Source organism: Streptomyces sp. NPDC001617, from assembly GCF_053596855.1.
In genome coordinates, this window is the sequence record NZ_JBSFHA010000015.1 from 1 (window position 1) to 55,047 (window position 55,047).

The 55,047-nt window shown below is 68.9% G+C and carries 59 protein-coding genes, 2 tRNA genes and 2 pseudogenes (1 of these 63 only partly in view); 21 read left to right on the plus strand and 42 right to left on the minus strand.

Translation table 11 applies throughout. The features are described from left to right. Positions 1-239: 239 nt before the first annotated feature. The gene (locus tag ACWC09_RS14060) at positions 240-1,556 is read right to left on the minus strand and encodes a DUF445 domain-containing protein (protein ID WP_450850781.1); all 1,317 of its coding nucleotides are present in this window, start codon (positions 1,554-1,556) and stop codon (positions 240-242) included. Positions 1,557-1,767: 211 nt separating this feature from the next. Here ACWC09_RS14060 and ACWC09_RS14065 point away from each other — a divergent pair, with 211 nt between their 5' ends. Continuing rightward, the gene (locus tag ACWC09_RS14065) at positions 1,768-3,102 is read left to right on the plus strand and encodes an SGNH/GDSL hydrolase family protein (RefSeq protein ID WP_450850782.1); all 1,335 of its coding nucleotides are present in this window, start codon (positions 1,768-1,770) and stop codon (positions 3,100-3,102) included. Between the two features lie 31 nt (positions 3,103-3,133). Here the strand turns inward: ACWC09_RS14065 and ACWC09_RS14070 are convergent, their stop codons facing one another. From ACWC09_RS14070 to ACWC09_RS14085, 4 genes are read right to left on the minus strand one after another with little or no spacing between them, the layout of a single operon-like run. Continuing rightward, on the minus strand, positions 3,134-3,973 hold the full coding sequence (locus ACWC09_RS14070; RefSeq protein WP_450850783.1) for a DUF1707 SHOCT-like domain-containing protein: 840 nt from the start codon (positions 3,971-3,973) through the stop codon (positions 3,134-3,136). Positions 3,974-4,006: 33 nt separating this feature from the next. Continuing rightward, on the minus strand, positions 4,007-5,083 hold the full coding sequence (locus ACWC09_RS14075) for an ABC transporter ATP-binding protein (protein ID WP_450850784.1): 1,077 nt from the start codon (positions 5,081-5,083) through the stop codon (positions 4,007-4,009). A gap of 8 nt (positions 5,084-5,091) precedes the next feature. Continuing rightward, positions 5,092-5,949 (minus strand): ABC transporter permease, encoded by an 858-nt coding sequence (locus ACWC09_RS14080; RefSeq protein ID WP_450850785.1) that lies wholly within the window; start codon positions 5,947-5,949, stop codon positions 5,092-5,094. Continuing rightward, a complete protein-coding gene (locus ACWC09_RS14085; RefSeq protein WP_450850786.1) occupies positions 5,942-6,742 on the minus strand; it encodes an ABC transporter permease in 801 nt (266 codons plus the stop codon). Before ACWC09_RS14085 ends, ACWC09_RS14080 begins: the two co-directional genes overlap by 8 nt. Positions 6,743-6,944: 202 nt before the next feature. Here ACWC09_RS14085 and ACWC09_RS14090 point away from each other — a divergent pair, with 202 nt between their 5' ends. After that, positions 6,945-9,362 carry a transglycosylase domain-containing protein gene (locus tag ACWC09_RS14090; RefSeq protein ID WP_450850787.1) on the plus strand — a complete coding sequence of 806 codons (2,418 nt, stop codon included), beginning with the start codon at positions 6,945-6,947 and terminating at the stop codon, positions 9,360-9,362. 75 nt (positions 9,363-9,437) lie between these two features. Here ACWC09_RS14090 and ACWC09_RS14095 read toward each other — a convergent pair whose 3' ends face one another. Together ACWC09_RS14095 and ACWC09_RS14100 are read right to left on the minus strand one after the other, a co-directional pair. Then, on the minus strand, positions 9,438-9,797 hold the full coding sequence (locus ACWC09_RS14095; protein ID WP_450850788.1) for a GroES family chaperonin: 360 nt from the start codon (positions 9,795-9,797) through the stop codon (positions 9,438-9,440). Between the two features lie 55 nt (positions 9,798-9,852). Further along, positions 9,853-10,182: a DUF3618 domain-containing protein gene (locus tag ACWC09_RS14100; RefSeq protein ID WP_450850789.1), complete on the minus strand. Its 330-nt coding sequence runs from the start codon at positions 10,180-10,182 to the stop codon at positions 9,853-9,855. Positions 10,183-10,277: 95 nt separating this feature from the next. On the opposite strand from ACWC09_RS14100, the gene bcp reads away from it, so the two are divergent. Together bcp and ACWC09_RS14110 are read left to right on the plus strand one after the other, a co-directional pair. Continuing rightward, the gene (gene bcp, locus ACWC09_RS14105; protein ID WP_450850790.1) at positions 10,278-10,745 is read left to right on the plus strand and encodes a thioredoxin-dependent thiol peroxidase; all 468 of its coding nucleotides are present in this window, start codon (positions 10,278-10,280) and stop codon (positions 10,743-10,745) included. A 153-nt stretch (positions 10,746-10,898) separates the two neighbouring features. After that, positions 10,899-10,982, plus strand: a tRNA-Leu gene (locus ACWC09_RS14110). Positions 10,983-11,034: 52 nt separating this feature from the next. Here the strand turns inward: ACWC09_RS14110 and rdgB are convergent. The 4 genes from rdgB to ACWC09_RS14130 form a co-directional block, all read right to left on the minus strand. After that, complete coding sequence (gene rdgB, locus ACWC09_RS14115) at positions 11,035-11,655, minus strand: RdgB/HAM1 family non-canonical purine NTP pyrophosphatase (RefSeq protein WP_450850791.1); 621 nt, start codon at positions 11,653-11,655, stop codon at positions 11,035-11,037. A 35-nt stretch (positions 11,656-11,690) separates the two neighbouring features. Beyond that, positions 11,691-12,098 carry a hypothetical protein gene (locus tag ACWC09_RS14120; protein ID WP_450850792.1) on the minus strand — a complete coding sequence of 136 codons (408 nt, stop codon included), beginning with the start codon at positions 12,096-12,098 and terminating at the stop codon, positions 11,691-11,693. A 143-nt stretch (positions 12,099-12,241) separates the two neighbouring features. Then, on the minus strand, positions 12,242-12,979 hold the full coding sequence (gene rph, locus ACWC09_RS14125; protein WP_450850793.1) for a ribonuclease PH: 738 nt from the start codon (positions 12,977-12,979) through the stop codon (positions 12,242-12,244). A 78-nt stretch (positions 12,980-13,057) separates the two neighbouring features. Beyond that, complete coding sequence (locus ACWC09_RS14130; protein WP_067026087.1) at positions 13,058-13,291, minus strand: glucose PTS transporter subunit EIIB; 234 nt, start codon at positions 13,289-13,291, stop codon at positions 13,058-13,060. 290 nt (positions 13,292-13,581) lie between these two features. Here ACWC09_RS14130 and ACWC09_RS14135 point away from each other — a divergent pair, with 290 nt between their 5' ends. Continuing rightward, complete coding sequence (locus ACWC09_RS14135) at positions 13,582-14,835, plus strand: PTS transporter subunit EIIC (RefSeq protein ID WP_450850794.1); 1,254 nt, start codon at positions 13,582-13,584, stop codon at positions 14,833-14,835. Positions 14,836-14,901: 66 nt separating this feature from the next. On the opposite strand, the gene ACWC09_RS14140 is transcribed toward ACWC09_RS14135, so the two are convergent. Beyond that, positions 14,902-15,654 (minus strand): MBL fold metallo-hydrolase, encoded by a 753-nt coding sequence (locus ACWC09_RS14140; RefSeq protein WP_450850795.1) that lies wholly within the window; start codon positions 15,652-15,654, stop codon positions 14,902-14,904. A gap of 214 nt (positions 15,655-15,868) precedes the next feature. Between ACWC09_RS14140 and ACWC09_RS14145 the strand changes: the two genes are divergently transcribed. Beyond that, entirely contained in the window at positions 15,869-16,321 is a 453-nt protein-coding gene (locus tag ACWC09_RS14145) for a type II toxin-antitoxin system PemK/MazF family toxin (protein WP_450850796.1), read from the plus strand. A gap of 101 nt (positions 16,322-16,422) precedes the next feature. Here ACWC09_RS14145 and ACWC09_RS14150 read toward each other — a convergent pair whose 3' ends face one another. From ACWC09_RS14150 to clpS, 9 genes are all read right to left on the minus strand, one after another. Continuing rightward, entirely contained in the window at positions 16,423-17,373 is a 951-nt protein-coding gene (locus ACWC09_RS14150; RefSeq protein ID WP_450850797.1) for a PLP-dependent cysteine synthase family protein, read from the minus strand. A gap of 5 nt (positions 17,374-17,378) precedes the next feature. Next, positions 17,379-17,657 carry a MoaD/ThiS family protein gene (locus tag ACWC09_RS14155; protein WP_450850798.1) on the minus strand — a complete coding sequence of 93 codons (279 nt, stop codon included), beginning with the start codon at positions 17,655-17,657 and terminating at the stop codon, positions 17,379-17,381. A gap of 109 nt (positions 17,658-17,766) precedes the next feature. Continuing rightward, positions 17,767-17,862: a putative leader peptide gene (locus ACWC09_RS14160; protein ID WP_311737150.1), complete on the minus strand. Its 96-nt coding sequence runs from the start codon at positions 17,860-17,862 to the stop codon at positions 17,767-17,769. Between the two features lie 102 nt (positions 17,863-17,964). Further along, complete coding sequence (locus ACWC09_RS14165; RefSeq protein ID WP_450850799.1) at positions 17,965-18,201, minus strand: substrate-binding domain-containing protein; 237 nt, start codon at positions 18,199-18,201, stop codon at positions 17,965-17,967. A 13-nt stretch (positions 18,202-18,214) separates the two neighbouring features. Continuing rightward, entirely contained in the window at positions 18,215-18,556 is a 342-nt protein-coding gene (locus tag ACWC09_RS14170; RefSeq protein ID WP_450850800.1) for a hypothetical protein, read from the minus strand. Between the two features lie 158 nt (positions 18,557-18,714). After that, the gene (locus ACWC09_RS14175; protein WP_450850801.1) at positions 18,715-19,137 is read right to left on the minus strand and encodes a Mov34/MPN/PAD-1 family protein; all 423 of its coding nucleotides are present in this window, start codon (positions 19,135-19,137) and stop codon (positions 18,715-18,717) included. 76 nt (positions 19,138-19,213) lie between these two features. Next, entirely contained in the window at positions 19,214-20,641 is a 1,428-nt protein-coding gene (locus ACWC09_RS14180; protein ID WP_450850802.1) for an amino acid permease, read from the minus strand. A gap of 354 nt (positions 20,642-20,995) precedes the next feature. Then, positions 20,996-21,601 carry a DUF2017 domain-containing protein gene (locus tag ACWC09_RS14185; protein ID WP_450850803.1) on the minus strand — a complete coding sequence of 202 codons (606 nt, stop codon included), beginning with the start codon at positions 21,599-21,601 and terminating at the stop codon, positions 20,996-20,998. 12 nt (positions 21,602-21,613) lie between these two features. After that, positions 21,614-21,931, minus strand: coding sequence for an ATP-dependent Clp protease adapter ClpS (gene clpS / locus ACWC09_RS14190; protein ID WP_356356986.1), 318 nt, complete (start codon positions 21,929-21,931; stop codon positions 21,614-21,616). A gap of 58 nt (positions 21,932-21,989) precedes the next feature. Here clpS and ACWC09_RS14195 point away from each other — a divergent pair, with 58 nt between their 5' ends. Further along, positions 21,990-23,336, plus strand: coding sequence for a nicotinate phosphoribosyltransferase (locus ACWC09_RS14195; RefSeq protein WP_450850804.1), 1,347 nt, complete (start codon positions 21,990-21,992; stop codon positions 23,334-23,336). Positions 23,337-23,416: 80 nt separating this feature from the next. Next, entirely contained in the window at positions 23,417-24,007 is a 591-nt protein-coding gene (locus ACWC09_RS14200) for an isochorismatase family protein (protein WP_450850805.1), read from the plus strand. Positions 24,008-24,028: 21 nt separating this feature from the next. Here the strand turns inward: ACWC09_RS14200 and ACWC09_RS14205 are convergent, their stop codons facing one another. Both ACWC09_RS14205 and ACWC09_RS14210 read right to left on the minus strand, forming a co-directional pair. Beyond that, on the minus strand, positions 24,029-24,361 hold the full coding sequence (locus ACWC09_RS14205; protein WP_450850806.1) for a hypothetical protein: 333 nt from the start codon (positions 24,359-24,361) through the stop codon (positions 24,029-24,031). A 134-nt stretch (positions 24,362-24,495) separates the two neighbouring features. Further along, positions 24,496-26,850, minus strand: a complete 2,355-nt coding sequence (locus tag ACWC09_RS14210) for an immune inhibitor A domain-containing protein (protein WP_450850807.1) — start codon at positions 26,848-26,850, stop codon at positions 24,496-24,498. 298 nt (positions 26,851-27,148) lie between these two features. Between ACWC09_RS14210 and ACWC09_RS14215 the strand changes: the two genes are divergently transcribed. Further along, the gene (locus ACWC09_RS14215) at positions 27,149-27,424 is read left to right on the plus strand and encodes a hypothetical protein (protein ID WP_450850808.1); all 276 of its coding nucleotides are present in this window, start codon (positions 27,149-27,151) and stop codon (positions 27,422-27,424) included. Between the two features lie 18 nt (positions 27,425-27,442). On the opposite strand, the gene ACWC09_RS14220 is transcribed toward ACWC09_RS14215, so the two are convergent. Both ACWC09_RS14220 and ACWC09_RS14225 read right to left on the minus strand, forming a co-directional pair. Continuing rightward, complete coding sequence (locus ACWC09_RS14220; protein WP_450850809.1) at positions 27,443-28,075, minus strand: RDD family protein; 633 nt, start codon at positions 28,073-28,075, stop codon at positions 27,443-27,445. A 107-nt stretch (positions 28,076-28,182) separates the two neighbouring features. Continuing rightward, a complete protein-coding gene (locus tag ACWC09_RS14225; protein WP_450850810.1) occupies positions 28,183-29,757 on the minus strand; it encodes an RDD family protein in 1,575 nt (524 codons plus the stop codon). Positions 29,758-30,000: 243 nt separating this feature from the next. On the opposite strand from ACWC09_RS14225, the gene ACWC09_RS14230 reads away from it, so the two are divergent. Next, the gene (locus ACWC09_RS14230; RefSeq protein ID WP_450850811.1) at positions 30,001-30,414 is read left to right on the plus strand and encodes an SsgA family sporulation/cell division regulator; all 414 of its coding nucleotides are present in this window, start codon (positions 30,001-30,003) and stop codon (positions 30,412-30,414) included. Positions 30,415-30,431: 17 nt separating this feature from the next. Here ACWC09_RS14230 and ACWC09_RS14235 read toward each other — a convergent pair whose 3' ends face one another. After that, positions 30,432-31,838 carry an FAD-binding oxidoreductase gene (locus tag ACWC09_RS14235; RefSeq protein ID WP_450850812.1) on the minus strand — a complete coding sequence of 469 codons (1,407 nt, stop codon included), beginning with the start codon at positions 31,836-31,838 and terminating at the stop codon, positions 30,432-30,434. Between the two features lie 91 nt (positions 31,839-31,929). On the opposite strand from ACWC09_RS14235, the gene ACWC09_RS14240 reads away from it, so the two are divergent. Further along, positions 31,930-33,483, plus strand: coding sequence for a tetratricopeptide repeat protein (locus ACWC09_RS14240; RefSeq protein WP_450850813.1), 1,554 nt, complete (start codon positions 31,930-31,932; stop codon positions 33,481-33,483). Here the strand turns inward: ACWC09_RS14240 and nthA are convergent. From nthA to hppD, 5 genes are all read right to left on the minus strand, one after another. Continuing rightward, positions 33,446-34,027: a nitrile hydratase subunit alpha gene (nthA, locus tag ACWC09_RS14245; protein WP_450850814.1), complete on the minus strand. Its 582-nt coding sequence runs from the start codon at positions 34,025-34,027 to the stop codon at positions 33,446-33,448. The two genes, ACWC09_RS14240 and nthA, sit on opposite strands and share 38 nt — an antisense overlap. Next, on the minus strand, positions 34,017-34,307 hold the full coding sequence (locus tag ACWC09_RS14250; RefSeq protein ID WP_450850815.1) for an SH3-like domain-containing protein: 291 nt from the start codon (positions 34,305-34,307) through the stop codon (positions 34,017-34,019). Before ACWC09_RS14250 ends, nthA begins: the two co-directional genes overlap by 11 nt. Beyond that, positions 34,300-34,590, minus strand: a complete 291-nt coding sequence (locus ACWC09_RS14255) for a hypothetical protein (protein ID WP_450850816.1) — start codon at positions 34,588-34,590, stop codon at positions 34,300-34,302. The genes ACWC09_RS14250 and ACWC09_RS14255 overlap by 8 nt, the downstream gene beginning before the upstream one ends. Before the next feature lie 9 nt (positions 34,591-34,599). Beyond that, on the minus strand, positions 34,600-35,469 hold the full coding sequence (locus ACWC09_RS14260; RefSeq protein WP_450850817.1) for a phage baseplate protein: 870 nt from the start codon (positions 35,467-35,469) through the stop codon (positions 34,600-34,602). An 87-nt stretch (positions 35,470-35,556) separates the two neighbouring features. Further along, positions 35,557-36,702 carry a 4-hydroxyphenylpyruvate dioxygenase gene (gene hppD / locus ACWC09_RS14265; RefSeq protein WP_450850818.1) on the minus strand — a complete coding sequence of 382 codons (1,146 nt, stop codon included), beginning with the start codon at positions 36,700-36,702 and terminating at the stop codon, positions 35,557-35,559. Between the two features lie 136 nt (positions 36,703-36,838). Between hppD and ACWC09_RS14270 the strand changes: the two genes are divergently transcribed. The 7 genes from ACWC09_RS14270 (at position 36,839) to ACWC09_RS14300 (ending at position 41,908) form a co-directional block, all read left to right on the plus strand. Continuing rightward, positions 36,839-37,318 carry an Lrp/AsnC family transcriptional regulator gene (locus tag ACWC09_RS14270; protein WP_450850819.1) on the plus strand — a complete coding sequence of 160 codons (480 nt, stop codon included), beginning with the start codon at positions 36,839-36,841 and terminating at the stop codon, positions 37,316-37,318. 21 nt (positions 37,319-37,339) lie between these two features. Continuing rightward, positions 37,340-37,987, plus strand: coding sequence for an ABC transporter permease (locus ACWC09_RS14275; RefSeq protein WP_450850820.1), 648 nt, complete (start codon positions 37,340-37,342; stop codon positions 37,985-37,987). Further along, positions 37,980-39,233, plus strand: coding sequence for an ABC transporter ATP-binding protein (locus ACWC09_RS14280; RefSeq protein ID WP_450850821.1), 1,254 nt, complete (start codon positions 37,980-37,982; stop codon positions 39,231-39,233). Before ACWC09_RS14275 ends, ACWC09_RS14280 begins: the two co-directional genes overlap by 8 nt. Beyond that, positions 39,230-40,063: an ABC transporter permease gene (locus ACWC09_RS14285; RefSeq protein WP_450850822.1), complete on the plus strand. Its 834-nt coding sequence runs from the start codon at positions 39,230-39,232 to the stop codon at positions 40,061-40,063. Before ACWC09_RS14280 ends, ACWC09_RS14285 begins: the two co-directional genes overlap by 4 nt. Further along, complete coding sequence (locus tag ACWC09_RS14290; RefSeq protein ID WP_450850823.1) at positions 40,060-41,019, plus strand: glycine betaine ABC transporter substrate-binding protein; 960 nt, start codon at positions 40,060-40,062, stop codon at positions 41,017-41,019. Before ACWC09_RS14285 ends, ACWC09_RS14290 begins: the two co-directional genes overlap by 4 nt. A gap of 110 nt (positions 41,020-41,129) precedes the next feature. Next, positions 41,130-41,705 (plus strand): ArsR/SmtB family transcription factor, encoded by a 576-nt coding sequence (locus ACWC09_RS14295; protein ID WP_450850824.1) that lies wholly within the window; start codon positions 41,130-41,132, stop codon positions 41,703-41,705. Positions 41,706-41,719: 14 nt separating this feature from the next. Further along, on the plus strand, positions 41,720-41,908 hold the full coding sequence (locus ACWC09_RS14300; RefSeq protein ID WP_450850825.1) for a hypothetical protein: 189 nt from the start codon (positions 41,720-41,722) through the stop codon (positions 41,906-41,908). A gap of 20 nt (positions 41,909-41,928) precedes the next feature. On the opposite strand, the gene ACWC09_RS14305 is transcribed toward ACWC09_RS14300, so the two are convergent. The 6 genes from ACWC09_RS14305 to ACWC09_RS14330 all read right to left on the minus strand — a co-directional run bounded on the left by ACWC09_RS14305 (position 41,929) and on the right by ACWC09_RS14330 (position 47,925). Further along, positions 41,929-42,720 (minus strand): S16 family serine protease, encoded by a 792-nt coding sequence (locus ACWC09_RS14305; protein ID WP_450850826.1) that lies wholly within the window; start codon positions 42,718-42,720, stop codon positions 41,929-41,931. A gap of 58 nt (positions 42,721-42,778) precedes the next feature. After that, a complete protein-coding gene (locus ACWC09_RS14310; protein WP_450850827.1) occupies positions 42,779-43,420 on the minus strand; it encodes an IclR family transcriptional regulator in 642 nt (213 codons plus the stop codon). 319 nt (positions 43,421-43,739) lie between these two features. Beyond that, positions 43,740-45,542 carry a DEAD/DEAH box helicase gene (locus ACWC09_RS14315; RefSeq protein ID WP_450850828.1) on the minus strand — a complete coding sequence of 601 codons (1,803 nt, stop codon included), beginning with the start codon at positions 45,540-45,542 and terminating at the stop codon, positions 43,740-43,742. Positions 45,543-45,683: 141 nt separating this feature from the next. Further along, positions 45,684-46,067 (minus strand): type II toxin-antitoxin system death-on-curing family toxin, encoded by a 384-nt coding sequence (locus ACWC09_RS14320; protein WP_450850829.1) that lies wholly within the window; start codon positions 46,065-46,067, stop codon positions 45,684-45,686. After that, positions 46,064-46,282, minus strand: coding sequence for a hypothetical protein (locus tag ACWC09_RS14325; RefSeq protein WP_450850830.1), 219 nt, complete (start codon positions 46,280-46,282; stop codon positions 46,064-46,066). The genes ACWC09_RS14320 and ACWC09_RS14325 overlap by 4 nt, the downstream gene beginning before the upstream one ends. 200 nt (positions 46,283-46,482) lie before the next feature. Further along, positions 46,483-47,925 carry an MFS transporter gene (locus ACWC09_RS14330; protein WP_450850831.1) on the minus strand — a complete coding sequence of 481 codons (1,443 nt, stop codon included), beginning with the start codon at positions 47,923-47,925 and terminating at the stop codon, positions 46,483-46,485. Between the two features lie 284 nt (positions 47,926-48,209). Here ACWC09_RS14330 and ACWC09_RS14335 point away from each other — a divergent pair. Beyond that, positions 48,210-48,281: transfer RNA gene (locus tag ACWC09_RS14335), tRNA-Cys, on the plus strand. Between the two features lie 581 nt (positions 48,282-48,862). Further along, positions 48,863-49,462 (plus strand): DUF6082 family protein, encoded by a 600-nt coding sequence (locus tag ACWC09_RS14340; protein WP_450850832.1) that lies wholly within the window; start codon positions 48,863-48,865, stop codon positions 49,460-49,462. A 443-nt stretch (positions 49,463-49,905) separates the two neighbouring features. Here the strand turns inward: ACWC09_RS14340 and ACWC09_RS14345 are convergent. Further along, positions 49,906-50,217: pseudogene (locus ACWC09_RS14345) on the minus strand (tyrosine-type recombinase/integrase); the annotation flags it as partial. On the opposite strand from ACWC09_RS14345, the pseudogene ACWC09_RS14350 reads away from it, so the two are divergent. Continuing rightward, a pseudogene (locus ACWC09_RS14350) lies at positions 50,218-50,610 on the plus strand (YdcF family protein); the annotation flags it as partial. Here the strand turns inward: ACWC09_RS14350 and ACWC09_RS14355 are convergent. From ACWC09_RS14355 to ACWC09_RS14370, 4 genes are all read right to left on the minus strand, one after another. Beyond that, a complete protein-coding gene (locus ACWC09_RS14355; protein ID WP_450850833.1) occupies positions 50,508-51,167 on the minus strand; it encodes a DUF6415 family natural product biosynthesis protein in 660 nt (219 codons plus the stop codon). The pseudogene ACWC09_RS14350 and the gene ACWC09_RS14355 sit on opposite strands and share 103 nt — an antisense overlap. Further along, a complete protein-coding gene (locus ACWC09_RS14360; protein WP_450850834.1) occupies positions 51,160-51,378 on the minus strand; it encodes a hypothetical protein in 219 nt (72 codons plus the stop codon). Before ACWC09_RS14360 ends, ACWC09_RS14355 begins: the two co-directional genes overlap by 8 nt. A gap of 2,276 nt (positions 51,379-53,654) precedes the next feature. Further along, positions 53,655-54,815 carry an SUKH-4 family immunity protein gene (locus tag ACWC09_RS14365; protein ID WP_450850835.1) on the minus strand — a complete coding sequence of 387 codons (1,161 nt, stop codon included), beginning with the start codon at positions 54,813-54,815 and terminating at the stop codon, positions 53,655-53,657. A gap of 144 nt (positions 54,816-54,959) precedes the next feature. Continuing rightward, positions 54,960-55,047 carry the 3' end of an AAA family ATPase gene (locus ACWC09_RS14370; protein WP_450850836.1) on the minus strand. The gene runs 443 nt beyond the window's last position, so the window shows 88 of its 531 coding nt (coding positions 444-531); its start codon lies beyond the right edge, outside the window; it ends in the stop codon at positions 54,960-54,962.

Here is a 55,047-nt window from a genome sequence, read left to right on the forward strand (position 1 = left end):
GCTGTGCCTGCGCGTCGGCGCCGAGCGGCTTGAGCCAGCCCTTGTCCGCGAACTGGTGGAGCACGCCGACCTGCGGGAGGAACGTGTCCGCCCGCAGCGGCGGGCGTCTGTCACCGGGTGCCCTCTTGAGCCACAGCACCGCCCGACCGAGGACGGACACCCCCCGCCCCGGCCCCGACCCACCCACCATCCGCAGGCGCTACGCACACCCCCACCCAACCCGCAGCTGCGCCGCAGGCCTACGCCCCCAGCACCCGCGACACCGTATAGATCAACAACCCGGCCAACGACCCCACCACCGTGCCGTTGATCCGAATGAACTGCAGGTCGCGACCGATATGAGCCTCGATCTTCCGAGTCGTGTGCTCGGCGTCCCACCCGGCCACCGTGTCCGTGATCAGGGAGGTGATCTCCTTCCGGTACGTGGTGACCACATACACGGCGGCCCCCTCGACCCACCCGTCCACCTTCTCCTGCACCTTCGCGTCCACGGCCATCCGCGCCCCCAGCGACAGCAGCGACGCCCGCACCCGCAGCCGTAGCTCACTGCGCTCGTCCTCGGCGGCGGAAACGATCATCGAACGTACGGCGGTCCAGGCCGAGGCGATCAGGTCCTGCACCTCCCCCCGCCCCAGTACCTCGCCCTTCAGCCGCTCCACCCGAGCCCGCGTATCCGTGTCCGACTGCAGATCGGCCGCGAAGTCCGTCAGAAACCGGTCCAGCGCCCCCCGCGCCGGATGCGACGGCATGTCCCGCATCTCCGTCACGAACCGCAGCAGTTCCTTGTAGACCCGCTCCCCGACCTTCTTGTCGACGAACCGGGGCGTCCACCCGGGCGCCCCGCCCTGGACGGCGTCCATGATCTCGGCGTCGTGCCAGACCAGCCAGTCGTGCGCCCGTCTGACGACCAGATCGACCGCCCGCCGATGCCCCCCGTCGGCGACGATCTTCTCCAGCATCTTCCCGATGCCCGGCCCGATCTCCTGCGCGTCGGCCCGCCGGGTGATCGCCTCCCCCACCACGGCCTGCACATCCGAGTCCCGCAACACGGTCAGCGCACCCCGCAAGGCCGCGGACAGCTCCGCCGTCACCCGGTCCGCATGCTCGGGCTCCGCCAGCCAGGCCCCCAGCCGGCTGCCTATACCCACCGCCCGCAACCGCTGCCGCACCACGTCCTCGGACAGGAAGTTCTCCCCGACGAACTCCCCCAGCGACACCCCCAGCTGGTCCTTCTTCGTCGGAATGATCGCCGTGTGCGGGATGGGCAGCCCCAGCGGCCGCCGGAACAGCGCCGTCACCGCGAACCAGTCGGCCAGCGCACCGACCATCCCCGCCTCGGCGGCGGCCGCCACATACCCCGCCCACGCACCCGCGCCCGCGTTCGAGGCCCACTTGGCCAGCACATACACCACCGCCACGAACAGCAGCATCCCGGTGGCGGTGAGCTTCATCCGCCGCACCCCGCGCTGCTTCTCCAGATCCGCGGCACTGAAGGTGGTCATCGCCCGGGCAGCCCCGGCAGGAATATCTGTTTTATCCTGATCAGTGCGTTGCATCCGCTCCACCCGTTCGTGATCCCCTGCACACATTGTCCCTTCCTGACCGACTACTGGAACGGATCAGGAGTTCCCGGCGTCTGTCCGATCGGGGAAGACCGGGAAGGACCGGGGAGGACCCCTCATCCCACGCCGCATCTCCCATGCCGCATCATGGAGATGATCACTACGGAGCCTCGGGGCTCCCACTGCCCGAGGAGACCTGCACCGCATGACCAAGCGTCACGGTTATGCCCTGCTTTCCGCGATCATCGCCCTGATCGTGGGCCTTTCCACCGCCCTATACATAGGCGTCGCCGCCGACGACGGCCACACCGCCACCAACGCCCTCGCCGAGGGCAACGCCCCGCACAACTCGGCCGCCCCCGCCTCCACCGGCATCTGGGTCGGCGCCTGGTCCGCCTCCCCGGCGGGCGCCGAGCCAGGCACCGAGACCGAGGGCATGGCGGGCCGCTCGGTCCGCAACGTGGTGCACGCGGGCGTCGGCGGTACGAGTGCCCGCATCACGCTCTCCAACCTCTACGGCCAGTCGGCGCTCACGATCACCCACGCGTCCATCGCCGTGGCCGTCACCTCCGACACCGCGGCGGCGAACGCGGGGACCATGCGGCGCCTGACCTTCGCCGGCAACACCACGGTCGTCATACCTGCCGGCCGCCAGGTCCTCAGCGACGCGGTCCGCGTCCTCATCCCGCAGGGCAGCGACGTCCTGGTCACCACGTACTCCCCCACCGCGTCCGGCCCGGTCACCTACCACCAGCACGCGCGCCAGATCTCCTACGTCGCCCAGGGCGACCTCACCGAGGACACGACCGGCACCGGGTACACCGAGCAGACGCCGTACTGGCGCTACCTCACCGCCCTGGACGTGCTGAGCAACGAGTCCGTCGGCACGGTGGTCGCCTTCGGCGACTCGATCACCGACGGCATAACCTCCACTCAGGGCGCCAACCACCGCTGGACCGACATCCTCTCCGACCGCCTCCGCTCGGCCGTCGAGTCCGGCCGGAACGTCCCGCGCTACAGCATCGTCAACGAGGGCATCAGCGGCAACCAGATCCTCGCCAACGGCCTCGGCCGCCCCGCCGACAACCAGGCCGGCCTCCTCCGCTTCTCCCGCGACGCGCTCTCCCGCACCAACGTCAAGGTCATCGTCATCGACCTCGGCGTCAACGACATCCTCCGCAACCCCAGGCTCGCCGACCCGGACCGGATCCTCACCGGCCTGCGCACGATGGTCGGCCAGGCCCACGCCCGCGGTATCAAGGTCATCGGCGCGACCCTGATGCCCTTCCAGGGCCACCGCGGCTACACGGCGGCCCGCGAGGCGGTACGGCAGCAGGTGAACGCCGAGATCCGCTCGGGCCGGGTCTACGACGCCGTCGTCGACTTCGACAGGGCGCTGAGGGACCCGTACAACCCGAGGCGCCTGCGCGCGGACTACGACTCGGGGGACCATCTGCACCCCAGCGACCAGGGGTACGCGCGGATGGGCGAGACCTTCGACCTGAAGCTGCTGAGGGGCTCGGCACCGGCGGAGCTGTGATCACAGGACGGGGTTTCCCGGCCGGAAGCGCTCAGTACTCGTCGTAACGGCGCCGGTTCCGCCGTTCCCGATGCCGTTCCCGCCGCTCCTCGTGCCGGTCCCGCCGGTCCCGCATCAGGTCCCGGTGCCCCTCGATCATCCTGCGGTGGGCGTCCATCACGTCCTCCCGGAAGTCTTCCTGGACCTCCCGCGGGGAGGCCCTGCGGTCCAGCCTCCCCTGGCGGCGCTCCTCCTTCAGGCGGCGCCGCTCCTCCTTGGTCAGCTTCCGCTCGACGCCGACGCCGCCCCAGAAGGCGAACCCGTTCACGATCACCCGGGGCGCGCCCGGCTCCCCCGGGACGCCCTCCTCGCTGTGGTCGAACCCGCCCATGATCCCGATCCCCCGCACGACCACCTCGACCCCAGGCGGCACGATGATGTTCATCCCGCCCATGATCGCGATGCAGTTGATCTCGACCTCACCGGCCGCGAAGTTCGCCTCGCGCAGGTCGATCTCCCCGCCGCCCATGAAGGCGAAGCAGTTGAACTGCCGGGGTACGGTCCAGCGCCCCTTGCGCTCGAACCCGGACATCACGGCGACCGCCCACGAGGACGACCCCTCGCCGCCGACGATGCGGGACGTCCAGCTCCCGTCCGGCTCAGGATGCTTGACCATGTCGACCTTGGGCACGGCCACCTGCCCCACCGGCAGATCACGGGTGATCGGCGCGAGTTCGCCGTACGTCCGCGCCTTGTAGGTGGCCTCCAGCCGCTCCTCGAACTCCTCCATGTCGAGACGCCCTTCCGCGAGGGCGTCCCGCAGGACCTCGGCGACTCGTTCACGGTCGGCGTCGGATGCGCGAAGTTCCGGGACAGCGGCGTCGTCGGTCATGCACAGCAGCGTACGAGTTCCCCCGTCCGGAGGCTACGAGACCGCTCTCTCGGCCTGTTCCGAGGCCTGCTCCGAAGCCTGCTTCGAGGCCTGTTCCGAAGCCTGCTCCGAGGCCTGCTCCGAGGCCTGCTCCGAGGCCTTCCCACCAGCCGCACCGGCGTACATCTTCGCGATCACCGCCTCGATGTCCGGCTCCCGCACCGACAGGTCCACCAGCGGATATTCCGCCGCGACCCGCGCCACCAGCGCCGCCGCCGACTCGGCCGCCGGGAACGCGAGCCACTGCCGAGGTCCCTCCACCTTCACCACCCGCGCGGGCGCCGCGTCGATCGGGGGCAGCTCCCGCTCCAGGTCCACCACCAGGGTCCGCTCGCTCTCCCCGATCTCGTGCAGCCCGGCGAGCGCACCGTCGTACATGAGCCGCCCGTGGTCGATGACCATCACCCGCGAGCACAACTGCTCGATGTCCTGGAGGTCGTGGGTGGTCAGGAGCACCGTGGTGCCGCGCTCCTCGTTCAACTCCCGCAGGAAATCCCGCACCTTGGCCTTCGAGATGACGTCCAGCCCGATCGTCGGCTCGTCCAGGTACAGCACCTCGGGGTCGTGCAGCAGCGCCGCCGCGATGTCGCCGCGCATCCGCTGGCCGAGCGAGAGCTGGCGTACCGGGACCTCCAACAGCTCGGCCAGTTCCAGGAGTTCGACGCAGCGGTCCAGGTTCGCCCGGTAACGGGCGTCCGGGATGCGGTACATGCGGTGCATCAGCTTGTACGAGTCGATCAGCGGGAGGTCCCACCACAGCGTCGTACGCTGCCCGAACACCACCCCGATGCGGTGCGCGAGCCGGGTGCGCTCGCGGGACGGGTCGATGCCGGCGACGCGCAGCCGGCCCCCGCTCGGCGTCAGGATTCCCGTCAGCATCTTGATGGTGGTCGACTTCCCGGCGCCGTTCGGCCCGATGTACCCGACCATCTCGCCGCTCGCCACGGTGAAGGAGATCGAGTCGACGGCCCGGACCTCGCGCCGCTCGCGCCGCAGGAACCCGGTCTTCCTGCGCACGTCGAAGACCTTCTCCAGCCGGTCCACCTCGATGAAGGGGTCAGCGTCCGCCATGTCCGTCCTCAACTCCCCGTACTCCGATACGACCTGAGACCCGCACGCCAGGCCAGGCCCGCCAGTGCCAGACACGCGGCGGCCACCAGCGGCGGCGCGAACGCCACCCATTCCGGCAGCCCCAGCGGGTACGGCAGCCCCAACACATAGGTCGCCGGTACCCAGTTGACGAAGGCGAGGGGCAGCACGAAGGTCACCCCGCGCAGCAGCTCCGTCGCGAACACCGTCGGCGGGTACTGGAGCAGTGTCGTACCGCCGTAGGTGAACGCGTTCTGCACCTCGGCCGCGTCCTGCGCCGCGAACTGGAAGGCGGCGCCCGCGATGAACACCGCGCAGAAGATCGCGCAGCCGCTGACCAGCATCACCGGCATCAGCAGCACCTTCAGCGGCGTCCAGTCGATGTCGAGGTGCAGCACCGCGTAGGTGAGCACCAGCGCGCCCTGTGTGGTGCGGCCGAGCCGCCGCAGCGCGAACTGGTCGGCCGCCATCTGCGCCAGCACCGGCACCGGGCGCACCAGCAGCGTGTCCAGGGTGCCGTCGCGCACCCGCCGGCCCAGCCGCTCCATCGAGCCGATCACCATGTCGGCGAGCCCGAAGGTGGTGCTGGAGACGCCGTAGAGGAAGGCGACCTGCTGCAACGACCAGCCGCCGAGCGCGTGGACGCGGGAGAACATCAGCAGGATCGCGACGAAGTCGAGCGCGGTCGCCGCGAAGTTGGTGAAGGTCATCAGCGCGAAGGAGGCGCGGTAGGCCATCGTGGAGCGGATCCACATGCCGGCGATCAGGAAGTACGCCCGCACCCCGTCCCGGGCCTTCGGGACCCGGATCGCCCGGACCTCCTGGATCGGCTGAACCGTCTCAGCCACCCTGCACCACCACCCGCCGTGTCGCCGCCGCCTGCACCATCCGTCCGGCCGCCAGCAGCACCACCGCCCACATGGCCTGGAAGGCGTACGTGGACAGCACATCGGCCTGCCCGAGGAACACGTCCGCCGGTGCCTGCAGCAGCGACGACCACGGCAGGGCTCGTACGACCTCGCCGGCTGTGCCCGGGAAGACGTTCAGCGGCAGCACCATCCCCGAGCAGAACCAGCCCGTCAGCCACGCGATCTGGATCATGCCCGTGCCGTCCATCAGCCAGAACGCGGTCAGCGCGACCAGGTAGCGCAGCCCGAAGCTGACCAGCGCCGCCAGGAACACCGAGACCAGGAAGGCCAGCCAGGTCGTCGCGTCGGTGGGCAGCGCCATGTCGAAGAGCAGCGCGCCGAGCACGAAGGGCGGCACCCCGCGCCCCAGCAGCTCGAAGGCGGAGCGCCCCAAGTCCGTGGCCAGCCACCACAGTTGGAGGTCGGCCGGGCGGTACAGGTCGACCGCGACATCGCCGGTGCGGATGCGCTCCATCAGCTCGGTCTCCACGCCCCCGCCACCGTTGGCGAGCGTCTTGAACAGCGACTGGCCGATCCACACATAGGTGATGGCCTGGGGGAGGTCGTAACCACCCAGGTGGGGCCGTTCGTTCCAGAGGGCGGTGTAGGTGTAGACAAGGATCAACCCGAAGGCCGTATTGGTGAACACCCCTGCCACCGTGGCCGCACGATACGTCGCGTACCGTCTGAAACCGCCCGCCGCGACGGCGACGTACAACCGTCCAGCGCCCACACCACAGCCCTCCTCGGCCCGCCGACACCGAAGCGCAGGAGCCTACTGCCCACGCAGTGACGCACGCCACGCATTTTTCGAGACCGAAGCGTGCCGTGATCCGGGAACGGAACGCTTGGTGCGAGAGTCTTCAACTGGGGGCGCAGAACGCGTACGAGGGCGTACGGGAACGTACACCGCGAAACAGGAGTCCGTGCACGACATGAGCGACGAGCCGCAGCCGCAGCAGGCCGCCCAGCCTCCGGGCCGGGCGCCGAGGGAACCGCAAGGGCCCCCCGAGCCGGGCGGCGAGAAGCCGAAGCGGCCGAAGCGCACGGGCTGGCGTCGGCTGGTCCCGACCTGGCGCTGGGTGCTCGGCACCTTCGTGATCGGGATACTGCTGCTGATCGGCCTGTTCTTCCTCGGCTACTCGCTGGTGCAGATCCCGTCGGCCAACGCCCTCGCCATGAAGCAGGCCAACGTCTACCTCTACGCGGACGGCTCCCAGATCGCCCGCGACGGCGAGATCAACCGCGAGAACGTCACCCTCGCCCAGGTCTCCAAGAACGCCCAGCACGCCGTCCTCGCCGCCGAGGACCGCGACTTCTACACCGAGTCCGCGATCGACCCCAAGGCGATGCTGCGCGCCGGCTGGAACACCGCGACCGGCAAGGGCAAGCAGTCCGGCTCGACGATCACCCAGCAGTACGTGAAGAACTATTACCTGGCGCAGGAGCAGACCGTCACCCGCAAGGTGAAGGAGTTCTTCATCTCGATCAAGCTGGACCGCGAGAAGTCCAAGGACGAGATCCTCGAGGGCTACCTCAACACCAGCTACTTCGGCCGCAACGCCTACGGCATCCAGGCCGCCGCCCAGGCCTACTACGGCGTGGACGCCACCGACCTCGACCCGGCCCGCGCCGCCTACCTCGCCGCGCTCGTCAACGCGCCGAGCGAGTACGACGTGGTGGCGCATCCGGAGAACAAGTCGGCGGCCGTGGCCCGCTGGAACTACGTCCTGGACGGCATGGTCAAGAAGGGCTGGCTGAGCGAGAGCAAGCGGGCCGGCCTCAAGTTCCCGAGGCCGAAGGAGCAGACCGTCTCCACCGGCATGTCCGGGCAGCGCGGCTACCTCGTCGACGCGGTGAAGACGTATCTCAACCAGAACAAGATCGTCACCACGGACGAGCTCGCGGCCGGCGGCTACCGCATCACGACGACCCTGCAGAAGAGCAAGCAGGACGCCTTCGTGAAGGCCGTCGACGACCAGGTGATGAAGAAGCTCGACAAGAAGAACAACAAGGTCGACAACTACGTCCGCGCGGGCGGCGCCTCCGTCGACCCCAAGACCGGCCAGGTCGTCGCCATGTACGGCGGCATCGACTTCGTCAAGCAGTACACGAACGGCGCGACCCGCGGCGACTTCCAGGTCGGCTCCACCTTCAAGCCCTTCGTGTTCACCTCCGCCGTCCAGAACAACTCCGAGACGCAGGACGGCCAGGTCATCACGCCCAACACCTACTACGACGGCACCAACAAGCGCCCCGTACAGGGCTGGAGCGGCGGGGCGTACGCCCCCTCGAACGAGGACGACGTCTCCTACGGCGACATCACCGTCCGTACCGCCACCGACAAGTCCGTCAACGCGGTGTACGCGCAGATGGCCGTGGACGTGGGCCCGCAGAAGGTCCTGGACACCGCGACCGCCCTCGGCATCCCGAAGGACACCCCCGACCTGAACGCCAACCCGTCGATCGCGCTCGGCGTGAACACCGCCAGCGTCCTCGACATGGCGGAAGCCTACGCGACCCTCGCCAACCACGGCGAGCACGACGCGTTCACGATGGTCAAGTCGATCACCAAGGACGGACAGGACGTCGTCGACCTGCCCAAGGACACCACCACGCGGGCCGTCAGCCGGCAGGCCGCCGACACCACCACGTCCATCCTGCAGAGCGTCGTCGAGAACGGCACCGCCACCGCCGCCCTGGGCGCCGGCCGACCCGCCGCCGGCAAGACCGGTACGGCGGAGGACGACAAGGCCGCCTGGTTCGCCGGCTACACCCCCGACCTCGCGACGGTCGTCTCGGTGATGGGCCAGGACCCGGTCACCGCCCAGCACAAGCCGCTGTACGGCGCGATGGGCCTGCAGCGCGTCAACGGCGGCGGCCCGCCCGCGCAGATCTGGGCGCAGTACACGAAGGCGGCCCTGAAGGGGAAGCCGGCCACCGACTTCGACCTCGAACTCATGCCGGGCGCGGACCAGACCCAGACCCCGCCGAACAGCCTGCCCTCGGCCCCGGCCACCGCCGGCCAGGACAACGGCGGCACCCCCGGCACCGGCGGCCAGGACAACCAGGGCCAGACCCAGGGCCAGGACAACGGCGGTACGACCACCACGGGCGGGGCGACCACGACCGACGGCGGCACCACCACGGACGGCGGCACCACGACCGGCGCCACGACCGGCAGCACCACAGGCGGCGGGACCACGGGGACCACGACCGACGGCACCACGACGGGCGGCACCACCGCGGGCACGGACACCGGGGGAACCACCGACGGCACCACGGGCGGCACGGACACCGGCACCACGACCGGCACCACGGCGGGCCCACAGTCGACCGGCCGAAGAAACTAGGGATCAGTGCACTGAGGTCGCCTTGCTTCCACAAAGGGCCGGTGACGATGGTCACCGGCCCTTCTCACCGTCGTTCTACAGGTACAGGCCGGTCGTGTCCTCGGACCCCTCGAACCGGTCGGCGGCCACGGCGTGCAGATCACGCTCGCGCATGAGCACATAGGCGACACCGCGCACCTCGACCTCGGCCCGGTCCTCCGGGTCGTACAGCACCCGGTCCCCCGGCTCCACGGTCCGCACGTTCTGCCCCACCGCGACGACCTCGGCCCACGCCAGCCGGCGCCCCACGGCCGCCGTGGCGGGAATCAGGATGCCGCCGCCCGACCGCCGCTCGCCCTCACCGGTCTCCTGCTTGACGAGAACCCGGTCGTGCAGCATCCGGATGGGCAGCTTGTCGTGCTGCGCGTTGCTGTGGTCGTTTCTGTTGGCGCTCACGCCCTGAACCTACCTGCCTTTGCGGAGTCCGTACGCTGCCGGGTCCGGGGTTGCTTCAGCGTTTGCGGCGCCGGGACCCGAAGACGACGAGCCCGACGATTCCGACGGCGACGAGGGCGACGGGCACGACCCGCTCCACCCGCACCCCGCCCTCCTCGTCCACGAACTGGGCCTTCACATCGGTGACAGCCTTGTTGACCCCGACGTAGGCCCGCCCCAGCGTGTGGTCGATGTTCGAGACGACCTTGGCCTTGGCATCACCGACGATCGTCCTCGGATGTACCCGCACCCCGATCTCGTCGAGCGTCTCGGCCAGCACTTCGCGGCGGGCTTTGATGTCCGCCTCGATCTGCGCCGGGGTTCTGGTGTCCGACGTGTCCGCCACCGTGGGGCCTCCGAAGTCCGGTGAAGGTGTGTTCTGGACAGTCTGTCAGTTCCGCCGTCCGTCGCACTGTCAGGACCCCCGGTTAGGCTGGTCCGATGAGCGAGCGACTCCAGCCCGGCGACGTGGCCCCCGACTTCACCCTGCCGGACGCCGACGGCAACGACGTGTCCCTGTCGTCCCACAAGGGCCGCAAGGTCATCGTCTACTTCTACCCGGCGGCCCTCACGCCCGGCTGCACCAAGCAGGCCTGCGACTTCACGGACAACCTCGACCTCCTGGCCGGCGCCGGCTACGACGTCATCGGCATCTCCCCCGACACCCCGGAGAAGCTGGCGAAGTTCCGCGAGAAGGAGTCCCTGAAGGTCAAGCTGGCCGCCGACCCGGAGAAGACGGTCACCGAGGCCTACGGCGCGTACGGCGAGAAGAAGAACTACGGCAAGACCTACATGGGCGTCATCCGCTCCACGATCATCGTGGACGAGGCGGGCAAGGTCGAACGGGCCCTGTACAACGTCCGAGCGACGGGCCACGTGGCGAAGATCATCAAGGATCTGGGGATCTGAGAACCCGCCTTCACCGACCGAGCGCCTCGTACCGGGGTGCCCCGGGGCGGGCCGCTTTGTGTTTCGGGCCCCGACTGCCACGCGATCACCAGCACCTGGTGCGGGGGAGGCAACAGACGCCGGGCAGCGCCCGGTACGATGGCAGCCGGTTAAGCGGCGGTGGTGCAATGGCGACACAGCAGGTTTAGGTCCTGTGGCCCCTGACCGGGCTTGAGGGTTCGAATCCCTTCCGCCGCACATGAACGGCCTGTGAATCCAAGGAACGGTTCACAGGCCGTTTCCGTGTGGGTCAGCCCAACAGCTCCCGCACCACCGGCACCAACGCCCGAAACGCCTTCCCTCGATGGCTGATCGCGTTCTTCTCCTCCGGGGACAGTTCCGCGCACGTTCGTGAGTCGCCCTCCGGTTGCAGGATCGGGTCGTACCCGAAGCCGTTCGAGCCGGTCGGGGCGTGCCGCAGAACTCCCCGCAACTGCCCCTCCACCACCCGCTCCGTGCCGTCCGGCAGGGCGAGTGCCGCCGCGCAGGCGAAGTGGGCGCCCCGTTGGTCGTCCGCGATGTCCGACAGCTGGGCCAACAACAGCTCCAGGTTGGCCTTGTCGTCGCCGTGCTTGCCCGCCCAGCGGGCGGAGAAGATGCCGGGGGCGCCGTTCAGCACGTCCACGCACAGGCCCGAGTCGTCGGCCACCGCCGGGAGGCCCGTCGCCCGGGCGAGGGCGTGGGCCTTGAGCAGGGCGTTCTCTGCGAAGGTCACGCCTGTTTCCTTGACGTCCGGCACGTCGGGGTAGGCCTCCGCGCCGACCAGTTCGTGCGGGAGGCCCGCTTCGGCGAGGATCGACCTCAGCTCGGTGATCTTTCCGACGTTACGGGTGGCGAGGATCAGGCGCGTCGTCCTGGGCGTGGGCGTCATGGGGGCCAGTATTCCGGGTGCCGTTCGCCGGTCCGTTATGAGGTGCAGACCTTCGTCAGTTCGCCCGCCGCGTCCGTCACCGGGCTCACGTCCGGGGTGTTGTCGCCGTTCTTGATGGCCGTGCGGACGTTGGAGACGGCCTTGTCGAGGTCGTCGACCGCCTTGTTGACGTCGGCGTTGTCGGTCTTGTCGCCGATCTTGTCGAGGTTCTTGTCGATGGCGGCGAGGGAGTCGTCGAGCTGGGTGGGGTCGTTCGACGCGTTCTCCACGGCCTGTTGGAGGTTGGTGACGCTGTCGGCGATGGCGTCGGCGGTCTGGACGCAGTCCAGGGCCTTGTCGACGGCGTCGCAGCCGGTGGCGAGTCCGGCCGTCAGTGCGACGGCTGCCACCGCTGCGAGGGTGACGGTGGTACGGCGCCTCGGGCGGCCTCGGCTCGCGGCCATGACTGTGGTCCCTCCTCTGCACGGGCCCCACGGCCCCCGTAATGGTCGGGCGCACGGTGGTGTGCCGTGCGCCCACACCCTTGGGGACGCCGGGGCGGGGGCCGGAGGTTGCCCCCGTCGGCCACCTCTTCTTGGCCTGTCCTTTACCTTTCGAGGACCGTATCAAGTGCCTTGTGCTGGAGGACAGCGAGTTCCGTGCAGCCGGTGACGGCCAGGTCGAGGAGGGCGTTCAGCTCCTCACGGGCGAAGGGCTCTGCCTCGGCCGTGCCCTGGACCTCGACGAAGCGGCCGTCGCCGGTGCAGACGACGTTCATGTCGGTGTCGGCCTTGACGTCCTCCTCGTAGCAGAGGTCGAGGAGCGGGACTCCGCCGACGATGCCGACCGAGACCGCGGAGACCGTGCCGGTGAGCGGCTGGCGGCCGGCCTTGATCAGCTTCTTGCCCTGGGCCCAGGCGACGGCGTCGGCGAGGGCGACGTACGCGCCGGTGATGGCGGCGGTGCGGGTGCCGCCGTCGGCCTGGAGGACGTCGCAGTCGAGGACGATCGTGTTCTCGCCGAGCGCCTTGTAGTCGATGACCGCGCGCAGGGAGCGGCCGATGAGGCGGCTGATCTCGTGGGTGCGGCCGCCGATCCTGCCGCGGACGGACTCGCGGTCGCCGCGGGTGTTGGTGGCGCGGGGAAGCATGGAGTACTCGGCGGTGACCCAGCCCTCGCCGCTGCCCTTGCGCCAGCGGGGGACGCCTTCGGTGACGGAGGCGGTGCAGAAGACCTTGGTGTCGCCGAAGGAGACGAGGACGGAGCCCTCGGCGTGCTTGCTCCAGCCGCGTTCGATGGTGACGGGGCGGAGCTGTTCGGGGGTGCGGCCGTCGATTCGTGACATGGCGATGAGCCTAGCCCCACGAACGGAGAGGGCCCCTTCCGCGTCGGAAAGGGGCCCTCAAGGGTGAACCGGAGCGGTTCACATCATGTCTTCGATCTCCGCGGCGATCGGGTCGGCGTCGGTGCCGATGACGACCTGGATGGCGGTGCCCATCTTGACGACACCGTGTGCGCCGGCGGCCTTCAGCGCGGCCTCGTCGACCTTGGCGGCGTCGACGACCTCGGTGCGCAGGCGGGTGATGCAGCCCTCGACCTCTTCGATGTTGTCGATGCCGCCGAGCCCGGCGACGATCTTCTCAGCCTTGCTGGCCATTTCGGTCTCCTCATGCACAGTTGGCCCAAGTTTGCGAGCGATGGCGCCGTGCGTACCGAAAGATGACGGCACAGCAATCCAATCGTCGTCCATGACTGGTCTACACCACATGAGGGGCGGTCGCCAACCGGTGTATTGGGCCTTCGGACCGCCGGTCCGGGGGCCTTTCGCCATGTACGGCGCGTAGCGCTCCGGTTGCGGAATTCATGGGTTCCTTTATGCGGACTTCATCTGCTACAACAGGTCTACACCACTGAGTGGTGTAGACCACCACCCGATGGAGGAAGTCTATGAGCACCGCCACCGCGCCCACGGCGGCTCCCACGAAGAAGTGGGGATCAGGCCTGTTCCAGGGCCTGCAGAAGGTAGGACGCAGCCTGCAGCTCCCGATCGCCGTGCTGCCGGCGGCGGGCATTCTGCTGCGGCTCGGACAGAACGACGTCTTCGGCAAGGACGGCCTCGGCTGGAACAAGGTCGCGTCCGTGTTCGCCACGGCCGGGGACGCGGTCTTCAGCAATCTGCCGCTGCTGTTCTGCGTCGGCATCGCCATCGGCTTCGCCAAGAAGTCCGACGGCTCGACCGCGCTGGCGGCGCTGGTCGGCTTCCTGGTGTACAAGAACGTCCTGACCGCGTTCCCGATCACCGAGGCGAAGATAACCAAGGGCGCGGACGTCGCCGCGACCTACAACGACCCCAAGGTGCTCGGCGGCATCATCATGGGTCTGATCGCCGCGGTCACCTGGCAGCGCTTCCACCGCACCAGGCTCCCCGACTGGCTGGGCTTCTTCAACGGCCGCCGTCTGGTCCCGATCCTGATGGCCTTCATCGGCACCGCGGTCGGCGTCTTCTTCGGTCTGGTCTGGGAGCCGATCGGCAGCGTCATCACCGACTTCGGCCAGTGGATGACCGGTCTCGGCGCCTTCGGTGCGGCCATCTTCGGCGCGATCAACCGCGCGCTGCTCCCGGTCGGCATGCACCAGTTCGTCAACACGGTGGCCTGGCAGGAGATCGGCTCCTTCAAGGACGCGTCCGGCGCCGTCTGGCACGGTGACCTGCCGCGCTTCTTCCACGGCGACCCGACCGCCGGCCAGTTCATGACGGGCTTCTTCCCGATCATGATGTTCGCCCTGCCGGCCGCCGCCCTCGCGATCACGCACACCGCCCGCCCCGAGCGCCGCAAGGCCGTCGGCGGCATGATGGTGTCGCTCGCGCTGACGTCCTTCGTCACCGGCATCACCGAGCCGATCGAGTTCGCGTTCATGTTCATCGCGCCGGTGCTCTACGTCATCCACGCGCTGCTGACCGCCGTCTCGATGTACGTCACCTGGGCCCTGGGCGTCCACCACGGCTTCAGCTTCTCGGCCGGCGCGATCGACTACTTCCTCAACTGGGGCCTGGCCACCAAGCCCTGGATGATCATCCCGATCGGCCTGGTCTTCGCGGCGATCTACTACTCGGTCTTCCGCTTCGCCATCATCAAGTGGAACCTCCCCACCCCGGGCCGCGAGCCCGAGGAGGAGGTCGAGGACCTCACGAAGGCGTGAGATCCCGTTCGGCATGACGAAGGCCCCGGCACCGAGGAGGTGCCGGGGCCTTCGCGCACGTATCTGTCAGATCTCGTACGACTGCCTCGGCACCGCCAGTTCCACCGGGCCGGCGTACACCGCACGCGCGTCGACCAGGTTGACCCGCGGGTCGGTCCACGGGGGGATGTGGGTGAGGACCAGGCGGCGGGCGCCTGCCCGGGTCGCCGTCTCGCCCGCCTCGCGGCCGTTGAGGTGCAGGTCGGGGATGTTCTCCTTGCCGTGCGTGAAGGCGGCCTCGCACAGGAACAGGTCGGTGTCGCGGGCGAGTTCGTCGAGGGCGGGGCTGATGCCGCTGTCGCCGGAGTACGTCAGCGACTTGCCGCCGTGCTCGACCCGGATGCCGTACGCCTCCACCGGGTGCGCCACGCGCTCCGTGTGCACCGTGAACGGGCCGATCTCGAACGTGGACGGCTTGACCGTGTGGAAGTCGAAGACCTCGCTCATGGAGGAGGCGGTGGGGGTGTCGGCGTAGGCCGTGGTGAGGCGGTGCTCGGTGCCCTCGGGGCCGTAGACCGGGATGGGGTCGCAGCGGCCGCCGTCGTGGCGGTAGTAGCGCGCGACGAAGTACGCGCACATGTCGATGCAGTGGTCGGCGTGCAGATGGCTGAGGAAGATCGCGTCGAGGTCGTAGAGACCGCAGTGGCGCTGCAACTCGCCCAGGGCGCCGTTGCCCATGTCGAGGAGCAGCCGGAAGCCGTCGGCCTCTACGAGGTAGCTCGAGCAGGCCGATTCCGCGGACGGGAACGACCCCGAGCAGCCGACGACGGTGAGCTTCATGAAACAGAAACCTCCGCTGGCGGGAACTTTTCTGGGACGGAGACGGGGGTCGTGCGGTCCGTCGAGCGTAAGGCGCAAAACCCCCCGTCGCTCCTCCACCAAGGGCTGTTGTGGGCGAACTCACCTGTGGTGTCACCGGTTCGGCTGGAAGCGGGGCGGGTGAGGCGCGCGAGAGGGCGCGCGTCTGTGGGCACGCGCCGGTACCGTCGTCGCTATGGACACGTCCTGGTGGCTGGCGCTCGCGGCGGTGGTACTGCTCGCGCTGGTCGCCACGCTCGTCGACGGATGGGGGCGGGGGCGACGACCCGGGGGGCGACGGTCACGTCCGCCGGGCCGGGCGGGCGAGCGGGCTCGGACGCGGCCGCGGCCCGCGGAGATCTGGTGGGCGAACGTCCCGTTCGAGGACGGGCCCGGCGGGAAGGACCGGCCCTGTCTGGTGCTGGTGGTGCACGGGGAGCGGGCGACGGTCGCGAAGATCACCAGCAAGTACCACGACGAGCGGACCGGGGTGATCCCGTTGCCGCCGGGGGCGGTGGGGGACGCCCGGGGACGAGCCAGCTTCCTGGAGACCGACGAGTTGCGGGAAGTGCCGGTGTGGGAGTTCCGGCGGAGGGTGGGGGTGGTGGACCCGGTCCTGTGGGATCAGGTCCGTCACCTGTCCGCCTAGTTTCTAGAGGTGGTGCGTCGAGTGCGGGCCGGTGGGGGCCGGTCGCGCCCACGCGGCGGTGGCCGCACAGTCAACACAGCCCCGCGCCCCTGGGTTGGCCGTCATGCCCAGAGTTGGCCCTGCAAGGTCTCGATGGCCTCTTCCGTCGTCGCCGCCGTGTACACGCCCGTCGACAGGTACTTCCAGCCTCCGTCCGCCACGATGAACACGATGTCGGCCGACTCGCCCGCCTTCAGCGCCTTGTTGCCGACGCCGATCGCCGCGTGCAGGGCCGCGCCCGTGGAGACGCCCGCGAAGATGCCCTCCTGCTGGAGGAGTTCGCGGGTGCGGGTGACGGCGTCGGCCGAGCCGACCGAGAAGCGGGTGGTGAGGACGGAGGCGTCGTAGAGCTCGGGGACGAAGCCCTCGTCGAGGTTGCGGAGACCGTAGACCAGGTCGTCGTAGCGCGGTTCGGCGGCGACGATCTTGACGTCCGGCTTGTTCTCGCGGAGGTAGCGGCCGACGCCCATCAGGGTGCCGGTGGTGCCGAGGCCGGCGACGAAGTGGGTGATCGAGGGGAGGTCGGCGAGGATCTCCGGGCCGGTGGTGGCGTAGTGGGCGCCCGCGTTGTCGGGGTTGCCGTACTGGTAGAGCATCACCCAGTCGGGGTGCTCGACGGAGAGCTCCTTGGCGACCCGTACGGCGGTGTTGGAGCCGCCCGCGGCCGGGGACGGGATGATCTCGGCGCCCCACATGCCGAGCAGCGCCCGGCGCTCCTGGGAGGTGTTCTCGGGCATCACGCAGACCATGCGGTAGCCCTTGAGCTTGGCCGCCATGGCCAGGGAGATGCCGGTGTTGCCGGAGGTGGGCTCCAGGATCGTGCAGCCCGGCGTGAGGCGGCCGTCCTTCTCCGCCTGCTCGATCATGTACAGGGCCGGGCGGTCCTTGACCGAGCCGGTGGGGTTGCGGTCCTCCAGCTTGGCCCAGATACGGACGTCCTCGGACGGCGAGAGCCGCGGCAGGCACACCAGGGGGGTGTTGCCAACCGCGGCGATCGGGGAGTCGTAGCGCATCCGGATCAGGCCATACCGCCGGCCACGGCCGGCAGGATCGTGACGTTGTCGCCGTCGGCGACCTTGGTGTTGATGCCTTCGAGGAAGCGGACGTCCTCGTCGTTCAGGTAGACGTTGACGAAGCGGCGCAGCTCGCCGTTGTCCACGATACGGGCCTGGATGCCCGCATGCCGGGTCTCGAGGTCGGAGAAGAGCGCGGCGAGGGTGTCCCCGTTGCCCTCCACCGCCTTCTGCCCGTCGGTGTAGGTGCGGAGGATGGTGGGGATGCGGACCTCGATGGCCATGGTTGCGGGCTCCTGTCGGAAGGTGTCTGGTCTGTGGGCGCGCGGCGGCGCGGAGTGCGGATGGTGCTCGGGGTGCCGCGGCTCACGGCCGTACGGCGGCAGGGCAGCGTCAACAGATGGCGCTGTTCAGCCTGCACAGGTCGACGTGCAGCCGCGCCACGAGCAGCACGCTCGGCGCCTTGTCGCTCACGTCGTTCAGAACCATGGGCTCATCGTATCGATTCCCTGTTGCCCTTCCGGAGTGTGATCTCACATTTCGGACCGATTTCAGCCGGGTAGTGAGACCGCACAGCTCGGAGCGCCCGGCTCAGGCCGACTCGCGCACCGTGAGCCGGGTCGGCACGACGACCGACGGCGGCTCGGACGTCCGCTCGAACTGGAGCCCCGCCATCAGCCGGCCCATCCCCTCCACGTCCTGGTGGACCGTGGTCAGCGGCGGGTCGGCCGACTCCACGAGGTCGGCCACGTCCTCGGACACCCGGCGCCCGCGGGCGCGCGGTGCCTCCAGTGCGCCGGAGGCCATGAGGTCCGAAGCCGGGTGCATTCGGAGCGTTCGGTCAGCTCGGGCGGGGCGTCCTGGAGGACGTCCAGGTAGCCGGCCGTTCGGCGGCGGACTGTTCCTGGTCGTAGGGGCCGGTGACGGTCGCGCTGTGCCGGCGGCCGAGCTGGACGAGGTGCTGGACGGCCTGCCGGGCTCCGCCCCGGTTGTCGCCGTCGACATAGGCGTACGCGCGCACGGTGTCGCCCTCGCGCAGCAGCCGGCGGCCGCCGAAGCCGTCGGCCATGCGCGCGTGGTCGTCGGGTCCGTCCAGGAAGACACGGTTGTCGGGCTGGTCGGCGACGGCCGCGGCGGCGCTCGTGCGGTGGGTCACCAGCCGGCGGGCGGCCCGGTGGGGCATGTGAGCGCTCCGCTGGAAGTGCCGGGTCACGTCGTCGGTCCGCTGCGGCGCCGTCGTGGCTGGTCGCGCCCGCGCGGCGGAGCCGCATATCGCCACAGCCCCGCGCCCCTTGCTTCAACACCCTCTCCAACCGGGCGAGTTGGTCGGGCGTACGGTGATCAGTACGCCTCGACGACGGTGACCTCCTCCTCCGTCACCTCGCCCTCCACGATGCGGAACGAGCGGAACTGGAAGTCGCCGAGGCCGTCGGTGTCCGCCGTGGAGACCAGGACGTAGTGGGCACCGGGCTCGTTGGCGTAGGAGATGTCGGTGCGGGACGGGTAGGCCTCGGTGGCCGTGTGGGAGTGGTAGATGACCACCGGCTCCTCGTCGCGGTCGTCCATCTCGCGGTAGAGCTTGAGCAGATCGCCGGAGTCGAACTCGTAGAACGTGGGCGACATGGCCGCGTTCAGCATCGGGATGAACCGCTCGGGCCGGTCCGCCCCGGCCGCCCCCGCGACGACGCCGCACGCCTCGTCGGGGTGGTCCTTGCGCGCGTGGGCGACGATCTGGTCGACGAGGGCCTGGGTGATGGTCAGCATGCTGGCCAGGATAAGCAAGAGGGCCGTCCCGTACCGAGGGGTGGTACGGGACGGCCCACATGGTGAGCTCCGGGCGTCAGCCGACCTTCTCCAGGACCGGGTCCCGGCGCTCGGCGACCTCCGGGTTACGGGACGTGAGGACGGCCCAGCCGATCCCCAGCGCCGCCGCCCAGCCCGCCATCACATACAGGCAGACCCGCGAGTCGGCGTCGTACGCGATGAGGCCCGTGACGAAGAGCAGGAACACTATGGCGATCCAGCTGCACACCGCGCCGCCCGGCGCCGGGAAGGCGGACGCCGGCAGCCGGCCCGCCTCCACCGCGCGGCGGTACCGGACGTGGCTGACCAGGATCATCAGCCAGGTCCAGATGCCGGCCGCGGTGGCCACCGAGGTGACGTAGCCGAAGGCCTTCTCCGGGACGACGTAGTTGAGGACGACGCCGATGCCCATGAAGAGGACCGAGACGGTGATGCCGAAGGCGGGGGCCTTGGTGGCGGACAGCTTCTCGAAGCGCCGCGGGGCCTCGCCGTTGGCGGCCAGGTTGCGCAGCATCCGGCCGGTCGAGTACATGCCGGAGTTGCAGGAGGACAGGGCCGCGGTGAGGACGACGAAGTTGACGATGCCGGCGCCGGCCGGGATGCCGATCTTCGCGAAGGCCTCGACGAAGGGCGAGACGCCCGGCGCGAACTCGGTCCACTTCACCACGCACAGGATGACGGTGAGCGCACCGACGTAGAAGAGCGCGATGCGCCAGGGCAGCGTGTTGATCGCCTTGGGGAGGGTCTTCTCCGGGTTCTCCGACTCGCCCGCCGTGACGCCGACCAGCTCGACCGCGAGGTAGGCGAACATGACGCCCTGCAGGGTCATCAGGGAGGAGCCGATGCCCTTCGGGAAGAAGCCGTCGAACTGGTAGAGGTTCGAGACCGAAGCCGTGTCACCGGCGGAGCTGAAGCCGAAGGTCAGCACGCCGAGGCCGATGACGATCATGCCGATCAGGGCGGTGACCTTGACCATCGAGAACCAGAACTCGAGCTCTCCGAAGACCTTCACCGAGATCAGGTTGACCGCGAAGAGGACCACCAGGAAGACCAGGGCGGTCACCCACTGGGGGATGTCCGGGAACCAGTAGTGGACGTAGATCGCGGCGGCCGTGAGCTCGGCCATACCGGTGACGACCCACATCAGCCAGTACGTCCAGCCGGTGAAGTAGCCGAAGAACGGGCCGAGGAACTCTCGGGAGTACTCCGCGAAGGAGCCCGAGACCGGGCGGTACAGGAGCAGTTCGCCGAGCGCCCGCATGATGAAGAAGACGATGGCGCCCGCGAGGGCGTACATCAGGATGAGGCTGGGGCCGGCCTTGGCGATGTTCGCCCCGGCGCCCAGGAAGAGGCCGACGCCGATGGCGCCGCCGATCGCGATCATCTGGACCTGGCGGCTGCCGAGCCCGCGCTCGTACCCCTCTTCCGGAGTCTGTTCCGTCGTGTCGACCTGAGCGGAGGTCATGTGTCGATGTGCCTTTCTCCACGTGCCGGCCCGGGCCCTCGTAGGCGCCGGACCGGGTGTCAATCCCCCCGGATTGATGGAGCTGAGCGGTTCGCTCGTGCCTGGCCGGCGGTGACCGGCTCGGTGGCACACCCGGAAGAACAGGGGTGGTGTTCGCCGGGCGGTCGTGAAGATTTATCACGGCGGCAACTTTGATCACCCGGGCAGAATGTGACACACCGCACGAGAAGAAGGGGACATACGCCGTAGAAAACGGACACACTCGGCCGGATCGGTGACGTGATCGTTATCCGGATTTGAGCGTCCTCTGAGCGAACACAAAAAGGTCACATACGGGCGGGAAACGGCCACATGTCAGGGGATGAGGGTGGTCACGAGCGTCTCCTGGAGCCCGCCCAGCCACAGATACGCCATCACCATCGGCTTACGCGGGTCCTCGTCCGGGAGCCGGTAGAGGAGGTCGGTGTCGTCCTCGTCGGTGATCTCCAGACGGGAGCCGATCGCCAGGCGCAGGTCATTGAGGGAACCCAGCCACTGGCGGGACTCCTCGACGGTCAGCTTGAGGACCGCCCCGCCGTCGAGCGCGGGGGTCAGCGCGTCCAGGGTGCGGACCACCGCGAGGGCGTTCTCCCGCTTGCCGGCCCGCAGGTCGTTCTCGGTGTAGCGGCGGAACTCGCTGGAGTACGCGCGCTGTTCCTCGGCCGCGCCCGGGGAGTCGGGGGCCTTCCCGGGGTCGCTGTAGGCGTCCGGGAACAGGCGCCGCAGCACCGGGTCCTTGGGCGGCTCGCTGGGCCCCTCCGCGAACAGTTCGGCGAGCGGGTCGTCGGAGGCGTCCTCACCCGGACCCGGTCCGATGAGCTCCAGGAGCTGGACGGCCAGCGACCGGATGATGGAGATCTCGACGTCGTCGAGCGCGACGGCCGCGCCGCCGCCGGGGAGCGGTTCGAAGTGTCCTGGCATCGGGTTGAGTCGCTACTTCCGGTCCTGCTGGAGGGTGGCCCACAAGCCGTAGCCGTGCATCGCCTGCACGTCGCGCTCCATCTCCTCGCGGGTTCCGCTGGAGACGACCGCACGGCCCTTGTGGTGGACGTCGAGCATCAGTTTGGTGGCCTTGTCCTTCGTGTACCCGAAGTACGACTGGAACACGTAGGTCACGTAGCTCATCAGGTTGACCGGGTCGTTGTGGACGATCGTGACCCAGGGGACGTCGGGCTCGGGTACGGCGAAGACCTCCTCCGCCGACTCGGTGCGTTCGATCTCCAGGGGTGCGGGTGACGTCACAGGCCCCATGCTGCCACGGTCTCCATAAATCGTCACACTGACGCGAAGGGGTGTAGCATTCATTGCCATGAACACAGCGGACCTTGGGCTGCCGGTGGACGTTCCCTCGACGGCGCTCTTCACGGATCAGTACGAGCTCACGATGCTGCAGGCCGCGCTGAAGGCGGGCACCGCCGAGCGGCGGTCGGTCTTCGAGGTCTTCACCCGGCGGCTGCCGGAGGGGCGGCGCTACGGCGTCGTCGCGGGCACCGGGCGTGTCCTGGACGCCGTGGAGAACTTCCGCTTCGACGCGGGCGTCCTGGGCTTTCTGCGCGAGCGGAACATCGTCGACGAGGCGACGCTGGAGTGGCTCGCCGACTACCGGTTCTCCGGTGACATCTGGGGCTATCCCGAGGGCGAGATGTACTTCCCGGGCTCGCCGATCATGCGGGTGGAGGGCTCCTTCGCCGAGTGCGTGCTGCTGGAGACGGTGATCCTCTCGATCCTCAACCACGACTCCGCGATCGCCGCGGCCGCCTCCCGGATGTCCTCGGCCGCCGGACATCGCCCGCTGATCGAGATGGGCGCCCGGCGCACCCACGAGCTCGCGGCCGTCGCCGCCTCCCGGGCCGCGTATGTCGGCGGCTTCGCCTCCACCTCGGACCTCGCGGCCGGCTTCCGCTACAACATCCCGACCGTCGGCACCTCCGCCCACGCCTTCACCCTCCTGCACGACCGCGAGAGGGACGCCTTCCAGGCCCAGGTGAACTCGCTGGGCCGGAACACCACCCTGCTCGTGGACACGTACGACGTCGCCGAGGCCGTCCGGACGGCCGTGGAGGTCGCGGGGCCCGAGCTGGGCGCGGTGCGCATCGACTCCGGCGACCTGCTGCTCGTGGCCCACCGGGTACGGCAGCAGCTGGACGAACTCGGCGCCACCAAGACGAAGATCATCGTGACCTCGGACCTCGACGAGTACGCCATCGCCTCACTGGCGGCGGCGCCGGTGGACGCGTACGGCGTCGGTACACAGCTGGTGACGGGTTCCGGGCATCCGACCTGTTCGATGGTCTACAAACTGGTCGCCCGCGCCGAGTCCGCCGATCCGAAGGCGCCGCTGGTGCCGGTGGCGAAGAAGTCCAGCAGCGGGAAGTCGTCCGTCGGCGGGCGCAAGTGGGCCGCGCGGCGGCTGGACGCGGACGGGGTCGCGGAGGCCGAGGTCGTCGGGCTGGGCACCGTACCGGTCGAGCTCGCCGACCGGCAGCTGCTGGTGGAGCTGGTCAAGGGCGGCGACGTCGTGGCCCGCGAGCCACTGGACGTCGTACGCGACCGGCACACGGCCGCACGGGCCAACCTCCCGCTGTCGGCGACCCAGCTGTCACGCGGGGAACCGGTGCTTCCGACGGAGTACGTGACCGGGCGGTCGGGTAGCTAAAGCGGGTGGGGTACGCCCTCCCGCACGGTCGTCGAAGTCTCTAGGCTCTTCAGTTCACTCACAGTCGAAGGACACCCACCATGCGCCGCGCCTTGATCGTCGTAGACGTGCAGAACGACTTCTGCGAGGGGGGCAGCCTCGCCGTGGCCGGGGGTGCCGATGTGGCCGCCGCCGTCACCGAGCTGATCGGCCAGGCGGCGGGCTCCGGCTACCAGCATGTGGTGGCCACCCGCGACCACCACATCGCACCCGGCGGCCACTTCGCCGACAACCCCGACTTCCGGCACTCCTGGCCCGCGCACTGCGTCGCCGGCACGGAGGGCGTCGGCTTCCACCCGAACTTCGCCCCGGCCGTCGCCTCCGGCGCGATCGACGCCGTCTTCGACAAGGGGGCGTACGCGGCGGCCTACAGCGGCTTCGAGGGCGCCGACGAGAACGGCGTGAAGCTGGCCGACTGGCTGCGCGCCCGGGAGGTCGTCGAGGTGGACGTGGTCGGCATCGCCACGGACCACTGTGTCCGCGCCACCGCCCTGGACGCGGCCCGCGAGGGCTTCCGCACCCACGTGCTCCTGGACCTGACGGCGGGGGTGGCCGGGGAGACGACGGAACGGGCGCTGGAGGAGATGCGGGAGGCGGGCGTGGAGCTGACGGGGAAGCCGGTGGTGGCCTGAGGCAGCGCTACGGCCGCCCGGTCAGCCCTGCGGTACCGCCGGTGGCGGGCGCAGCAAGGCCCTGATCGGGTGCCAGAGTTCGGTCACGATGACACCGTTGTCGGGGGCCGTCCGCCATATCAGGCCGTCGGGGTGGTGCAGGACCGCGGTGATCTCGTCCGGGGTCGGCGGAGCGCCGTTGCCCCGCAGGTAGATCGCGCGCATGCCCAGGTTGCGCAGCCTGGTCAGGGCCCGCGCCCGGTTCCGGGCGTGCACGAGCACCCGTACGCCCGTGCCGTCGGCGGTGGGGCTGGGCAGGTTCAGCGCCACCACCACGCTGCCGGTCGGCAGCTTGCAGAAACCTCCTGCGGCCATGCAGGTCACACCCCCGTGCGTGTCGGTGTCGATGGGACTGTCAATAAGAACAGCACAGGACGCACCTAAACACGATCGGCGGCGACCCGCCAGGGGGTCACCGCCGATACGTCTCTGACCTGCGGAAATACCGACTACTTCGCCGCAGGGCCCACTTCGACCTTGATCGTCGAGCCGTCGAGGGCCTCCTGGACGATCCTGATCTTGGTGTTGGTGTCAGTGACCTTGACGCCGGCCGCCGGGTTCGACTCGTCGTAGTAGGTGCTGGTGTGGTCGTTGAAGACCGGCACCCCGGGCGCCCACTTGATCTTCGTCGCGACGTCCGCCTTGTGCAGCGTGATGCCGTCCGTCGGGAAGAGGCCGAACGGCGAGTCGTAGGCCTGGATGCGGTTGCGCATCAGCGTGCCGTCGGACCACTTCAGCGGCGTCGGGTGCGAGTCGATCGGGAGGATCAGACCGGTGCCCTCGTGGTCGCCGGTGTTGTCGTCCGGCTGCGAGGTGTCCCACTTCCAGATCAACAGGCCGTTCTGGTACGGGTAGTGTTCCACCCAGTCCGGACGGGTCGTCGAGAAGCCGAAGTTGTACGGGCCGACCTTCAGGGTCTTGTCGTACGACACGTACTGGCGGTTCTCGGCGATGTAGTACTGCTTGTAGTCCTTGGTGAAGGACGCGCCGATGCGGGAGAAGCCGCTCGCGGTCCAACTCGCGTCCGCGGACTCGGCGTTGTCGGAGAAGAGCGCGGTGCCGTCCGCCGTCACCGTGATCTCGTCGGCCGCGAAGCCCTTGAGCGCGACACCGCCGTCGGTCTGGTAGCGGAAGCGGAGCTGGATCTTCTGGCCGGCGTAGGCGGCCAGCGGGTACGACAGCTTCTTGTACGCGTCCAGCGTGCCGGTGAGCGCCGGCTTGTCGCTGCCGTCGCGCGGGATCGCCTGGCCGTCCACCGTGCCGTCGAGAGCGGTCCAGTTGGCGCCGCCGTCGGTCGACACCTCGGCGTAGAGGTAGTCGTAGCCCGCCTCGATGTCGTACCAGCCGTCCAGCGTGAGCGCGGCCGACGTCCTGCCGGTCAGGTCGACCTCACGCGTGAGCGTGTTCTTGAGGTCGTTGCCGCTGCCGCTCCACCACTGGGTCGAGCCCTGGGCCGGGGTGACCACCTCGGTGGTGACCGCCTTGTCGGGCAGGGTGACCACCAGGGCCTGCTTGTCCTTGGTGTTGTACTCGGCGACGCCCAGCTTGTGCTTCGACTTCGTCGCGGCCTGCGCCGTGTCGTAGTTGAGCCAGCCCAGCTGGAGCTTGTCCCAGGCGTTCAGGTCGCCCGGCAGGTCGCCGATGGCCTGCTTGCCGGTGCCGAGCCAGGAGCCGGAGGACATCAGGGTCCAGAAACCGGTGGAGTTCTCGCCGCCGTTGGTGTCGTACTCGTCCGGCAGGCCCAGGTCGTGGCCGTACTCGTGGGCGTAGACCCCGAGTCCGCCGTTCTCCGGCTGCATGGTGTAGTCGCCGACCCAGATGCCGGTGTCGCCCACCTGGGTGCCGCCGAGCTTGTTGTTCTCGGGGCCGGTCGCGCCGGCGTCGGTGCCGAAGGCGTACCAGCGGTGCGCCCAGATCGCGTCGGTGCCCTGCGCGCCGCCGCCCGCGGACTCGTCCTCGCCGGCGTGCACGATCTGGAAGTGGTCGACGTAGCCGTCGGGCTCGTTGAAGTCGCCGTCGCCGTCGTAGTCGTAGCGGTCCCACTGGTCGTACTGGGCGAGGTCGGCCTTGATGTCGGCGTCGGACTCGCCGGCCGCCTTCTGCCCGGCGACCCAGGCGGTCAGGCCGTCGCGCACCAGGTTCCAGACGCTGGAGCAGGTGGTGGCGCCGCAGGCGTTGTTGCCGTAACGGGCCTCGTTGTAGGGGACCTTGACCCAGTCGGTGACCTCGCCGTCGACCGAGTAGCGGCCCGAGGACTGCTTCTCGTAGTACTTCTTCAGCGACTCGGTGTTCTTGCCGGTGCCGAAGTAGAGGTCCTGGAAGTGCGCCTGGTTGTAATCCGCCTGCCAGGCCGTGGAGTTGTCCTTGGTGCGGTCGGGCTCGGCTATCTGGTTGTGCAGCGGGCCGACGGTGCCGCCGTACCTCGGGTCCGTCTGGTCGCCGAACTCGACCAGGATCGTGAAGATCCTGTCGGTCTTCTCCCGGCCCAGCTCCACGTACTTGCTGTCGCCCTTCTTGCTCTTCAGCTGGACGACCTGCGATCCGTCACGGTCCTTCACCTCGGACGTGCCGGATATGACCTGGCTCAACGCCTCCTGGCGCTGGGCCTCCCGGGTCTTGGAGAGCGGACCGTCGAGGTCGTGCTCCTGCTTGCTCGAGACCGCCGCCGGGTCATGGCGGTCCACGGTGGCGGACTGGGCGCTGTCGGCGGCCTGCGCCACGGCGAACGTCGAGAACGTGGCGGTCGCCGCCGCGAGTGCGACACCGACCGCGCCGGCTCTGAACGTCCAATGTCTAAAGGTCACTTGAGTTCCTCGTGGTCACGGTGGTAAGTCAAGTGACGCAATTTGACTAGAGGTTGGTAAGAAAAAACAGACCTTGACTTGTACATAACAGGTGGGCTAGGGCGCGTTCCTCCGTCCACGTGCTGGACGCCATGACTCCGTGCGCCCCCCGTGCACCGGCCGTGTTGGTTAGGTCACGCTTACTGTTCGTTCCACTCGGGCATGCACGCGATTAGAGTCGATTGGCGGAACGCCCGAATTCGGGCGGAAAACCAGGCCGACACCCCCGTGGACCCCCACTTCCGAGGACACGATTGCCATGCCTCGTCCGACTGCCGCACAGCTGACCTACGGTTCCTGCACCGTGATCTTCTCGACGCTCGCCATGCTGCTGCTGTCACAGACGAGTTCCGGCGTGGGGATCGCGATCATCTCCGTCTCGGCGCTCGCTCTCGGGCTCCTCGTCGCCATGACGGCCCCGCTGCCGAGGGCGCGGGTCGTCGCGATGCAGAAGCCCGTACCGGAGCAGACACAGGAGCAGACGGCGGAAGAGCCCGTGCCGGTTGCGGCGACGGGCTCCTCGACTGCCGCGTGACGTACGCGCGTCGGCGGCTCAGTTGGTGCTGACCACCACCGTCTTCGCCACCTTGTCGTGCAGGCCCTGCTTGTAGGGCCGGTCGAAGTAGCTCCAGCCTCCCGAGATCGCGGTCCAGATGCAGAAGCAGCAGAACGCGAACGGGATCCAGAGCACCGCGGCGCGCGCCAGTGACGTCTGCACCGAGGGCGTGGAGCCGTTGTCGAGGTTGGCCACGCGCATGTTCAGCAGCTGCTTGCCGAGCGTCTGGCCGGACTTGCTGGTCATGAAGGTGTCGTAGCCGATGTAGAGCAGGGCGGCGATCAGGGACTGCAGGAAGGACTTGCCGGCCTCGATCTTGTCGCTGTTCACCGTGTACGCGTGCGCGTTCAGCGGCCAGGTGATCAGCCATACGACGATGCCGACGATGATCATGTCGATGATCCGGGCCAGCGTGCGCTTGCCGCTGTCGGCGAGCGGGGGCATGCCGGCGAGGGGGTCGTCGGGGTGAGGACCGGCACCGTAGGGGGTGCCTCCGGAGGAGGGCGGGGGTTGCCCGCCGTACGGGGGCTGCTGGCCGTACGGGGGCTGCTGGCCGCCGTGGGGCGACTGCTTCCTGAACGGATCGTCTTCCGGCGGCCGTCCGTCGCCGGGGGGCGGTTCGCTGCTCATGGCCCGAGTGGACCGCGAACCCCCCGGCTCCGCATCCGGCGGACGGCCGTCCGGAGTACCGAATCAGGTGGTACGGACGGTGTACATGCCGTAGACGCCCTCGATGGTCATCCCGCTACGAACGTCCGCGCCGCCTTGTCGTGCCAGCACTGGCGCCACGGGCGGTCGAACAGGCACCACAGGACACCGACGAGGCCGATGCCGAGCAGGCCGGACACGCTGTAGACGAGCCAGCGGCGCACGGCCCCGCCGAAGGTGGGCGGCTCGTGCCCCTCGATGTCCCGCACCTCCAGGCCGAGCAGTTTCTTGCCGAGCGTGCGGCCCCACTTGGCGGTGGGCAGCGCCTCGTACAGGACGCCGGCGACGAGCAGGACGGCCAGGATGATGCCGAAGTAGACCGAGGTCGTGCCGTCGAGCAGCCAGACGGTGACGGTGCGGCCGCTGAGCTTGGCCTCGTCGATCTTGTCGTTGATGTGGTCGACCGCCTTGGTGCCGAGCGGTACGGCGGCCGCCGCGGTGACGGCTCCGACCACGACCGTGTCCAGGAGACGGGCGGCGAGCCGCTTGCCGAGGCCGGCCGGGCGGGCGGCGGCCTGGCGCCTCGCGGCCGCCTGGAAGATGTCCTCGACCGGCGGTTTCCAGGGGGCGACGGGCTGCTCGTCGTCGGCGCCCGCGAGCCGGTGCACCTGCTGCGCCCAGGAGGACTGCCCGCCACCGGCGCCGCTGGCCATGGGGGTGGACGCCTGACCGACGGGGGCGGGCTGGGGGCCACCGGACTGGGGCGGGACGGTCGGGGAGGGCTGCGGGGCAGGGCTCTGCTGCGGGGAAGCCTGCTGCGGGCCCGGGAGCGCGGGCGGGGCGGCGCTGCGGGCGCCGGGGGCCTGCGCGTTCGCGGCACGCTCGGCCGCGGCCTTGCCCGCGCCGAAGCCGGGGGCGTCCGGCGCGGGGGCCGCGCCCTGGGGGCCGAACGCCGGGCCACCGGAGGCACCGGCAGCGGAGGACGCCTGAGCGGCACCGCCACTCGCGGGCGCCCCCGTGTCCCCGCCCTGCGCCCCGCCCGGCCGCCCCGTGCGCTGGGAGACCGCACGGAAGGTCATGGTGCCCTCGTCGGCGGCGGGGCCGGGGTGGGGGATGTGGGGAGCGGCCGGGCCCTGGGCCGCTGGGCCGCCGAAGCCACCCGCGCCCGCGGACCCCGCGGCGCCGGCTCCCGTCGCGGCTCCCCCTTGCTGCTCCGTGACCCGGCGGAACACATACGTCCCCGGCGAATCCACGTCGGAGGTGTCCTGGGCCGCCGGAGGGATCGTCGCCGTGCCGTCCGTGCTGGTGGTGTCGGAGGGGACCCTGGGGTCGGCGCCCCAGGAGACGCGGCGGTCCTGCTCGCCGCCGAATCCGGACTGGTGGGAGCGGTCGGCGCCCCACGCGGACGCCGGTTCGGAGGCGCTGCCCTGCTGCGGCTCGGGGTCCTCGTCGAAGAAGTGCGGGCCCGTCTCCTCCACGGAGGGCGTGGCCGGGGTCGAGCCGGACGGCGGCGCGAGCGACTCGCCGTCCGACGGGGCCGGGCGGCTGGTGCCCGGTACCCAGGCGGCACCGTTCCAGTACCGGACATATCCAGGAATGGACGGGTCCGGGTAATACCCTTCGCGGGGCCGGTCGTCGCCGGGGGCCGGAGTTGGGGCGCTCATGTCCGTCGTCCCGTATCTGCTCGCGGGTGAATATGGGGGCCTCCACATCTATCAGACCGGCGCAAGCAACACCGCCGGTCCCGCTGGACCCACCTCTTTCTGAGCAACCTTGCGCACCCCCTTCACGGGTTCGGGAAAAAATCTCTCGGAACCCGCGTAATGGTTGCGCCCCCACGCCTCTCTCCCATGTACGGGCCCGCCCACCGGGCCCCGCACACCTGCCCGAGAGAGGAAGACGACGTCATGCACTACACCGTCGTGGAACGCGAGTTGGAGCTCCAGCTGGTCCTGTCGCCGGAGCGCAGCATCCCGGTCCAGGCCCGGCTCAGCTACCGCACCGACGACCCGTACGCCGTCCACATCACCTTCCACATCAACTCCGACCACCCGGTGAACTGGACGTTCTCCCGAGAACTGCTGGTGGAGGGGGTGTTCCGGCCGTGCGGTCACGGGGACGTACGGGTGTGGCCGACCAAGACGGACGGCCGCAGCGTCGTGCTGATGGCGCTGATTTCGCCGGACGGGGACGCGCTCCTCGAGGCGCCCGCCGCCCAGGTCTCCGCCTGGCTCGAGCGGACGCTGAGGGTGGTGCCCCCGGGGACCGAGGGCGAGCAGCTCGGGATCGACGACGCGCTCGACCAGCTGCTCGCCCAGTGAGCCCACCGGCCGGGAGGTCAGAACAGCTTGCCGGGGTTGAGGAGGCCCAGCGGATCGAAGACCTGCTTGATCTGCCGCTGCATCTCGACGCCGACCGGCCCGATCTCGCGCGCCAGCCACTCCTTCTTGAGTACGCCCACGCCGTGCTCGCCGGTGATCGTGCCGCCGAGCTCCAGGCCGAGGGCCATGATCTCGTCGAAGGACTCGCGGGCGCGCCGGGACTCGTCCGGGTCCGCCGCGTCGAAGCAGACGGTGGGGTGCGTGTTGCCGTCGCCGGCGTGTGCGCAGACGCCGATGGTCAGCTGGAACTTCTCGGCGATCCGCTCGACGCCCTCCAGCATCTCGCCGAGCTTCGAGCGGGGCACGCACACGTCGTCGATCATCGTCGTGCCCTTCACCGCCTCCAGCGCGGTCAGCGAGAGCCTCCGCGCCTGGAGGAGCAGTTCGGACTCGGCGACATCGTCGGCGGGGACGACCTGCGTGGCACCGGCGGCCTCGCACAGGGCGCCGACGGCGGCCAGGTCGGCGGCCGGGTCCGGGGTGTCGAAAGCGGCGAGGAGCAGGGCCTCGGTGGTCTCCGGCAGTCCCATGTGCGCGAGGTCGTTGACGGCTTTGACCGTCGTACGGTCCATGAGTTCTAGCAGCGAGGGGACGTGGCCGCCCTCCATGATCCGGCACACCGCGTCGCAGGCGGCGGCCGCGGACGCGAACTCGGCGGCCAGCACGAGCTGCCGCGGCGGCTGGGGGCGCAGGGCCAGGATGGCCCGTACGACGATCCCCAGGGAGCCCTCGGAGCCGACGAAGAGACGGGTGAGGTCGTAACCGGCGACGCCCTTGGCGGTGCGGCGGCCGGTGGACATGAGGCGGCCGTCGGCGAGGACGGCGTCGAGCCCGAGGACGTACTCCGCCGTCACCCCGTACTTCACGCAGCACAGGCCGCCGGAGGCGGTGCCGATGTTGCCGCCGATCGTGCACATCTCCCAGCTGGAGGGGTCGGGAGGGTAGTAGAGGCCGTGCTCGTTGACGGCGCGGGAGAGGGTCGCGTTGATGACGCCGGGTTCGACGACCGCGATCCTGTCCACCGGGTTGATCTCGAGGATCCGGTCCATTTTCGTCAGGCTCAGCACGATGCAGCCCTCGGAGGCGTTGGCGCCGCCGGAGAGGCCGGTGCGGGCGCCCTGGGGGACGACCGGGACGCGCAGCTCGGTCGCGATGCGCATGACGTGCTGGACCTGCTCCACGGTGCGGGGCAGCACTACGACGGCCGGGGTGCCGGCCGGGCAGAAGCTGGCCATGTCGTTGGCGTAGGAGGCCGTGACGTCCGGGTCGGTCAGGACGGTCTCGGCGGGCAGACCGGCCAGGAGCCGGTCGACGAGGTTGCCTGTCACGTCGTCGCGGGGGGCTTCGATACGGCTCATGATCACAGCGTCGCACCCGGGGCCATCGGTGTGAACCCCGTCTACGGCACCCGACGCATGCCGGGTGTGGTCGTCGTATGGGCGCATGGTGAACGGCATGGAGAACCGAGAGGACGACGCCCCGTCGGAGGGCCGACAGGGGGAAGCGGGGGCGGGCGGGCCGGGAAGCGTGGGGGCCGGTCGGCGGTGGTCTCGTGCGGGGTGGTCCGTGGGCGCCGCCGTGGTGGGGTGTGCGGTGCTCGGCGGAGCCCTCGTGCTGTGGCCCTGGCAGCGGTCGGTGCCTGAAGCCGTCGCTCCGGCGCAGGGGGGCCAGGCGTTGGCGGCCGTCGTCGCGGGGGTGCCGGCCGGGTTGCCCGGGTTGGGGACGTTGATCGGGGAGCGGGAGGCTCGGGTGCGGGCCCGTCCCAAGGACGCGGTGTCGTGGGCCGTGTTGGGGGCGGCGTATGTGGAGCAGGGGCGGCGGACCGCCGACGCGGCGAACTATCCGCTCGCCGAGCGGGCGCTGCGGGCCTCCTTGAGCGTGCGGGGGAGACAGAACGTCGCGGCGCTGGACGGAATGGCGGCGCTGGCGAACGCGCGGCGGGACTTCCGGGCCGCGCGGACCTGGGGCGAGGCCGCGCTGAAGGCGGAGCCCAAGCGGTGGACGACGTATCCGCTGCTCATCGACGCGTACACCGGTCTCGGCGACTACAAGGCGACCAAGCGGACGCTGGACCGGCTGCTGGAGCTGCGCAGTGGGCCGGCGGTGAGGGCGCGGGCCGCCGCCGTCTACCGCGACCGGGGCCGGCGGGAGGACGCCGCGGCCGCGATCTCCGACGCCGCCGCGGGGGCTTCGAGTCCCGCGGAGCAGGCCGCGTGGCTGGAGCGGGCCGGGGAGCTGTCCTGGGAGCGGGGCGAGCTGGAGGACGCGCTCCGGCGCTTCCAGGAGGCCGTACGGCTCGATCCCGACCAGCGGGCGGCGCAGGCCGGGCAGGGGCGGACGCTGGCGGCGCTGGGCCGGACGACGGAGGCGCTGACCGCGTACCAGGTGGCCCTCGCCAAGCAGCCGCGCCCGCAGTACGCCCTGGAACTGGGCGAGCTGTACGAGTCACTGGGGCTGGGCGATGCGGCCCGGGCGGAGTACGACGTGTTGCGGACGCGGGTGCGGCAGGACGAGGCCGGGGGCGTGGACGACGCATTGGTGCTGGGGGTCTTCGAGGCGGACCACGGGTATCCGACGGCGGCGGTACGGCGGTTGCGGGCCGAGTGGCAGCGGCAACCCGGCATCGAGGTGGCCGATGCGCTGGGGTGGGCGCTGCACCGGGCCGGGGACGACAGGGAGGCGCTGCGGTTCGCCTCGGTGGCGACGGACAGGGAGCACGGGGGCGGGGTGCGCAGTGCGCCGTACATGTATCACCGGGGCATGATCGAGCGGGAGTTGAAGCAGGACGGGCCGGCGCGACGGCATCTTCAGGAGGCGTTGCGGATCAATCCGTACTTCTCGCCGCTGGGGGTGCGGGAGGCTCGGGCGGCCCTCGCGGGGCTGGGTGAGCCGCCGGACGAGAAGGTGCCGGACGAGAAGGTGCCGGACGAGGAGGTGTCTGATCAGAAGGCGCCTGATCGGAAGGCGCCGGTCACACCGCCGCCGTCCCGATCAGAGCGTTCCGAGTGACCAGGCCCGCCAGCCGCTCCTCCCCCAGCCCCTCGGTCCCCTCCGGCCTGCGCGGCAGCACCATGTAGCGGGTCTCGGCGCTGGAGTCCCAGACGGTGATCTCCGTGTCGGCCGGCAGGTCCAGCCCGAACTCGGCGAGTACCGCACGGGGTTCGCGGACCACGCGGGAGCGGTAGGCCTCCGACTTGTACCAGCTGGGGGACGGACCGAGGAGGCGCAGGGGGTAGCAGGAGCAGAGGGTGCAGACGATGACGTTGTGGACCGAGTCGGTGTTCTCGACGACCCTCAGGCGCTGGTACGAGCCTTCCATGTAGCCGAGTTCACGGACGGCCGCCGTGCCGTCCGTCAGCAGTCGGGCCCTGAACTCCGCGTCCAGCCAGGCCCGGGCCACGACCCGCGCCCCGTTCGCCGGCGACGCCCCGGACAGGGACGCGTCGATGATCTCGTCGAGCTGGGCGCCGGAGAGGACGCCCTTCTCCTCCAGCAGGGTCTCCAGGCGTCGTACGCGACGGGCCACCGCCGCGTCGGAGTGGTCACCGCTCATCGGCAGGGTCCTCTTCCAGATAGCTTTCCCACAGATCCAGTACGACGTGGTGGTCGCCGTCGCCCCAGAGGTCGCGGGCCGCGAACCGGACCGCGTAGATCTGCTCGACCGGGGCGTCGGCGCGCCCCTGCGCGCTGATGTCGGCCAGTTCGGCGGGGCCCTCCGGTTCGACCACGACGCCCCGTTTGCCGCGGGCGTACCGCGGCAGGCGGGTGTGGTGCGGCGGGTCGTGGGGGAAGGTGCGCACGCGGGTGCCCGGAGGGAAGCGGTCCTCAGCCATCGAGTCCCTCCAGCTCACCCGGCTTCAGCACGCCCTTGCGCTCCAGCAGGGCGCAGAGGGCGAGGAACCAGCGCTCGTAGTACGACGTCGACAGGTACTCCCCCGGCTCCATCGACTCGATCGCGTCCCGGAACTCGTTGGTGTTGAAGATCCCTTGTCCGCGCAGGGCGTTGTACAGCCCCACGACCCGCGCCTCCCAGTCCGCGTGGAAGGGCTCGGCGTCGTCGGTGGTGTCGATCGGACCGAACCCCTGGGTACCGCCCACGTCGTTGATCCTGGCCATGTGCTCAGCCTACGACTGGGCGTCGTCCTTGACGAAGATCGAGAAGCTCCGCGAGCCCAACTCCCCCGAGGCGAAGCCGAGGTACACCTTCGCGTCCGAGTCGCCGCGCACCGCGACGCCCTCCGGCTCGCGGTAGGTGAGGGTGTAGCCGGCCTCGGTGCGCTGCTGCTGGAGCAGCTTGCCGGTGGTGATGTCGATGCTGGAGGCGTACGCGTTGCCCTTCTTGGCGAAGGGGTTCGTCGTCGTGTTGTAGGCCGTGCCCGCGAGTTGGTAGACGGTGTCACGGTGCAGGGCGTAGCCCTGGAAAGGGACCGTGGCGTCCGGGTGGGCGCCCACCTGGGCGATGTCCGCGATCGGGTTGTCGTAGTCGCGGGCCGTGAAGGCGTCGAGGTCCCAGATGCGGTAGCGGGGCTTGTTGGCCTTGTCGCGGTAGCGGATCGCGAGGCGCTTGGACGCCATGCAGACCGAGGGCTGGTTGTTGGTCGAGTCCGCTATCGGCTTGCGGATCTTGACGTCCGCGGTGGTGCGGGTGGCGCCGTCGGCGAAGTGGAAGCGGGTGACGGCCTGTCCGAAGCCGTTGACGGCGGCGGCCTCGGTCCAGATCCAGGTGGAGCCGTCCTTGGCGTCGTGCTGGACGCCCATGCTGACGCCGTGGCCGAAGCCCTTGAGGTACATGTGCCCGAGGCGGTTGCCCTTGTAGTCCAGCTTGTTGAGGCACAGGTCGCCGGCCTCGTGGCCGGTGGCGGTGACCTGGAGGACGTACAGGTGCTTGTTCGGCTCGTCGAAGGCGAACGACTGCAGCACCGTCGGTTCCTTGAGCGTGGACTTCTGCCACAGCCAGCGGTCGGACGGCACGGCGAGGTTTATCGGCGCGGTCACGCTCTCTCCCAGTCCTGGGGCGCCCCCTCGGCACCCGCAGGACTTGAGAGTGTCAACTGGCGTTCACCGGTTGCAAGGTTTTCCGATTCACAGGTTTCCGCGCTTGGCCTGCTCCCGCTCGATCGCCTCGAAGAGGGCCTTGAAGTTGCCCTTGCCGAAGCCCATCGAGCCGTGCCGCTCGATCAGTTCGAAGAAGACGGTCGGGCGGTCCTGGACCGGCTTGGTGAAGATCTGCAGCAGATAGCCGTCCTCGTCGCGGTCGGCGAGGATCCTGAGCTCCCTGAGCGTCTCGATCGGCACCCGGGTGTCGCCGACCCACTCGCCGAGGGTGTCGTAGTACGAGTCCGGGGTGTTGAGGAACTCGACGCCGGCGGCCCGCATCGTCCGCACCGTCTGGACGATGTCGTTCGTGTTGAGCGCGATGTGCTGGACGCCCGCGCCGCCGTAGAACTCCAGGTACTCGTCGATCTGGGACTTCTTCTTGGCGATCGCGGGCTCGTTGATCGGGAACTTGACCTTGAGCGTGCCGTCGGCGACCACCTTGGACATCAGCGCGCTGTACTCGGTCGCGATGTCGTCGCCCACGAACTCCTTCATGTTCGTGAAGCCCATGACCTTGTTGTAGAAGCCGACCCACTCGTCCATCCGGCCGAGCTCGACGTTGCCGACGCAGTGGTCGACGGCCTGGAAGGTGCGGTGGGCGGGCGGCTCGACGATGGGGGACGCCGCCGTGAAGCCGGGCAGGTAGGGGCCCTCGTAGCCGCTGCGGTCGACGAGGGTGTGGCGGGTGTCGCCGTAGGTGGCGATCGCGGCGAGTACGACGGTGCCGTGGTCGTCCTTGAGCTCGTACGGCTCGGCGACCGAGCGGGCGCCGTGCTCGATCGCGTAGGCGTACGCGCGGCGGGCGTCCGGGACCTCGATGGCGAGGTCGACGACGCCGTCGCCGTGCTCGGCCACATGCTGGGCGAGGAAGTGGCCCCAGGTGGTGGCGGGCTTGATGACCGAGGTGAACACGAAGCGGGCGGAGCCGTTCTCCAGGACGTAGCTCGCGGTCTCGCGGCTGCCGTTCTCCGGTCCGGAGTAGGCGACCAGCCGCATGCCGAAGGCGGTGGAGTAGTAGTGCGCCGCCTGCTTGGCGTTGCCCACGGCGAAGACGACCGCGTCCATTCCCTTGACCGGGAAGGGGTCGGCCTGCCGGGCGGTGTCGGGAGTGTGGTGGGTGGTCTGGGTCATAGCGGCAGCCTTGTCCGGGGGTGGCAGGGTGCGCAACAGTTTGCGTTTCCACTGGGCAGTTTGTTTAGTGAGGGCAGCGGTTTCGCGGGGTCTCTGTACAGGATGACCACCGGTTCGAGGGTCTACGGAGGCTGCTGTGGCGATCGATCGACTCGACGGCCGGATCATCGTGCTGCTGGCGCGGGAGCCGCGGATCGGGGTGCTGGAGATGTCCCGGCGGCTGGGGGTGGCGCGTGGGACGGTGCAGGCGCGGCTGGACCGTCTTCAGTCGAATGGCGTCATCCGCGGGTTCGGTCCGCAGGTGGACCCGGCGGCGCTCGGCTACCCGGTGACGGCGTTCGCCACGCTGCAGATCCGGCAGGGCCAAGGGGCGGACGTAAGGGCGCACTTGGCGACGGTGCCGGAGGTGCTGGAGCTGCACACGACCACCGGCAACGGGGACATGCTGTGCCGGCTGGTGGCCCGGTCCAACGCGGACCTCCAGCGGGTCATCGACCTGGTTGTCGGTTTTGATGGCATTGTCCGGGCCGCCACCGCGATCGTGATGGAGAACCCCGTTCCGCTGCGGATCATCCCGCTGGTGGAGCAGGCGGCGGAGGACGACGAGAGGACCTGACCGACGCCCCGGGGTGAGCAGGTGAACTTCTGGGAGTACCTGGCCAACCGCCACCAGCAACTGCTCACGGACGCCTACCAGCATGCGAGCGCCGTGTTCCAGTGCATGGTCGTCGCGAGCGTGCTGGGCGTGCTGATCGGGGTCACGACGTATCGGAGCGAGTGGGCCGGGAACCTGGCCACGGCGACCACCTCGACCCTTCTGACCATTCCCTCGTTCGCCATGATCGGTCTGCTCATCCCGGTCGTGGGGCTCGGCGTGCCGCCCACGGTGATCGCGCTCACCCTGTTCGGGCTGCTGCCGATCGTGCGGAACGCGATCGTCGGGCTGCGCGGGGTCGACCCGTCACTGGTGGACGCGGCGAACGGGATCGGCATGTCGCGGCTGACGCGGCTGGCGCGGGTCGAGCTGCCGCTGGCCTGGCCGCCCATCCTGATCGGTATCCGGGTCGCGACCCAGATGCTGATGGGCATCGCCGCGATCGCCGCGTACGCCTCCGGCCCCGGCCTCGGCAACGAGATCTTCCGCGGCCTCGCCTCGCTGGGCAGCAAGAACGCGCTCAACCAGGTCCTCGCCGGCACGCTCGGGATCATCGTCCTCGCCCTGCTCTTCGACGCCGCGTACGTCCTGATCGGACGGCTGACCATTCCGAGGGGGATCCGTGCCTGAGACCGAGTCCGAGAGCGCCGCTCATGGGGCGACGATCGAGCTGGAGAACCTCACCAAGCGGTACCCGGGCAACCCGAACCCCTCCGTGGACAACGTGAACATGGCGATCAAGGCGGGCGAGATCGTCATCCTCGTCGGCCCGTCCGGGTGCGGTAAGTCGACGACGCTCAAGATGATCAACCGGCTGATCGAACCGACCGGCGGGCGCATCCGGATCGGCGGCGAGGACGTCACCGACATGGACCCGGTGAAGCTGCGCCGCAAGGTCGGCTACGCGATCCAGTCGGCCGGCCTCTTCCCGCACATGACCGTCGCCCAGAACATCGCCCTCGTACCGAAGATGGTCGGCTGGCCCAAGGAGCGGATCAAGGCGCGGGTCGAGGAGCTGCTGTACCTGGTCGGGCTCGACCCCGGCGAGTTCCACGGCCGCTATCCGCGCCGGCTCTCCGGCGGCCAGCAGCAACGCGTGGGCGTGGCACGGGCGTTGGCCGCCGATCCGCCCGTACTGCTGATGGACGAGCCGTTCGGCGCGGTCGACCCGATCACCCGTGACCATCTCCAGGACGAACTGATCAGGCTGCAGCGCGAGCTGCACAAGACGATCGTGTTCGTCACCCACGACTTCGACGAGGCGATCAAGCTGGGCGACCGTATCGCCGTTCTGCGCGAACGCTCGCACATCGCCCAGTTCGACACCCCGGAGGCGATCCTCACCAACCCGGCGGACGACTTCGTCTCCGGCTTCGTCGGCGCGGGCGCGGCGCTGAAGCGGCTGAACCTCTCCCGCGTCCGGGACGTCGAGATCATCGACTACCCGACGCTGACCGTGGACGACCCGCTCCAGGAGATCTTCAACAGCCTCCGCTCCAGCGGTACGAACGAGATCCTCCTCCTCGACCAGCGCCGCCGCCCCTACAAGTGGCTCCGCCGCGGCGACCTCATGCGGGCGCGGGGTTCGCTGGCGCGGGCGGGCACGCTGGTGAGCGACACGGTGACCCGGGACGCCACGCTCCGGGACGCGTTGGAGGCGGTGCTGACCGACAACGCGGGGCGGGTGCCGGTGACCGGGCGGCGCGGTGCGTACGAGGGCGTCGTCGACGTGGAGACGCTCATGAACTCCGTGCACGAACTCCTGGAGGCCGACCGGCTGGAGGCGATCGAGCACCAGCACGACCTGGAGGAGACCCGGGCCCCCCAGACGCACGCCGAGCAGGAGGGCGGCAACGGAGTGGAGGCGAGGGCGTGACCACACCCGAGCTGGAGGAACAGGAGCAGGAACAGGAAGAGGCGGAGGTCCAGGGCGAGACCGAGGCCGCGCCGCCGCCGAGTCCGCCGAAGTCACGCATCACCTGGCAGAAGCTGACCTTTCTGCCCGCCGTGGTGGTCGCCGTCCTGCTGGCGACCTGGCTGTGGTTCCAGCAGGCCGACCTGGACGCGATCTCCGAGAACGCCCTCTCGGGCGGCCAGGTCTCCAAGGCCCTCCGGCAGCACATCGAACTGACCGCGATCTCCACGTTCTTCGTACTGATCATCGCGATCCCGCTCGGCATCCTGCTGACCCGCAGGACGTTCCGCAAGGCGACGCCGTTGGCGATGACGGTGGCCAACATGGGCCAGGCGACCCCGGCGATCGGCCTCCTGGCCCTGCTGGTGATCTGGCTCGGCATGGGCATGAGGACGGCCCTGATCGGCATGATCGTCTACGCGGTCCTGCCGCTGCTGTCGAACACCATCGCGGGCCTGAAGGCGAACGACCCGACGCTGCTGGAGGCGGCGCGGGGCATCGGCATGTCGCCGTGGGGCGTCCTGACGAAGGTGGAGTTGCCCCTCGCCGTACCGCTGATCCTCGCCGGTGTCCGCACGGCCCTCGTCCTGAACGTCGGCACGGCCACGCTGGCGACCTTCGGCGGGGGCGGCGGACTGGGCGTACTGATCACGACCGGTATCACCAACCAGCGGATGCCGGTGCTGATACTGGGCTCGATCCTCACGGTCGTCCTGGCACTCCTCGTCGACTGGCTGGCCTCGCTGGCCGAACTGCTGTTGCGGCCGCGGGGGTTGGAGGTGGGGACGTGAGGCGCCGCACGTGTCTGCTGCCGGCCGCGCTCCTGGTGGCCGCGCCCGGCTGCGGGCTGCAGAGCGGCTCCCCCATGACGGACGACGTCGGTCCCGGCTCGGTCGGGCGGGGCGAGCCCCTCAAGGGGGCCCATCTGACCGTCACCTCCAAGTCGTTCACCGAGAACCTCATCCTCGGCGCGATGATGGGCATCGCCTTCCGGGCGGCCGGGGCGGACGTGCTCGACCGCACCGGTATCCAGGGCTCGATCGGCGCGCGGGAGGCGGTCGAGTCCGGTGACGCGGACGGGATGTACGAGTACACGGGCACCGCCTGGATCACCTACCTCGGCAACAGCGAGCCGATCCCCGACCCGCAGAAGCAGTGGCAGGCGGTGCACGACGCGGACCTGGAGAACGGCCTGACGTGGCTGCCGCCCTCGCAGCTCGACAACACCTACGCGCTGGCCATGAACCAGGACAACTTCAGGAAGTACGGCACGAAGACGCTGTCCGACGTGGCCGCGCCGGCGAAGAACGACCCGGGTGCGGTGACGCTGTGCGTGGAGAGCGAGTTCGCCAACCGGGCGGACGGGCTGCCGGGCATGGAGAAGGCGTACGGGATGAGCGTGCCGGCGAAGAACATCACGCAGATGGACACCGGGATCATCTACACCCAGGTGAAGAAGGGGAGTTGCACCTACGGGGAGGTCTTCACGACCGACGGGCGCATCCGGTCCATGAACCTGGTGGTGATGCGGGACGACAAGAAGTTCTTCCCCGACTACAACGCGGCACCGGAGATCAACTCCAAGGCCCTGAAGAAGTGGCCGGCGATCGCGACGGTCCTCGACCCGCTGACGAAGAAGCTGAACAACGCGGTGGCGCAGACGCTGAACGCGAAGGTGGACGTGGACGGGGAGGATCCGCATCAGGTGGCGCTGGACTGGATGAAGCAGGAGGGGTTCGTGAAGTAGGGGTGCGGGGGCGGGAGTTGATCGGCGGGGAGTCACAAAGAACGCCATGCAAAGAAGATGATGCAAAGAAGGCGTTGCAAAGGATTCTTTGCATAGCTATCTTTGTACGCATGGACGAGCCCAAGGACCCAGAGGTCCGCCATCTCGACGCCCGCTCGCTGCGCGGGCTCGCGCACCCCTTGCGGATGCAGCTGCTGGACGCGCTGCGCTTCGGCGGTCCGGCCACCGCGTCCCAACTCGCCGAGAAACTGGGCGAGTCGAGCGGGGCCACCAGCTACCACCTGCGTCAGCTCGCGGCGCACGGCTTCGTCGAGGACGCCCCCGAGCGGGGCAAGGGGCGGGAGCGCTGGTGGAAGGCGGTCCACAAGGGACTGGCCTTCGACGACTCCCTGCTCACGGACAGCGATCCGGCGGTCCGCGGAGCCGCCGACGTCTACCTCCACGAGGTCGCCACCACCCAGATCCAGAACCTGTCCACCTGGCTGGGCAACCGCGCCGGCTGGCCCGAGGAATGGAACCGCGTGTGGGACATGAGCAGCTCGACGCTACGGCTCACGCCCGAGCTGACCCGGGAACTCATCGAGAAGATGCACGCGCTCGTCGACACCTACCGCGACCTGGCCGTCGAGGACGACAGCGCCGCGCAGGTACGCATCCACACGCACGCCTTCCCCATCACGGACTGAGAGGCCGACCCCCGATGCAGCACCCCGAGATCCACCTCGCCCTGCACCACGCCCGTGCCGCGGAACTCCACGCGCAGGCGGACGCGTACCGACTCGCGTCCGAGGCGAAGCCCCCGCGGAAGCTCCGCACCCGCCTCGGCTGGACCCTCGTAGAACTCGGCCTGCGCCTGGCAACACCGCTGCCGGCAACGATCGCCCCGTAGCACGAGCCCGCACCCGGCGCTCAGCAGCGAGGCACGGACCCCTTCCCCGTCTCCAGCGCCACCAGCGACCCGACAGCCCCCTTCAGGGTCGTCACGGGAACCAGCCGCAATCCCTTCGGCAACTCCGACTTGGCGTCGGTGCACTCATCCTTCGGCACCAGGAACACCGTCGCCCCGTCCCGCCGAGCCGCCTGCGTCTTCAGGGCCACACCGCCCACCGCACCGACCTTCCCCTCGGCGTCGATCGTCCCCGTACCCGCGATGGTGCGACCACCCGTGAGGTCACCCCCACTGCCGTTGCCGTCGAGCTTGTCGATGATGCCCAGGGTGAACAGCAGCCCGGCACTGGGCCCGCCGACGTCGGCGAGCTTCAGCGTGACCTTGACCTTGTCCGCGCTGAGGTCGAGGTACTTCAGTGCGGCCTGGGTCGCCGCGTCCTGCGACTCCTTCATCTGCGCGGTGTTGTGCTGCTCGATCTCCTTGGTGTTCTGCCCGCTGGGGTAGACCGAGTCGCGCGGCATGACGGCCTTGTCCGTGGCGAACCAGGCGGAGAGCACGTCGGACAGCGAGACGCGGGTGTCCGGGTTGGTCGCCTCGATCGTCGTCATCCGCAGCTGCCCGCTGGTCTGCCGTGTCTTCGCCCCCGAGACCGTGATCACCGGCGTGCCCTTGTTCGCCCCGAGCACGTTCGCCGTCATCCCCGGCTGCGCCAGCGAGAACGGCAGCGGCGCGAAGACCGCCGTGGCGAGCAACGCCACGACGGGTACGGCGGCGACGGCGACGGCCCGGGGGCGCGTGAGACGAGAGAGCACGGGATCAATCTAACGTGACGGCGACTTCCGGCCACGCGCGGTCGGCGCGGGCCCGACCTCACCGCAGCGCTTCGGCAACCTCCCTCGCCGCATCCACCACACGCGGCCCCACCCGCTCCGGCACGGCATCGGCCAGCATCACGACCCCGACGCTGCCCTCGACCCCCGTGACCCCGAGCAGTGGAGCTGCCGCTCCGCTCGCCCCCGCCTCCAACTCCCCATGCGTCAGGGTGTATCCGGGCTCGGTCACCGGCTTGGCCCGTGCGGCGAGGATCGCCCTGCCGGCCGCCCCACGGTCCAGGGGATGCCTGAACCCTGCCCGGTACGCCACGTGATAGTCCGTCCAGGACGGCTCCACGACGGCCACGGCCAGCGCGTCCGCCCCGTCCACCAGCGTCAGATGCGCGGTCGCCCCGATGTCCTCGGCGAGCGACCGCAGCGCAGGCAGCGCGGCCTCCCGTACCAGTGGATGCACCTGCCGCCCCAGCCTCAGTACGCCCAGCCCGACACGGGCACGACCGCCCAGGTCACGCCGTACGAGTGCGTGTTGTTCGAGTGTCGCGAGCAACCGGTACACCACGGTCCGGTTGACGCCCAGTTTGTTGGAAAGCTCGGTGACGGTCAGCCCATGGTCCGTATCGGCCAGCAGCTTGAGGACACGCAGTCCTCGATCAAGCGTCTGAGAGGTCTCCGCGGTCACGACGCCCACTCCTCCAAGTGGTGAGGTCGGCGACCTCCGCGCGGCGGTGCGTCACCGAGTCCCGTCAGTGACGCGCAACAGAGGCCGCCGATCGGCCGGCGACCCGGCCGCTGCCGGGCCGCGTCGCTTCACGGCTGCGCTCCGCGGCGGCGCTGCCACGGGGCGTGTGCGTAGCGGGACAGTAGCGAAGGGGGTTCGCTGAGCGGAAGCCTCCGTCCAGAATCCGGTCACCGGTAAGGAGGGACTACCTCCGTTTGTCCTGATTCAAACGGGGTGCAACAAATGCCGTCAGCAGCTTTAGGGCCCCTACCGCAGGCCCCTACCGCATCCGGGTGGCCCACTCCTGGACCTTGGCGATCCGCTGCTTCAGCTGCCCGGCCGTCGCCTCCGCGCTCGGCGGCCCGCCGCACACCCGCCGCAGCTCGGTGTGGATGACCCCGTGCGGCTTGCCGCTCTGGTGGACGTACGCGCTGACCATGGTGTTCAGCTGCTTGCGCAGCTCCATCATCTCCTTGTGCGAGACGACGGGCCGCCGCTCGGCCGGCAGCTCCAGCAGGTCGGCCTCCGTGTCCGGTTTCTTACGGCTGTGCGCGATCTGCCGCGCCTGCCGCTTCTGGAGGAGGAGCTGCACCTGCTCGGGTTCGAGGAGACCCGGGATACCGAGGTAGTCCTGCTCCTCCTCGCTCCCCGGGTGCGCCTGCATGCCGAACTCGGCACCGTCGTACAGCACCCGGTCGAAGACCGCCTCGGACTCCAGCGCCTCGAAGGCGAACTGCTCCTGCTCGCCGGTGTCCTCGTCCTGCTCCTTGTTCGCCTCCTCCATCTCCTTCTCGGACTCGGCGTACGGGTCCTCCTCGCCGTCCTTCTTCGGCTTGTCGAGGGCGTGGTCGCGCTCGACCTCCATCTCGTTGGCGAAGGTCAGCAGGTCCGGGATGGTCGGAAGGAAGACGGAGGCGGTCTCGCCGCGGCGCCGGGACCGCACGAAGCGGCCGACGGCCTGGGCGAAGAAGAGAGGGGTGGAGATGGTGGTGGCGTAGACCCCGACCGCGAGCCTCGGCACGTCGACGCCCTCGGACACCATGCGCACCGCGACCATCCACCGGTCGTTGCTCCCGCTGAAGTCGTCGATCCGCTTCGAGGCGCCCGCGTCGTCGGACAGGACGAGCGTCGCCTTGCTGCCCGTGATCTCACGGATCAGCTTGGCGTACGCCCGCGCCGAGTCCTGGTCGGAGGCGATGACCAGGGCCCCGGCGTCCGGGATGGCCTTCCTGACCTCGGTCAGCCGCTGGTCGGCCGCGCGCAGCACGCTCGGCATCCAGTCGCCGCGGGGGTCAAGGGCCGTACGCCAGGCCTGGCTGACGGCGTCCTTGGTCATCGGCTCGCCGAGCCGGGCGGCGATTTCGTCCCCCGCCTTGGTGCGCCAGCGCATGTTGCCGCTGTAACTCAGGAAGATCACCGGCCGGACGACCCCGTCGGACAGGGCGGAGCCATAGCCGTACGTGTAGTCGGCGGCGGAGCGGCGGATGCCCGCGTTGTCCTCCTCGTACGTGACGAAGGGGATGGGGTTGGTGTCGGACCGGAAGGGCGTACCCGTCAGCGCGAGCCGCCGCGTGGCCGGCTCGAAGGCCTCCAGACACGCCTCGCCCCACGACTTGCTGTCACCGGCGTGGTGGATCTCGTCGAGGATGACGAGCGTCTTGCGCTGCTCGACCCGATTCCGGTGCAGCATGGGCCGCACACCGACACCGGCGTACGTCACGGCGACGCCGTGGTAGTCCTTGCCGAGCGGGCCCGCGCTGTACTCGGGGTCCAGCTTGATCCCTATCCGGGCCGCGGCCTCCGCCCACTGCTTCTTCAGGTGCTCGGTAGGCGCGACCACGGTCACCTGCTGCACGACATGGTGGTGCAACAGCCAGGACGCCAGGGTCAGCGCGAACGTCGTCTTCCCGGCGCCGGGGGTGGCGACGGCGAGGAAGTCGCGCGGCTGCTCCTGGACGTACTTCTCCATCGCCCCGTGCTGCCAGGCGCGCAGCTTGCCGGCGGTGCCCCAGGGGGCGCGGCCGGGGAAGGCGGGAGAGAGGTGGTGGGAGTGCGAGGCAGAGCTGGCGGCGGTGGTAGTCACGGTCTCCGTGGAAAGGGGTCGGGCGGCTCGGCGAAACGGCTCTGGGCGGCTGGGCTACGTATGACAACCGGGCCACCCTACCGGCGGCCCGGTCCCGTCAACGTGCACACAAGGCCGGGTCGCCCGTGGGTGGGACCCACGTCACAACTGCCGCAGCCGCCCCGCGATCACGGAGATGTCGCTCTCGTCCCCGGAGGCGACATCGATGACCAGGTCGTGGGCGGTGTCCTGGTCGCAGTGGACCAAGTCGACCCCGTTGACGCCGAGGAAGGTCGCGGCGGCGAGCCAGGCCGTGCGCTTGTTGCCGTCGACGAGAGGGTGGTTCGTGGCGAGGGCGTGCAGCAGCGCGGCGGCCTGCGCGTACAGGTCCTCGTAGGCCGCCGTACCGAACATCCGGGCGCGCGGGCGGTGCACGGCGGAGACGAACAGCCCACTCTCCCGGACGTCGGGGGCACGTCCGCCGAAGGCGATCCGCGCGATGTCCGCGACCTCCGCGACGGTGAGGTGCCGGTTCGTGCGCCTCATTCGCCGAGCCTCCGCAGCAGATCGGCATGGGCGCCGGCGAGCAGCTCCGCGGTGCTCCGCACCGTCGACGACTCCCTCGTCAGCCACTGTCGTACGGCGTCCAGCACGATGTCCTCCGGGAGGCGGCCAGTGGCATCCGCGAGGTCGTCGAGCTGCTGCCGGAGGTCGGGCGGGAGGGGGAGGGAGGCGGGGAACGGGAGGGGCACATCGGACATGCCGGTGAGCATACGAGTGCGTCCTCGCGACCGGCGACCGGCGACCGGCGACCGGCGACCGGCGACCGGCGACCGGCGACCGGTCAACGACTCAACCGGCGACCGGCCTCCTGCTCACCGCCCCACCCAACAACCTGCTTACGGCCCCCACTCAGCAACCTGCTTACGGCCCCACCCCCACCCGGCAACCTGCTTACGGCTCACCGTTCCCGGAGCCGCGTGGTCACCCATGCCCCCGCCAGCGCCACCCCGGCCATCGGCAGGAACACGGCGGCGAAGGCGGCCGGGTGGGAGCCGGCGCCGGATGTCCCGGTCGCCGTATGTGTCACCGTGCCGCCGCCGAGGGCCACGAAGGCCGCGCCGCCCGCCGCCAGGAGGACCACGTTGGAGAGCGCGTCGGAGATCTGGAGGGCGGCGGAGTTGGTGCCGGCCTCCTCGGGGGCGGAGAGGTGGAGCAGGAGGACGCTGGAGGAGGAGATGACCAGGCCCATGCCGAAGCAGCCGAAGGCCCAGACGACGGCGACGGTCCACACGGGCACGGAGTCGATCAGCACACTGGGCGCGGCGGCGATCGCGACGGCCACCAGGACCATCCCCAGCGTCATCAGACGTTCCCGGTACGGCTCCACCCGTGCCCGCGACTGGACCCACGACCCCAGCGCCCAGGTCACGCCGCCGGCGGCGAGCGAGAACCCGGCCAGCGTCGGCGTGAGCCCCCGTTGGGTGACCAGCATCAGCGGCACGAACGACTCGGCGGCGATGAAGGACCCCGCGGCGACGCCGCGCAGCAGCACGACGGACGGCAGTCCGCGGGCCGCGCGGTAGGTGCCGCGCGGGAGCAGCCCGAGCGCGGCGGGCACGAGCAGCGCGGCGCCCGCGATGCCGGGGACGAGGGAGATCCAGCGCAGGTCCTGGGCGGCGTACTGGAGGAGCCCGGCGCCGAGGGAGATACCGAGGGCGAGCCGAATCCGACGCCGGTCCAGGGAGGCGCCGTCGCCGGACGCGGCCACCGGTCCGCCCGCCCGCCGCCGTATCTGCGGAAGAGCAAGCGCGAGCGGGAACACGACCAGCACCGGGATGCCGGTGAACACCCAGCGCCAGCCCAGGTGTTCGGTCACCGCCCCGGACGCCAGCGGCCCCACGATCGACGGCACGACCCAGCTCGCCGCGAACGCCGCCATGATCGCCGGCCGCAGCCGCTCGGGGTAGGCCCGCCCGACCACGACGTACAACGCGACGATCACCAGCCCCCCGCCGAGCCCCTGCACGGCCCGCCCCAGGATGAACAGCCACATCGCGGACGCCGTCCCGGCCAGCAGCAGCCCCGCCGCGAAGCACCCGATCCCCGCCGTCAACGCCCCGACCGGCCCCCGCCGATCCGCCCACTGCCCGGCGAGCACCATCCCGAACAGACTGGTCGTGAAGTACCCGGAGAAGGCGAACGCGTACAGCGACACCCCGTCCAACTCCCGAGCCGCCACAGGCATCGCGGTCCCCACAGCGGTCGCCTCGAAGGCGATCAACAGCACAACGGACACAATCCCCACACTGAGCGCCCGATGGCCCCGCCCCAGCACCCCCTCGTCGACACTGCCTGCGATCTCGTGCGCGACACCGGCGTCGCGAGGCCCAAGGACGGTCATGCCCGCCAGAGTAAGGTGCACAGCAGGCTTTGACCCCTGTCCGGAGTCGCCCCTGACCTGGGACCTTGGTCTTACGCCCGCACACGTCGAGCCCGCCGACACAAGCCCTGCGGTCGTCTCGCCGCGCCCGGACCGGACCCCCGCGGAAGCCCACCGCACCCCTTTCATGAACGGCGTATGGCAGTCCCATTGCAGCCGCCACGATTCCCTTGAGCCCCTCCCCCACCCCGCCATACGGTCATCTCACCGAGTTCGGAACGGAGCCCAACACTCCACCCCGACACGGCCGTGTGCCCGAGTGGCTTAGGGACTCGCCTGCAAAGCGAGGTACGTGGGTTCAATTCCCGCCACGGCCTCAAGTGCCTGACCAGGTAAAAGGAAAGGGCGGTACCCCGGGAGGGTGCCGCCCTTTTGGTTCTCCGTCTCAGTTGCCGTCTCAGTTCGCCGACCTCGCCAAGACGTCACGGAGGATCCGTTGTCTATGCACAACAGGCCACCCGCACGCGGTGCCGCACGACGGCCTCGTGAACGCTAGGCGCACGTCAGGTCTCATCGATGCATCACGCTGCACCGCTGCAGATAGAGAAGCATTACGCGACGCACCACAGGAAAGTACCGACCACATCCCTGCAACTTCTGCAAGGTAAGTGGAGTTAGACCCTGCACATATCGCAACTGCCATCACTTCGACACCACACGGTAACCGATCCTCGGAGTGTCCGTTCATTTTTTTTAGTCAAATAGGTAAACGGCCCTCTTGCAAGATAAGCCACACACCCCCGAGAGTTTTCCGCCTCCTAGGAATGGAGACAATATCGGCAGCGGAACGGCCCTAGGGGGTTGGATGGCCAGGCGACAGTGGCAAGCTGCCGCAAAACGCGTGATCCTATCTTGCGCGACGATCACTCTGGCTTGCATAGGCTGTGTCCTAATCAGCGTGGCCCTCGTGCAAATACCCGCCCTGCAGGGAAATCGAAGCAGCAATGCGGGCCAGGCGTTTGGTGCAGCGGCAGCCGCATCATCAACCGTCCTGCTCTTCTACATGGCGCGCACTATGCGCATGCAGGAGAAGGAGTCAGAGATGCAACGCATCGTGCTCCAGAGCCAGCAGCGAGTAATGCAAGAGCAGTGCGCTGAAACCAGGTCAATGAAAAGCGAAATTCATCGCACTTCTGCGGCACTGGTTCGGGGGGTACACATTAGGCTTCTGCACGACGCTGTAAGTGACGCCGACCTAGCCGCAACGTGGCCAAGCCTATCCGGCGATGTCCCAGAGGAAAAAAGGAAGCAATACCTGTACATCAACCAGGTGCTTTCTTACCACTATCTCGCCTTTGAGATAGGTGACTACTCAGAGGCAGTGATCGAGTCGGCGCTACAAGCCCTCTTCACCGTTCCCGTGTGGCGAGAGTTCTGGGAGAGGATATTCGACCCCAATCGCGTACCTGGAGACTCCCCGGAAGCGCAATTCCGCGTGATCGTTGAGCGCGCATACCAAGCCGCCGCATCCACCACTCCACTGCGCCGGAACGCATAGGCGTCACAGAGACGGAATATCACCCCGGGCCGCCGTTAGCGTTTCACGTGTAATTACGACGGCTCGCTCATTCGGGCCAATACCCGCATCTTCAGGAAGGAGCGAGTGTACGTCTGCAGTGATGTCATCGCCGATAATCACAAACCTACCATCGGTTAGCTCAAAGATATCCGGGCAGTTCGCCTCGGTCATGCACTGCTTGCGTTCTCGCGGGGACACCCCAAGGCGGCGTTCGATTTGCATTACGGCAAGCTCCCATCCTATTGCTGCACGCCACCACTCCTATGGGACGGCATGCCATGTGTGACGTCTGAGGTGTCGGCGCGTGCACAGCCGACATGCCACCACTCCCGTGATGGCATGTCGGCTGTGACGTCTGAGCTTTTGACGTGCGCCGGAGACTAGCGCATGCGGCAACCCGAGCGCATGCCCCCCTGTGGCTTTCACCGCACCGAAATGGGCTCGTCGCTTGCGCCGCCTGGTTCGTCGCCGTCCGACTTCCAAATCAGCCCGTCAACTTGCCTTGCCACATCAGTGCGCACTGCGTCGACCATGTGCTGATAGCGAGCGGCCATAACCGTGGTCGACCATCCCATGAGACCCATGACGGCCCGCTCGGGGACACCGAGCATGAGTAGGACTGTGGCGGCCGTGTGGCGCGCGTCGTGCAGCCGAGCGTCCCGCACCTTCGCCTCCTTCAGGAGAGCTTTCCACTCGGTCCAGTCCCGACGGTGGGACGGGCTACGGCCGTGTTCGCGGACGCCATCCTCGTCGAGCCGCATGCCCGGAATACCGGGCAGAACATCGCCCTGTCCCGCGCCCTGCTCACAGAGCGCGGAATCAAGGTGTCCTCCGTGCTTCTCGTCAGCAAGCCCTATGAGGAACGTCGGGCCTACGCCACGGCCCGGAAGCTCTGGCCTGAGGTGGAGTTCGTGAGTGCGTCGACTCCCCTGGCGCTCTCGGAGTACGCGGACTCAATCCAGGACGCACGGCTTGTCACCGACATGCTCGTCGGATCTCTTCAACGGCTGCTGATCTACCCAGCTCAAGGCTTCATGATCCAACAAGACGTACCCGCCGAGGTGACCCGGGCGTTTGAGCGGCTCGTGACGAGGGGTTTTACGAGCCGAGTCGTTCCTGAGGCTGCGGGAAGTGGCGGCAGCTCAAGCGCTTGAGTCCTGAGGGGCACCGGCACGAGCAGGGACGGCCGATCGACGCACGGCTCGACGTGGACGTAGCCGTGGATTGCTCCCGCCGAGTTGCTGTCGAATGGGCGCCGCTCGTACGGCTCGTCGTCTTCGATCGGTTCCCAGCAGACGCCGCACAGGCGTTGGCCAATCTGCTCGGCGATCTCGCCCTCGGCGGTCGGTGAACCGAGCGGCCCGGGGCGCAGGTACAGGGTCAGCAGGGCGCGGGCCGTGACTGCGAGGTCGTACGTTTCGGTGAGTTGGGCGGTCGGGGAGCCCGTGGTCTCTTTCAGGAGGTGAGACGTGCGCACGAGGATATGGACCGCTGTACGCCGGGTCTCGCCTGGCATGCGGGGCGAGAGGTCCCGTACCTCAGGTGCCAGGAGCTGCACGTGTCCCTGAAGCGTCTCGTTCAGGGTGTCCAGCGCGTCTCCGGTCGGCAGGCGGATGCTCAACAGCACGGACTCGTAGGTGTGGTGGATCGTGTCGGCGTCGACAGGTAGCGGCGTGTTATTCACCGGCCGTCGCCTCCGCGAGCTGGTGCCGGCCGTACGCGACGAGCTGTGAGACGGCCTCTGGGCTGCACAGGTTGCCGGGGCCGTTCATCGGTACGCACCAGCGCGAGCGGCCCAGGCTCGGGTTGGTCGTGATGACGTCCGGCACACCGAGGAAGCAGCCCGGTTCTAGGCATTCCGCGTGCACCTGGCGGGTCTGGTCGCGCCACTTCACTGCCGCTGGGCATGTTGACTTTGGCCTACGCAATGGAGAACCGGGTGTCCCGCAAAGGGACGGCGACACTTGGGTATCAGCCTAGATGGAAAGGTCTTGATTCCTTCTTCGTTGTCATAGCTTTCATATTCTTACTATTTGTCGCCGCGAATGGCCTCTATGTCTGATACCACACGTCTGACGATACTCGGCCGCAGACCGAAACTGACTTGGATGGGAAAGATCCGGAGGGTGGAAAGAGTGAACGCGGGGGACTCAGCGACCCGAGCGCCAAGTGCGCTAATCCTCCAAATCCGATTACGGTCCCAGGTACCAGAACGGCCTTGAAAAGCCCGACCGGAAAACTGACAATTGGACATGTTGAACTTCAGAAGTCGGAGTCGACGCGCCCGGGATGCCAATTCATGGTTTGGCCAGTCATTCTATTCGATGAAGGGCGCACAGTTCCTTCGGGATGGACTCTTTACGTTGAAATGAGTCGACCCGTAACGCGTAAGCACTTGAATTATAAACTGTATCCGACAGATCCGGCGAGAGCGCGGGGTAATATGATTTCCACTCAACGCGGCTGTGTGAAAGTTGAGGTCTACTTGGTGCACGGCCGAGACGATATCGATCAGTCAGAGCATGGGGTAATGAGTACACCATGTGGAGATATAAGTCTTGGGATATTGAACGTTTTTCGGTGAGTGAAGATAAAGCGCATGAGTAGAGGGCTTTCCGGTATCGAGTCTCAATGCCTTGTGTAATTCGAGAAGAATCCTTGGCAAGTCTGCGTCCTTTCCGTGGCTCGCTCAGCACGTTATAGGGTTCGGCGGTGGCAGAGTCCCGACGTGCTGTGCTGCATCATGTCGGGGCTCACTTGTGCGATTCTACGCAGCCTGAGAGTGGATGTCGGCTCCTGTAATCCGAGTGCGCTCTTTGGCGCTCGGGCGGAAGATCTCCACGCGCACATCAGACCCGCTCAGGAGCTCACGTCGGGCCACGTTGTCTCTGGCGTTATTCCAGTGGGTGCCAAGTGCATGCCTGCTGGCCGTTCGGGAGACTTCTTCAACTCAGATATTTCCCGCCCCATTCACGCATTACTACTTGCGGTACCACTCTGCGTCAGCGTCGGAGTCGTACAGACCTGCTGATCGGTCGTCGAGAAGACGTTTACGGTCCGCCTCAAGCTATGCGATTACGAGAGGCGTACCCGGTGCCGGGATCGTATCACCGATTCATGAGTTGTCCACTGCCGTACCTGGAGAGAAACAAATTCTCCACCTCGCGGTCAAGTAGCTCGCAATTAATTACGGGCGCAGGCTTGCAATTCTTTGATGCAAGGACCCCGCGCACCCGTGCATTGTAGCAGTATGCGCTTTTCTCCATGACTCACTTATCCCCACTGATGTGTGCCTTCTCGCGGCAGTTCCCGCAGAACGCAATCCCGGTAAGAAGGTAAGTTGCCTTCGGCGTCCGGGGCCTAACCTATTTAGGGGCGGTTTCCTTGATCAATGCATCGCGAGTTGCGCGGTCCCACAGAAGGGAGCGAGTCGCGTAGGGTGCCCGTCGATTCCGATTACGGGCGTCCTTTGTGTATTAGGTAACCGAGAGATCCCTCACTTTTCAGAAACTGCTTTGGCGTGTCCGTACTCCAGGCAGGGGCCATTGCATGATCACGTTTCGTCCGGAGTGCCGTGCTGGCCCGGCCTTGGAGGGGACTTCCCGGTTCAGGCAGGGGGCGGACGCAGTGCAGGCACGTCTCAGTGATCATGTGAGTGTCGAAGTCCCATGAACACCTGGCGAGCCCGTACCTGCTCCTGCAGCTTCCCTCATACCCACCGCGCTGGCCCAACTCGCCCGGACTGCCGCGCCGGTCCCGCTGGCGGACGCGGCCGCGCTGTCCGGTTTTCTGGACCTGGTGCCCGACCGACAGGCAAAGATCCGCATTGGTGAGTGTTACGCGCAATGGGCCGTCCGAGGCTGGCCAACGACGACCAGCAACGACCAACGACGGCCGCAACCACGCAGCTCGTCGGCGGAGTGGAGGGTGACCCCGCACCTCATCGACGACCGCGATCAATACATGCGCCGCCCAGTGAAGTGCCTTACGAAGTCGTCGTGTTCGGCGGTCGGCGGTGTGTCGGTTTCTGTGCCTGTGCCTGTGTCGACGTCTTTGTCGGTGTTGGTGTCGGTGTTCTCCGTGACCCAGCGCCAGCGCAGGTCCGCCACCGCCGGTAAGTCGTCCGGTTCGGCCGGACGGACCGTGACGGGCTCGGGTGCGGGCCCGTCCGTCACAGGACCCCGCCCGCCTCGTCCCGAAACGCCTCGGTCCAGTAGTGCCAGTCGGCGGACGTCGTGGTGGCCGTGGGGTCGACCGAGGACAGGACCTGGAGCATGGTCGCGGCCAGTTGGTCGTAGGCGTGGGTGGTGAGTTCGTGGGAGAGGTACTTGTCTATCTCCCGCTCGCGGTGGTGGAGCCAGAGGGTGAAGGCGAGGGTGGAGACGTCCGTGTTCAACGGGTACAGCTTCGCCTCGGGCTCGTGCCAGTTCAGGACCTCGCCGGTCGCGCCGTCCACCACCAGGCTGTTGTCCTCGACCAGGTGGCCCAGGCGGATCAAGTGATCCGCGCGGGGCGGGAGTTCGAAGGGGGAGGTGGTGGCGGTGCGGTCGTCCGCCGCGTACTCCGAGAGGGGCTGGAGCGGGACGTCCGTGTCCAGCTGGAAGAGGATCGTGGTCTCCGGCAGGCCCGTCTCGCGCAGGAAGCGGCGGGTCGGCTCGTGGGTGAGGGCGGACGGGAAGTCGACGTCCTCGAAGCGGGCCACGCGGGCGTGACCGAACTCCTGGTCCAGGACGCGGGCGGGGATGTCCAGGGTGAGACCGGAGGTCGTGCCGCGAGTGGTGGCCAGGGCCAGGGGGCGGATCAGGGCCGCCGCCTTCCAGTACGGAGGGACCTCGCCGTCCGTGTCCTGCTCGAACAGGGCCAGCAGGCGGCGGGACGCCTCGGCGGCCGCCTCCGTGCCGTGCCGGCCGGCGAAGGACGCGAACTGCCCTCGTAGATCGGCCAGTTCCTCGGTGACCCGGGCGAACCGCACCAGCACCTCCAGGGAGGGGGCCAGCGGGCGGTTCTCCATCAGCTCGAACAGGTACGCCGTGCTGATCTCGCCCGTGCCGCCGTCGAGGAGGATCGACTCCGCCGCCATGCCGGCCGGCGCGAGCAACTCCCCTATCACCAGCCGGTCCCGCAGCTCCTGGGCCAGGTCCGGGCCGCCGTCGGTGGCTTCGGCCAGGGTGCGCAGGCCGGCGGTGCGCAGCGCCGCGAACGTCAACAGGGCGCCGTCGCCCGGCAGCCCGGGCCCCGTCAGCCAGTCCCGGGTCGGCGCGTGCGTGACGTACGGATCGAGTTGGTCCTCGGTGAAGGTGATCGCCATGGCGGCGATGTCGGTCGTGCTCATCTGTTCCCCCGGATGTTCCTGCTCACAGACCCCACGCGGAGCACGGCCCACCACACGCCGTCTCCCGGGCGGGCCCGGCGGCCGTTCCCCACTGACCAGAACACTACGCCTCGCCACTGACAACGGCCCCGCATCACAGGACGCTCAACGCACCCTCGCCCGTTGCCTTCCCGCGAGAATCGCCTCGACCGTCTCTCCCACGGTCAGGTCCGAGCTGTCCAGCCACAGGCCG

Bases quoted from the DNA above. Each gene is read 5' to 3' on its own strand.
- ACWC09_RS14060 (WP_450850781.1), bottom strand. From the start codon at position 1,556: ATGCAACGCACTGATCAGGATAAAACAGATATTCCTGCCGGGGCTGCC.
- ACWC09_RS14065 (WP_450850782.1), top strand. From the start codon at position 1,768: ATGACCAAGCGTCACGGTTATGCCCTGCTTTCCGCGATCATCGCCCTG.
- ACWC09_RS14070 (WP_450850783.1), bottom strand. From the start codon at position 3,973: ATGACCGACGACGCCGCTGTCCCGGAACTTCGCGCATCCGACGCCGAC.
- ACWC09_RS14075 (WP_450850784.1), bottom strand. From the start codon at position 5,083: ATGGCGGACGCTGACCCCTTCATCGAGGTGGACCGGCTGGAGAAGGTC.
- ACWC09_RS14090 (WP_450850787.1), top strand. From the start codon at position 6,945: ATGAGCGACGAGCCGCAGCCGCAGCAGGCCGCCCAGCCTCCGGGCCGG.
- bcp (WP_450850790.1), top strand. From the start codon at position 10,278: ATGAGCGAGCGACTCCAGCCCGGCGACGTGGCCCCCGACTTCACCCTG.
- rdgB (WP_450850791.1), bottom strand. From the start codon at position 11,655: ATGACGCCCACGCCCAGGACGACGCGCCTGATCCTCGCCACCCGTAAC.
- ACWC09_RS14120 (WP_450850792.1), bottom strand. From the start codon at position 12,098: ATGGCCGCGAGCCGAGGCCGCCCGAGGCGCCGTACCACCGTCACCCTC.
- rph (WP_450850793.1), bottom strand. From the start codon at position 12,979: ATGTCACGAATCGACGGCCGCACCCCCGAACAGCTCCGCCCCGTCACC.
- ACWC09_RS14130 (WP_067026087.1), bottom strand. From the start codon at position 13,291: ATGGCCAGCAAGGCTGAGAAGATCGTCGCCGGGCTCGGCGGCATCGAC.
- ACWC09_RS14135 (WP_450850794.1), top strand. From the start codon at position 13,582: ATGAGCACCGCCACCGCGCCCACGGCGGCTCCCACGAAGAAGTGGGGA.
- ACWC09_RS14140 (WP_450850795.1), bottom strand. From the start codon at position 15,654: ATGAAGCTCACCGTCGTCGGCTGCTCGGGGTCGTTCCCGTCCGCGGAA.
- ACWC09_RS14145 (WP_450850796.1), top strand. From the start codon at position 15,869: ATGGACACGTCCTGGTGGCTGGCGCTCGCGGCGGTGGTACTGCTCGCG.
- ACWC09_RS14150 (WP_450850797.1), bottom strand. From the start codon at position 17,373: ATGCGCTACGACTCCCCGATCGCCGCGGTTGGCAACACCCCCCTGGTG.
- ACWC09_RS14155 (WP_450850798.1), bottom strand. From the start codon at position 17,657: ATGGCCATCGAGGTCCGCATCCCCACCATCCTCCGCACCTACACCGAC.
- ACWC09_RS14160 (WP_311737150.1), bottom strand. From the start codon at position 17,862: ATGGTTCTGAACGACGTGAGCGACAAGGCGCCGAGCGTGCTGCTCGTG.
- ACWC09_RS14165 (WP_450850799.1), bottom strand. From the start codon at position 18,201: ATGCACCCGGCTTCGGACCTCATGGCCTCCGGCGCACTGGAGGCACCG.
- ACWC09_RS14170 (WP_450850800.1), bottom strand. From the start codon at position 18,556: ATGCCCCACCGGGCCGCCCGCCGGCTGGTGACCCACCGCACGAGCGCC.
- ACWC09_RS14175 (WP_450850801.1), bottom strand. From the start codon at position 19,137: ATGCTGACCATCACCCAGGCCCTCGTCGACCAGATCGTCGCCCACGCG.
- ACWC09_RS14180 (WP_450850802.1), bottom strand. From the start codon at position 20,641: ATGACCTCCGCTCAGGTCGACACGACGGAACAGACTCCGGAAGAGGGG.
- ACWC09_RS14185 (WP_450850803.1), bottom strand. From the start codon at position 21,601: ATGCCAGGACACTTCGAACCGCTCCCCGGCGGCGGCGCGGCCGTCGCG.
- clpS (WP_356356986.1), bottom strand. From the start codon at position 21,931: ATGGGGCCTGTGACGTCACCCGCACCCCTGGAGATCGAACGCACCGAG.
- ACWC09_RS14195 (WP_450850804.1), top strand. From the start codon at position 21,990: ATGAACACAGCGGACCTTGGGCTGCCGGTGGACGTTCCCTCGACGGCG.
- ACWC09_RS14200 (WP_450850805.1), top strand. From the start codon at position 23,417: ATGCGCCGCGCCTTGATCGTCGTAGACGTGCAGAACGACTTCTGCGAG.
- ACWC09_RS14205 (WP_450850806.1), bottom strand. From the start codon at position 24,361: ATGGCCGCAGGAGGTTTCTGCAAGCTGCCGACCGGCAGCGTGGTGGTG.
- ACWC09_RS14215 (WP_450850808.1), top strand. From the start codon at position 27,149: ATGCCTCGTCCGACTGCCGCACAGCTGACCTACGGTTCCTGCACCGTG.
- ACWC09_RS14220 (WP_450850809.1), bottom strand. From the start codon at position 28,075: ATGAGCAGCGAACCGCCCCCCGGCGACGGACGGCCGCCGGAAGACGAT.
- ACWC09_RS14225 (WP_450850810.1), bottom strand. From the start codon at position 29,757: ATGAGCGCCCCAACTCCGGCCCCCGGCGACGACCGGCCCCGCGAAGGG.
- ACWC09_RS14230 (WP_450850811.1), top strand. From the start codon at position 30,001: ATGCACTACACCGTCGTGGAACGCGAGTTGGAGCTCCAGCTGGTCCTG.
- ACWC09_RS14240 (WP_450850813.1), top strand. From the start codon at position 31,930: ATGGAGAACCGAGAGGACGACGCCCCGTCGGAGGGCCGACAGGGGGAA.
- nthA (WP_450850814.1), bottom strand. From the start codon at position 34,027: ATGAGCGGTGACCACTCCGACGCGGCGGTGGCCCGTCGCGTACGACGC.
- ACWC09_RS14250 (WP_450850815.1), bottom strand. From the start codon at position 34,307: ATGGCTGAGGACCGCTTCCCTCCGGGCACCCGCGTGCGCACCTTCCCC.
- ACWC09_RS14255 (WP_450850816.1), bottom strand. From the start codon at position 34,590: ATGGCCAGGATCAACGACGTGGGCGGTACCCAGGGGTTCGGTCCGATC.
- hppD (WP_450850818.1), bottom strand. From the start codon at position 36,702: ATGACCCAGACCACCCACCACACTCCCGACACCGCCCGGCAGGCCGAC.
- ACWC09_RS14295 (WP_450850824.1), top strand. From the start codon at position 41,130: ATGGACGAGCCCAAGGACCCAGAGGTCCGCCATCTCGACGCCCGCTCG.
- ACWC09_RS14300 (WP_450850825.1), top strand. From the start codon at position 41,720: ATGCAGCACCCCGAGATCCACCTCGCCCTGCACCACGCCCGTGCCGCG.
- ACWC09_RS14320 (WP_450850829.1), bottom strand. From the start codon at position 46,067: ATGAGGCGCACGAACCGGCACCTCACCGTCGCGGAGGTCGCGGACATC.
- ACWC09_RS14325 (WP_450850830.1), bottom strand. From the start codon at position 46,282: ATGTCCGATGTGCCCCTCCCGTTCCCCGCCTCCCTCCCCCTCCCGCCC.
- ACWC09_RS14330 (WP_450850831.1), bottom strand. From the start codon at position 47,925: ATGACCGTCCTTGGGCCTCGCGACGCCGGTGTCGCGCACGAGATCGCA.
- ACWC09_RS14365 (WP_450850835.1), bottom strand. From the start codon at position 54,815: ATGAGCACGACCGACATCGCCGCCATGGCGATCACCTTCACCGAGGAC.